This is a genomic window from Rathayibacter sp. VKM Ac-2857 (genome assembly GCF_013205025.1).
Lineage (GTDB): Bacteria > Actinomycetota > Actinomycetes > Actinomycetales > Microbacteriaceae > Rathayibacter.
In genome coordinates this window covers 580,095-635,410 of the sequence record NZ_JABMLE010000004.1, presented here as the reverse complement: position 1 = coordinate 635,410, position 55,316 = coordinate 580,095, and the positions used below count along the sequence as shown (strand labels likewise).

Below are 55,316 nucleotides of genomic sequence, written 5' to 3'. Positions count from 1 at the left end.
TCGACCTGCCGGTGATCGCGGCCGTCGTCGAGACCGGCGAGCAGGGCGACTTCGTCTCGGCCAACTGGCACCTGGATCCGGTGCTCGTCGCCGAGGTCGCCGGGCTCGTGGCGCACCGCCCCGCGGCGGCGGTCCCCGAGCGGATCGGCATCATCACCCCGGAGCTCGCCGACGCGCTGCACCGGCTGTTCCGGCTCCTCGACGCACCCGAGGAGATCCCGGTGCTCGGGCCGGCGGTGTCGCGTGAGCTGGTCCTCCGCCTGCTGCAGAGCGATCAGGCGCCGCGCCTGCTGTCGGCGTCGTCGGCCGTCCGCTCGGAGGCGGTGACCCGCGCCGTCGATGCGATGACCACCGCGCTCGCGCACGGCTGGACGCTCGACGCGCTGGCGGCCGAGGCGCGCACGAGCGTGCCGACGCTCACCCGGCGGTTCCGCGAGCTGACCGGGATGTCGCCGCTCGGCTACCTGCGCCGGCTGCGGCTGGGCGAGGCGCGGCGCCTCCTGCTCGTCCGCGGCGAGACGGCCGCGGGCGCGGCGGCGGCCGTCGGCTACGCGAGCGCATCGCACTTCGGCCGCGACTACCGCCGCGCCTACGAGACGACCCCCGCGGCCGACGCCGCGCTGCACCCGGGGCGGCTGGTGCAGATCGACTGACCGGCGACGCAGCCGGAAGCCCGAGTCAGCGCCGCGCGCCGACGATCCCGCCGTCGACCAGCAGGGTCGTGCCGTGCACGTAGGACGCCTCGTCGGTGGCGAGCCAGCGCACGGCCTGGGCGATCTCGTCCGGGCGGCCGGGGCGACCGGCGGGTGTCGGGGCGGTCATGGCGTCGAGGATCGCCGAGGCGTGCTCGTTGCCGGGAGTGAGCGTGGCGCCCGGGGCGACCGCGACGACGCGCACGCCGTCCGCTCCGTACTCCGCCGCCCAGGCGCGGGTCAGGTGGTCGAGCGCCGCCTTGGTCGCCGGGTAGAGGGCGGTGCCGAGGGTGCCGACGCGCGCCATCCACGAGGTGATGTTGATGATCACGCCGGAGCCGTGCTCGGCCATCGTCGGCGCGATCGCTCCGACGAGCTGGTGCGGGACCCGGATGTTGGTGACGAGCAGCGCGTCGACGTCGGCGTCGCTCAGCTCGGCGGTGGGGCCGACCGGGAAGACGCCGGCGTTGTTGACGAGGACGTCGATCCGCCCGCCGAGCAGGCGCAGCGCCTCGACCGCGACGGCGCGGGTGGCGTCGGGCGTGCCGCCGAGGTCGGCGACGAGCACGGAGGCGGTGCCGCCGGCCGCGATGATCGCCTCTGCGACGGCCTCGGTGCGCGCGCGGTCGCGGCCGTGCACGAGCACGTGCGCACCGGACGAGGCGAGCCGATGGGCGATGGCCTCGCCCAGTCCGCTCGAGGAGCCGGTGACGAGGGCGGTGCGGCCGGCGAGGCGGTCGTCGGAGGAGTGCTCGGAGGGGTGGGGGATTGTGGTGTCGGTCATGCATCCAGCCTCGCGGCGCGGGTCGCGGGCGGGTGTCCCGATCGGATCGAGGCCTGTCGCGATCCGATCACGGCGCCGCTTCGTGCCGGCGACGGGGGGTCTCGGTACGCCCTGCGGGCTACTCGACCAGCATGGATCACCCGCATGCTGACCGAGCAGCGCAGCGGAGGCATGGAGATCCACCGTGCTGACCTGGGCGGGTCTCGATACGCCCCTCCGGGGCTCCTCGACCAGCATGGGCGGGCCCGAGCCACGCGCGTGGACCGCGCGCGGCATGCTGATCGGGTAGCCCGCGCAGCGAGCGCTGCATGCCGATCGAGTAGCCCGCGCGCAGCGAGCGCTGCATGCCGATCGAGTAGCCCGCGGAGCGAGCGCTGCATGCCGATCGAGTAGTCGGCGCAGCGAGCCCTGCATGCTGATCGAGTAGCTCGCGGAGCGGGCGTATCGAGATCCACCACCGTCAGAACGGCACTGGGGTGTCGTCGAAGCGCGGTCCCGGCGGCGGGTCCGGTGGGCGCCCGGGCAGCGGCGGCGGCCGGTTGCTGATCCGCCGCCCGGTCGGGCTCGTCCATTCGAGCGTGCCGTGGTCATCGATCCGCTTGTAGCTCCACTGTTCGCCGTGCCGGACGTGGTGGTGGGAGGTGCAGAGCGACACGAGGTTCTCGAGGGAGGTCTCGCCGCCGTTGCGCCACTCGAGGGTGTGGTCGGCCTCGCTCGTGCTGGAGCTGCGGGTGCAGCCGGGGAAGCGGCAGGTCTGATCGCGCAGTTGCAGGTGCAGGCGCATTTGAGGTGGTGGGACGCGCCAGGTGCGGCCGACGGAGACGACTGCCCCGGTGTCCGGATCGGTCAGGACGCGGGTGAAAGACGCAGCTGTCCGGATGAGCTCGCGGGCGATCTCCGCGGGAACGGGGCCGTAGCCGTCGAGCTCCGCGGGGGCGTCGTCGAGGCCGACGGCGGTGGAGGCGGCGAGGGTGAGTCGCACCTCGGCGCGGATGCCGGGGACGAAGGTCGGGTCGGGCCGGTGGTCGGCGTTCGGCGTGGTCCCCGTGATGTCGCCGTCGCAGAGAATGTCGATCGCGGCGTCCGCGCTGAGCTGCTGCAGAGTGCGGGGGTCGCCGTCGTCGCGGAGGGTGCGGGCGATGCGGCGGAGCCGGTCGTGTGCGCCCATCACTGCGGGTGCCGGGCCGTAGAGGCAGAGCGTGGCCATCCCGTCGATGTCCGGGGTGACCCAGACGGCGCGGTCCTCCTTCGCGCGGGCGTGGCGCTGGGCGAGGGGTTGCTCGTGCAGTTCCTCGCGCCAGCGGCCGAGTGCTCGGCGCAGCTGCGTCGTCGTCATGGTGAGAGCGGCGTCCGCGGCGCGCTCGTCGAGTGCGGAGCGGGAGGCTTCGGGGAGGCTGCCGGCGGTTCGGCAGATGGCCTCGCCGACCTTCCAGAGGATCCGGCCGTCGCGGAGCAGGGCGCGTGTGAGTGGAAGGTGCTCCATCAGGAGCTGCGCGGTCTCGAGGCGGCGGGAGACCTCCTGCTCCGACTCGCCGTACGCCACCGCCAGCTCGGCCCGAATGGAGCGCTCGACCAGGTCGCGAGTCTCGCTGCGGGTCGCACCGCGGGCGAACGCCTCCGGGACGGTGAGCGCTTTTCGGTAGCCGCGGTGCATCAGCTCCGCCGCCCGAAGGCGCGTCGGGGACGCGGCGCGCTCGGCGGCGGCGGAGTCGTCGAAGCAGTCGCGCACCTCCGCGAGTGCCGCCGCATCCTCATCTTTTAACATACGAGTATTGAAGCAGGAACCACCGACACCGGAGCGGGGATGCGGGCTGGTCGGGGAGAGCACCGTCGGATCGGGGGCTGGGGAGGAGGCTCGCTCCCGGATGTCTCGGCGGTGGTGGGTCTCGATACGCCGCCGGAGGCGGCTACTCGACCAGCATGAGCTGAGGTCGCCGGAGGCGGCTACTCGACCAGCATGAATTGAGTTCGCCGGAGGCGGCTACTCGACCAGCATGAGCTGAGGTCGCCGGAGGCGGCTACTCGACCGGCAGGGGGGCCCGACCGCGGACCGCCGCGACGACGGCCGCCACGGCGCGGTCGACGCTCGCCGCGCGGGCGGCGGCGTCCTCCTGCTCGGAGTCGTGCACGAAGGCGGTCGCGCCGCGCACGGCGCCGCAGTAGTCGACGACGCCGTGCTCGATCTGGGTGCGCAGAGCCAGCTCGTAGCCGTGCCGCTCGTACACCCCGGCACCGTCGCCGGCGATCGGCACGAGGTGGACGGTCAGTCGGCCGAGCTTGCGGCGCATCCCGTCGGCCGCGTCGATCTCGAAGGCCCAGCCGTTGACGAAGACGCGGTCGATCCAGCCCTTCAGCAGCGCCGGCGTCGACCACCAGTAGACGGGGAAGACGAGCACCAGGTGCTCGGCGGCGTCGAGGCGGCGCTGCTCGCGCGCGACGTCCGCCGGGTACTCGCCGGCGACGCGGTAGCTGTGCCGGTCGGCCGGGCCGAACCGCGGGTCGAACCCCTCGGCGGCGAGGTCGGCGACCTCGGCCGGCGCCAGCTCCTCCGCGAGCCGCCGGGCGAGGGCGAGGGTGAGCGAGTCCTGGTCGGGGTGGGCGGCGACGATGAGCGTGTTCACCCCTCCATCCAAGCCGACCCGGCCGAGAGCACCGTCCGCCCGATGGCTGCCCCTGCATGCGACGCCGCGGCGTGCGACGATGCGGCGTGCGACGCGACGAGAGGCAGCAGAGATGACGTATCCCGAACCGCAGGAGGTCCTGCACCGGGACGGCTCCCTGCGCGCCCGCGGCGCCGTGCTCGACGGCGAGATGCACGGGTACTGGGAGTGGTTCCGCCTGGACGGCACGCCGATGCGCAGCGGGTCGTTCGACCGCGGGCGCCAGGTCGGAGTCTGGACGACCTACGACCGCTCCGGCGCACCGCACAAGGAGACCCGCTTCGGCGACTGACGCCCGCGACCCGCCCGCCCTCAGTCCTTCGGAGCCGCGGCCCCTCCGGCGAGGTCGTCCTCCGTCGGCTCGGTCACGCCGATCGTGCTGATGATCGGCATGGTGCCCGTCCGCGCGAGCGGCTCCTCCGCGGTCGGCGCCTGCTCCGGAGTCGGGGAGCGGCGCGCCCGGACCGGCGCCACCGCGCGGACGACCGGCGTGCGCAGCCGGCGGTACGCGATCCGGCCGAGAGTGACGCCGCCCGCGAGCCCGATCGCGATCATGCCCGCCTGGAGCAGCAGCTCGATCCCGCCCTCGGGGCCGCGGCCGGAGGTGAGGTCGAGCACGCCGCGGTAGAGGGTGAGGCCGGGGAGCAGCGGCACGATGCCGCAGGCGGTGGTCACTACGGCGGGCACGCGCCAGCGCTCGGCCAGGGTCTCGCCGAGCAGCCCGATCACGATCGCGGGCACGGCGCTGGCCAGGAGCGGCGCGGCGCCCAGCCCGCTCAGCGCGTCGGAGGCGACCCATGCTCCCGCGCCGGTGAGCGCGGCGACGAGCGCCGGCCGCGGGGGAGTGTGCGACGAGAGTGCCCAGGCCCCGGCGGCGATGCCGGCACCGAGCACCTGCACGCTCGCCGGCCAGGGCCGGGCGTAGGAGTCGACCAGCACCAGCTCGACGCCGAGGGTGCGCGCGCCGTCGAGCACGGCGGCGATGCCGACGACGATGCCGAGCGTCAGCAGCCCGACCTCGAGCAGCCGGCCGCCGGCCGTGATCGGGAAGCCGTTGATCGCGTCGTCCGCCGCTCCCACGAAGGAGAGCCCGGCGAGCAGCACGACGACGCCCGAGGCGACCACGAGTGCGGGCGGCAGCACGGCGAACTCGACCGGCAGCTGCGGCACGACCGCGAGCAGCAGCACGGCGACCCCCGTCGCGAGCGCGGCTCCGGCGATCTGCTGGAAGAAGGCGGGCAGCCCCCAGCGGCCGAGCAGCTGGTTGACGCCGTCGATCGCGGCGGTCGTGAGCGCGGCGAGGAGGACGATCAGCGGTCCGCCGCCGAGCAGGATCGCGACGCCCGCGGCCATCACGGCGAGGGTGAGCGTGACGACGCTCCGCCGGTAGCGGTGCGGCTGGACGAGGATCGCGTCGAGCCGCTCGTGCGCGTCCTCGAACTGCTGCCGGGCCTCGTCGCGCGCGGCCGTCGAGTCGACGGTGTCGGCGACGCGCACCTCGGGGGAGCCGTCGGTGATCGCGGTGACCAGCGCCGTCACCCGGGCGAGCCGCTCGTAGTCGGCACTGCGCGAGGCGACGACGCGCAGCACGCTGACGCTGGGGGAATCCTCGCTCCCGTCGTGCACGACCAGGATCGAGGTGAAGGTGAGGTCGACCTGGACCTCGATGCCGTAAGCCCGGCAGACCCGCTCGATGGTCTCGGTGACCTCGGCGGCCGCGGAGCCCAGCGAGAGCAGGGTCTCGCCGAGCCGCACCGCCAGCTCGAGCACCCCGCGCACGGTCTGCTCGGCGAGGACGGCACGCTGCGAGCGCCGGCTGACCGGGGCGGCAGGACGCTGGCCGCTCAGCGTGCCGGCGAGCTGCCGGAGGAGCCGCGGCCGGCGGGGACGCTGCTGGTGGGGACGAGGAGGGCGCACCACCCGAGCGTAGAGAAGACCACCGTCACCAGGGCACCACCTCGTCCCGGATGTCCCGGTACGCGACGCCGGGGCCGTCACGTCCCGCCAGGGCGGCCTCCTCCGCCATCTGTTCCCAGGTCTGCTCCGAATGATGCATACACATCAACTTCACGACCGGAGCCCGCATGCTCGCCACCACCCTCGCCCCTCGCTCACGCACCGTCGCCGCCCCGGCGCTGCCGCTGCTCCCGACCGACTCGGACCGGCTGCTCGTCATCCGCTCCGCCTCGGGCGACGACCGCGCCTTCGCCGAGATCGTCCGCCGGCACACCTCACTGCTGCGCGCGACCGCGCTCCGGATCCTGCGGGCCTCGAACGAGGTGGACGACGTGGTGCAGGAGACGTTCCTCGCCGCGTGGACGCACATGGACAGCGTGATCGACGGCGAGACCATCGTCGGCTGGCTGCTCACCACCGTGCGCCGCCGCTGCTACGACCGCCTCCGCTCGACCGACCACCAGAGCCGTGCCGAGCTGGAGCAGGACCTGCCGGAGTCGCTCGACCACAGCCCCACGGCGGTGTCGGAGCGGGCGGCGCTCGTCACCGAGGCCCGCGCCGTGCTCGACCGGATGCCCGAGCTCCAGCGCCGCTGCTGGGAGCTCCGCCAGCTCCACCAGCGCAGCTACGACGACATCGGCGCCGAGCTCGGCGTCAGCGCCACCGTCGTCCGCGGGCAGCTCTCCCGCGCACGCCTGCTGATGGAGGCCACGCTCGCGCACTGGCGCTGAGGCTTCGAAGCGCTCCCCGCGGGCGGTCGATCCGTCGCGAACGGCTCTCGCCGACGCGCCGAGGGAGCCGTTCGCGACGGGTCGATCGGCGGATCGCCGCGACTTCAGGGGTGGGCTGACTCGGCTCAGGACGGACTCGGCGGTTAGCGTGGAGGGCATGGAACCCAGCTTCGGAGCCCTGCTCACCGGACTCCTGATCAACCTGTTCTGGTTCGCGCTCGTCCTCGTCGCGGTCTTCTTCGTCGTCCGCGCCGCGGTGACGAGCGCGCTGCGGCGGGCCGGAGTCATCACCCCGTCGAGCGCCGCCGCCCTCGACCGCGAGGACGAGGCGCACCGGCGCGCGATCGACGACGAGCGGCGCCCGGAGGCCTGAGCCCGGCAGGTTTGAGCCCGGCGCTGGTCGCGGGTCAGCTCCCGAGGATCGCCAATGCCGTCGAGACGATCCCGCAGACGACGCCGGTGCCGACCAGGATCAGTCCGGTCAGCCGCAGCGCGCGCACCGGATCGGCGCGGCGGTGCAGGCGGATCCGCTCCGGGTCCTCCTCGCGGTAGTAGACCTCGCGCTGGTCCGAGCCGACCGGCGTCAGCGGATCGTCGGCGGTGAGCGGCCGCGACCGGACCTCGCCGGCGCGGGTGACCCAGTGCAGCGCCCGGGGCGGCCCGTCCTCGAGGTAGGCGGTCGTCGTCGACCACCGCCCGTCGATCAGCAGCCCCACGAACGCCGCGAACAGGAAGAGCAGCCCCAGCGGGAGCGTGATGAGGGAGAGCGCCTCCAGGATCGTCTCCAGCACCGGTCGCCTCCCTCAGGATCCGCTGACGAGCGTACCGGGCGGCGGCGGGACAAGCGGTGCCGCTAGCCGCCGATCGTGGGCGCCGGGGCCGTGAAGAAGAGGTACGGCAGGAAGTGCAGGACGAGCGTCGCGAGCACGCCGATCGCGGGCGTCACCCACCACCAGCGCAGCGGCCTCGCGAGCCGCCGGACCACGGCGAACCCGACGACGGGCGTGATCAGCACGGGCAGCCACGCCCCCAGCACGGCCCACTGCACGGCGGGCGCCAGCACGCGCAGGTCCTTCCAGCCGTCGATGGCCGGATCGATCGCCGACGCGGTCTGCAGGAGCACGAACGGCACCAGGACCGCGGCGAGCGCCGCGTGCACGAGACCCCAGGCTCCCACCGCGAGCCGGGCGTAGCCGAGGTCGAGTGCTGCGGTCGTGGTCGTCACTGGGGCAGGCTACCCGGCGCGACGCCGTCCGCCGCCGTTCGAGGCGGTTCCGTACACTGGCCCGGGCGCCGCGCGGACGGCGGAACGAGCTGCGGGGGTGGCGGGGACGGATGGCGACGACGGGTGGCGCACGGCACGGACGACTCCGGCCGCGGTCCGGACTCCGGAGTCTGCTCCTCGGTGCGGCGGCGATCGTCGGGGTCCTCGCGCTGAGCGGCACCTGCCTGGTCGCGATCGCGACGGCGAGCATCACGAGCAACGTCGCCGGCAATGCGGTCGAGCTGGGCGTCGCGCCGTCCGCGGAACCGCAGGCGGTGCAGCTCGGCGCGATCGAGGGCGGGTTCGATGTGCTCATCGTCGGCACCGACAACGACGCGGTGCAGGGCGACGCCTTCGGGGTCAGGGACGCCACGCTCAACGACGTCACGATCCTGCTGCACGTCTCCGCCGATCACCGCAGCGCCACGGTGATCAGCTTCCCGCGCGACCTCGTCCTCGACCGCCCGGCCTGCACCGATCCGGACACGGGCGAGGTCACGGAGGCGACGGCCGACGTCCCGCTCAACTCCGCGTTCGAGCACGGCGGGCTCTCCTGCGTCAACGACACCGTGCAGCAGTTCACCGGCCTGACCGTGCCGTACGCGGGCTGGGTCTCCTTCAACGGCGTGATCGAGATGAGCAACGCGGTCGGGGGAGTGCCGATCTGCCTCACCGGGCCGATCCGCGACACCGACTCCGGGCTCGACCTCCCCGCCGGCACGAGCACCGTCTCGGGCGCGACCGCGCTCGCCTTCCTCCGCACCCGGCACGGCGTCGGCGACGAGAGCGACCTCAGCCGGATCTCCTCGCAGCAGCAGTACCTCGCCTCGCTGATGCGCACGGTCCGCTCGGCCGACACGCTGTCGAACGTCCCGGCCCTCTACGGACTCGCGCAGGCGGTGTCCTCGAACGTGCACCTCTCGACGACGCTGACGAACCCGTCGACGATGATCTCGCTCGCGCTGGCCCTCAAGGACGTCGACCTCGCGCAGATGGTGTTCGTGCAGTACCCGGCGCTGGACGACCCGGACCGGCCCGGCAAGGTCGTCCCCGACACGGTGCTCGGCGGCGAGCTGATGGCCCGCGTGCTGAACGACGAGCCGGTGACGCTCGCGTCGACCCCCGCGGAGGAGCAGCCCGCCGCACCGACCGAGGCACCGGTCGATCCGGGCACAGCGGTCCCCGCTCCCGCCGAGCCCGTTCCCTCCCAGCCCGCTCCGGAGCCCCTTGCCGCCGCCGGGCAGACCGCCGCCGAGGAGACCTGCGCCGTCCCGTCCGGCTGACGCCGCGATCCGTCAGGGAGTCGCGTCCGCGCCGGTCGCGCGCACGTTCCGCACGACGCGGGCGGGAGCACCGACGACGACGGCCCCCGACGGGACGTCCTTCGTCACCACCGCGCCCGCGGCGATCACCGCGTCGTCGCCGATCGTGACGCCGGGCAGCAGCGTCGCGTTCGCGCCGATCCAGACGTTGGAGCCGACGACGATCCGCCCGGGATGCAGGTCGCCCCGGTGAGCCGGGTCGAGCCCGTGGTTCAGCGTCGCGAAGACGACGTCGTGCCCGACGAGGCAGTCGTCACCGATCGTGACGCCGCCCTGGTCCTGGAAGGCGCAGCCCGAGTTGAGGAAGACCCGGGCGCCGAGCCGGAGGTTCCGGCCGAAGTCGGCGCGGAGCGGCGGGAAGAGCGTCACCGACTCGTCGACGGGCCGGCCGGTCAGCTCCGCGAGCAGCTCGCGCACCCGCTCGGGAGCGTGGTAGCCGCCGTTCAGCTCGGCGGTGATGCGCAGCGCCTCCTGACTCGCGGCGTGCATGACCGCATGCAGCGGAGAGCCGCTCTCGATGGTCTCCTGCGCGTCGAGCGCGGCGAGCAGGTCGTCGAGGTCCGGACCGGTGTCCGTGTCCCTGTCGTCTTTCCTGCCGTCGACCCTGCCGTGTTCCATGTCGTCGTCCTCTCGTCGGGAGCGACCAGGCTACGAGCGCTCGCCCGGCGCCCGGGACTCCCTGCCGGGGCACCCCTTCCGCGCGCCTCGGCCGGGACGGCGCCGAGCGCGCGGGTGGTCGGGGACGTCCTCACTCCAGACGGGGGAGTGGAGCGCGGAGGCGACCGCGCACACGGCCGCGAGGCCGAGATCGGTACCTCTCTGACGGGACCGGCATCACTCCGGAAGACACGTTCAGGACCTGTTCACCCCTGAGAACACCACCGGCCGTCGGGGCGGCGACCCGGGTGAATGATCGCACCGCGCCACGACGGGCGTCCCGGGGTGCGCTACCGTTCCCGAGATGTCTACCTTCGTCCTCGTCCTGGTGCTGTCGGCGGCGGTCTGCCACGCGGCGTGGAACATCGTCGCGCACCGCGTCAGCGGTCTCGGCCTGCCGTTCCTCTGGTGGGGCGCGGTCGCGAGCACCGTGCTCTGGGTGCCGGTGATCCCCTTCACCGGCGGGCTCGGCTCCGGCCCGGACGTGCTCAGGGGGCTGCTGATCGGCGCGGGCCTCTCGGGAGTGCTGCACCTGGGCTACATGGTCGTGCTGCAGCACGGCTACGCGCGCGGCCGGCTGTCGACCGTGTACGCCACCGCGCGGGGGACCGGGCCCGCCCTCAGCGCGGGGCTCGCGGTGCTGCTGCTCGGCGAGCGGATCCCGCTGCTCGCGGTCCTCGGCGTCGCCGTCGTCGTGATCGGCGTGGTCGCGACCGGGCTGCTCGACCGGCCGCCGGTGACCGAGCCGCGGTCGCGCCGGCGGGTGGATCCGAGCATCCTCTTCGGCGCCCTCACCGGGGTCGCCATCGCGGTCTACACGATCTGGGACGCGCACGCCCTGCGGACCTGGGGTCTGTCGCCCGTCGCCTTCATGGTCGGCTGCACCCTGCTCGAGGTGGTGCTCTACCTCGTGCCGCTGCGTCGGCGCCTCGCGGAGCTGGCCCCCGTCCTCGCCGCGCACTGGCCGCGCGTGCTCGCCTTCGGCGTGCTGTCGCCGCTGTCGTACATCCTCGTGCTGCAGGCGATCACCCTCGCGCCCGTCGCCCTCATCGCGCCGCTGCGCGAGGTGAGCGTCGTGCTCGTCTCGGTGTTCGGCGCTCTGGTGCTCCGGGAGGGCTCGGCGGTGCGCCGCATCGCGGCCTCGCTGGTCGTCGTCGCCGGGATCGTGCTGCTGTCGGCCTGACTCGCGGGCGTCGGAGCAGCGCTTCTCTCACAGCCCGACGGGCCGGATGAAGTGCGCGCCCTCGCGCCGCCGACCGGTTGCGGAGACGGTGAACCGGACGATGTCGCTGCGGTAGCGGTCGTCCGAGGCCTCGAAGGTGCGCCCCTCGGAGTCGCGGGTGATGCGGTGCAGCCGCAGCACGGGGGAACCGGGTGCCAGCTCGAGCAGCCGCGCGTCCGTCTCGTCCGCCGCGACCGCGTCGATCTCGTGGTCGACCTCGGCCGACCGCCAGCCGCGGGAGTCGAGGAACTCGGTGATCGAGACGGTGTCGAGGTCCACGTCGAAGAGGGTGCGCCCGGCCGGCTCGATGAAGGTGAGGCGCTCGAGCATCGTCGGGCGGTCGTCGAGCGAGCGCAGCCGCAGCACGTCCACGACGAGCTCGCCCGGCTCGATGCCCAGCAGCGCCGCCTGCTCCGCGTCGGAGCGGCGCAGCGAGACCTCCTGAGTCAGCGCCCCGGGCCGGGCGCCCATCGTCCGCGCCCAGCGGGTGAACGGGATGGAGACGTCGACGGCCTGCTGGGCCTTGCGCTCGATCACCCGGCTGGGGCGGCCCCGGGTCGTCTCGATCAGCCCCTCGCTGCGCAGGGCCGCGAGGGCGTTGCGGATCGGGCCGCGCGAGGTGTTCCACTTCGCGGCGAGCTCGCCCTCGGTCGGGACCTCGTCGCCGGGGGCCAGCCGCCCGCTCGCGATCGACTGACGCAGGTCGTCGGCGATCGCCTTGTACATCACATCAGCCACGAAGGCACCTTATCGAAGTGCGGTGAGAGGGGTTAACACGTCGTGAACAGTGGCGAGATAGGTATATACGTGGGCGCTCAGTGCGGCAGAGTTCCTGTCGTCCCCCTCGACACCCTCTCGCCCGAAAGGCCGTCATGCCCACCCGCGCTCGCCTGTCCTCCTCCTTCTCCCGATCGGTCCTCTCCGCGCTGGCCGTCGCCGGCGCCCTCACGCTCCTGGCCGGCTGCTCCGGCGCCGCATCCGCCGACTCCGCTGCGGCGGGCGACTCCGAGGCCGGCTTCGCCGTCGACTCGAGCACCCTCGTCTTCGGCGTCGTCCCCGACTCCGTCGACACCGAGACCAACTACCAGCCGCTGATGGACTACATCGCGCAGGAGACCGGCAAGACCGTCGAGTACCACGAGTCGACCGACTACGCCGCGCTGATCGAGGCGAGCATCGCCGGCCAGATCGACGTCGCCAGCTTCTCCGGCTTCACCTACGTCACCGCCACCAACAACGGGGCGCAGCTCACCCCGATCTCCTCGATCGTCACGGCGGAGGGGCAGGAGCCCGGCTACTACTCCGAGGCCATCGTCCCGAACGGCAGCGACATCGCCTCGATCGCCGACATGAAGGGCAAGAAGGTCTGCTTCGTCGACCCGTCCTCCACCTCCGGCTACCTCTTCCCCAGCTACACCCTGCTCGAGGCCGGCATCGACCCGGAGACCGACATCACGCCGGTGTTCGCGGGCAAGCACGACGTCTCGGTGCAGAAGGTCGGCGAGAACACGGAGTGCGAGGCCGGCTTCGCGGAGGACAGCGAGGTCGAGAAGTCCGACGCCGTCACCGTGATCGACCGCACGATGGTGCCCGGGGCGCCGATCGTCGAGTCCGACACGCTGCCCGACGACCTCAAGGCGCAGCTGAAGGACATCCTCGCCGAGGTGACCATCGACGACATCGTCGCCGCCGGGATCGAGTCGGCCGACAGCGACGGCTTCCGCAGCGTCTTCTACGAGACGAAGCCGGTCGACGACGCCTACTACGACGAGATCCGCGAGATCTGCGAGGCGACCGACGCCACGCAGTGCCAGGCCTGACCCGGCGCCGCTGACCCGACCCGGAGAACCCGATGACGACACCTCACCCCTCCCAGGCCGAGACCCTCTCGCAGGCCGAGGCCCCCTCGCAGGCCGACGCCGTGGTCGAGATCGCCCACCTCACCAAGAGGTTCGGCGCCACGACCGCGCTCGCCTCGGTGTCCCTCACTGTGCGCCGCGGCGAGATCGTCGTCCTGCTCGGGCTCTCCGGGTCGGGCAAGTCCACGCTGCTGCGGCACGTGGACGCCCTCGAGACCCCGAGCAGCGGCTCCGTCCGCGTGCTCGGGGAGCAGGTGACGACGCTGCGCGGCCGACGGCTGCGCGCCCTGCGCGGCCGGGTCGGCTTCGTCTTCCAGCAGTTCGAGCTCGTCCCCTCGCTGACGGTGCTCGAGAACGTGCTGACCGGGGCGCTCGCCGACCTGCGCGGTCCGCGCCTCGGGCTGTGGAGCTACCCGAAGGCGAAGAAGCTGCGTGCGCTGCAGCACCTCGAGCGGGTCGGCCTGCTCGAGCGCGCCTACCAGCGCGCCGACACCCTCTCCGGCGGGCAGCAGCAGCGCGTCGCGATCGCGCGCGCCCTGATGCAGAACCCGTCGATCCTGCTCGCCGACGAGCCGGTCGCCTCGCTCGACCCGGAGTCGAGCGATCAGGTGATGGCCCTCATCCGCGAGATCGCGGCGGAGCAGGGCCTCACCGTGCTCTGCAGCCTGCACCAGGTCGACCTGGCGATCGCCTGGGCCGATCGCATCGTCGGACTCCGGCACGGCGCGGTCGTCCTGGACACTCCGGCGGCCGGGCTCTCCAAGGCCGAGGTCATGGAGATCTACGGCCGCGTCGCCACCACGACCTCCGAGCTCGAGGCCGTCCAGAACGAGCTGCTCACCCCGGAGCACGCCCCGTGACCGCCGTCCTCCCGCCGCGGACCGCCCCGCGACTCGATCCCGCCGTCGCCGCCCGGGCGCCGAGGCCGCCGCGCTCGCCCGAGCGGATCGCCGCGGTCCTCACCCTGCTCGCGCTCGCCGGGCTCGCGATCGCGGCGCTGATCGAGGTCGACGTCTCGGTGCCCCGGATGCTGCAGTCGCTCTCGAACGCCGAGCGCTTCTTCGGCCGCGTCGGCGCGATCACGTTCCCCGAGCCGGCCGAGCTGCTCGCCCTCACCTCGCAGACCCTGGGGCTCGTCCTCACCGGGACCCTGCTCGCCGCCGTGCTGTCGGCGCCGCTCGCCTACCTCGCCGCCGCCAACACCACTCCCGGGAATGCGGCACGGGCGATCGCGCGCTTTCTCGGCGTCCTCGCCCGCGCGATCCCGGACGTCGTGCTCGCGATGGTCTTCGTCCTGATGTTCTCGCTCGGCTCGCTCCCCGGCATCCTCGCGATCGGACTGCACTCGGTCGGCATGATCTCGAAGCTCTTCGCGGATGCGATCGAGCAGATCGACGAGGGCCCGCGCCTGGCGATCCGCGCGGCCGGCGGCTCGCGGCTGCAGGAGTTCACCGCGGGCGTGCTGCCGCAGGTGCTGCCCTCCTGGGTCGCGACCGTGCTGCACCGCAACGACATCAACCTGCGCGGTTCGGTGATCCTCGGCTACGTCGGCGTCGCGGGCCTGGGCCTGGAGATGTCCTACGCCTTCAAGTCGCTGCAGTATGGGCGCGGGATCGGCATCGCCCTGGTGATCTTCGCGCTCTGCGTGGCGATGGAGATCGTCTCGAGCTCGGTGCGCACCGCGATGCTCGGGCGCACCGCCACCGGGTCGAGTCCGATCGACGCCCTGGTGCGCCGGCTCCGCCCCGCGGCGCCGCAGTCGGCCGACCGTCGAGCGGCGCTCGCGCGCAGCACTCCCGAGGCCGCACTGCACCGGCCATGGACGCTCGCCCGCGCCCGGAACACCGCGGCCGGAGCGATCGCCGTGCTCGCGATCACGGCGGGCGTCGTCGTCAGCGACATCACCTGGAGCGACGCGCTCACCTTCTGGGCGCGGATCCCCGCGGTCGCCGCGCAGTTCTGGCCGCCGTCCTTCGGCAGCTACGACGCCGGCACCATGGTCGAGGCGATGCGCGAGACCGTCGCGATCGCCCTCGCCGCGGCACTGCTCACCGTCGTCGTCTCGGTCGTGATCGGCTCGCTCGCCGCCCGAAACGTGGCGCCGACCCGCGCCGCGCGCAGCGGCTTCCGGCTGCTGCTGGTCGCGGTCCGAGGCGTCCCGGAGCTGATCCTCGCCATCGTGCTGATCGTCATCTCGGGCCTCGGCACCCAGGCGGGCACCATCGCCCTGGCCGTCGGCGGCGTCGGGCTGCTCGGCAAGCTCATCGCCGACTCGCTGGAGGAGGTCGACTCCGGGCCGGAGCGCGCCCTCGTCGCGACCGGTGCCACCCGGCTCCAGGTCTACGCCGGAGCCACCGTCCCCCAGGGAGCACGCGCGATGCTCGGCCACACCTTCTACCTGCTCGACACCAACATCCGCGCGGCGACCCTGCTGGGGATCGTCGGCGGCGGCGGGATCGGCTACTACCTCCTCAACGCCGCCCAGGGATCGAACTACGCGACCGTGACCGCGATCGTCCTGATGATCCTGGTGACCGTGCTGCTCGTCGAGGGCCTCGCGATGTGGCTGCGGAGGGTACTCCGATGAGCGACCGCTTCGACGTCGCCGTCGTCGGCTCCGGGATCGTCGGCCTCGGCGCGGCGTACGCGGCCGTCCAGCGGGGCCTGCGGGTCGTCGTGCTAGACCGCACCGCGGCGCCGACGGGAGCGACCGTGCGCAACTTCGGCCACCTCTGCTTCACTCCGCAGTCCGGCGAGGCGCTGCGCTACGGGATCGCCGCCCGCGAGGCGTGGCTGCGGCTCGCCCGCGACGCCGGCTTCCGGCTCGGCCGGCACGGCACGCACATCGTCGCTCGCCACTCGGACGAGCTCGCCCTGCTCGAGGCGGCGGCGGCGCGCCCGCCGGCCGGCTTCGGCGACGGACCGGAGATCGAGCTCCTCGACGCGGCCGGCCTCAGGGCCGCCGTCCCCGTCGCTCCCGCGGGCGTGGTCGGGGGAGCAGTGCTCCCGTTCGACCTCCAGGCGGATCCGCGCACCGCTGCCGGCGCGATCGTCCGCCACCTCGCCGCGCTCGGCGTCGAGTTCCGGATGGGCACCGCCGTCGGCCGCGTCGGCGAGGGCGTCGTCGACACCAGCCGCGGCACGATCCGGGCCGAGACGATCGTCGTCGCGGTCAATCACGACCTCGACCAGCTCTTCCCGGAGCTCGCGGAGGCGCACGACGTCGTCCGCTGCTCGCTCGACATGCTGCGCGTCGACCTCGCACTGCGCGCCCCGCTCCGTGCGCCCCTGCTGACGGGCTGGTCGCTGATCCGCTACAGCGGGTTCGCCGGCCTCCCCGAGGCGGGCGCGGTGCGAGCGCGCCTGCACCGCGACCGTCCGGACCTCGCGGCGATCGACCTCAACCAGATGTACACGCAGCTGCCGGACGGGAGCGTCGTCGTCGGCGACTCGCACCACCGCGCCGTGACTCCGGAGCCGTTCCAGTCCGAGGCGACCGCCGAGCTCCTGCTCGAGGAGACGGCCCGCCTCTTCGGCAGCGCCCCCCGGGTGCTCGAGCGCTGGCAGGGCGTCTACGCCAGCGGGCGCGAGGAGTTCCTTGCCGCCGAGCCCGCGCCGGGCGTCCTGGTGCGCACGGTGACCACCGGCATCGGCATGACCACCGGCCTCGGCTTCGCCGAGACCACCCTCGCGGAACGCCTCGACAGCACTGCGCGCCGCCTCGACAGCACTGCACCGCTCCTCCTCTCGGCGAAAGGCCACCGATGACCAGCACAGCCCCCGCTCCCGCGACCCCGTCCACCCTCGGCTCGGCTCTGGCCGGCATCGAGCTGGTCGTCCTCGACATGGCCGGCACCACCGTGACCGACGACGGCGTCGTCGAGCGCGCCTTCCAGCGCGCCGCCGAGCGCACCGGCGTCGCCGACCGCCTGCCCTGGGCGGAGGCGCTCGAGTACGTCCGCCACACCATGGGCCAGTCGAAGATCGACGTCTTCACCCACCTGGCCGGCGGCGACACGGCCGCGGCCGAGCGCGCGACCGCCGCGTTCGAGGACGCCTACGCCGAGCTGATCACCGAGGGCGCGGCGGCGCCGGTCGCCGGTGCCGAGGAGGTCCTGCGCGCGCTGACCGCGAGCGGGGTCCGCGTCGCCCTGACCACGGGCTTCGCTCCGGTCACCCGCGACGCGATCCTCGACGCGCTCGGCTGGCGGGGCCTCGTCGACATCGCCCTGTCGCCGGTCGACGCCGGCCGCGGACGCCCCGCTCCCGACCTCGTGCTGACCGCCGCCCTGCGCGCGGGGGTCAGTGCCATGAGCGCCGTGGCCGTCGTCGGCGACACCGCGAGCGACGTCCTCTCCGGCCGCGCGGCAAGCGCCGGCCTCGTCGTCGGCGTGCTCAGCGGCGCGCACGACCGGACGCGCCTGCTGGCGGCCGGCGCCGACGCGGTCGTGGACGACGTCACCGCGCTGCGCACCCTCGCCCGGCGATGAGGACTGCGCCGGCGCCGGCTCAGATCGACCCCGCCTCCCGGCGGGTCGAGCTGCGGCCCTCCGCCACCGCGATGGTCTGGCTCGCGCCGGACCGGCCGCACGAGGCCGTGGCGTTCGTCAGCGTCCGGCTCGGCGCGGGTGACGTCCTGGTCGAGGTCGAGCTCGCCACGATCTGCGGCTCGGACGTGCACACCGCCCGCGGTGACCGGAGCGCTCCGGCGCCCCTCGTCCTCGGGCACGAGCAGCTCGGCCGCGTCGTCGAGCTCGGCAGCGGGCGGCCCCGTGCGCACGACGGGTCGCTCCTCACCGTCGGCGACCGGGTGCTCTGGTCGATCGCGGCGAGCTGCGGCACGTGCGACCGCTGCACCAGCGGTCTCGAGCGCAAGTGCCGGACGCTGCGCAAGTACGGCCACGAGCGGATGAGCGACGGCTGGGCGCTGTCCGGCGGTTTCGCGACGCACGTGCACCTCGTCGCAGGCACTCCGGTGATCCGGCTGCCCGAGGACGTGCCCGCCGCCGTACTGGCTCCGGTCTCCTGCGGGACGGCCACCGCCTGGGCCGCGCTGGCCGCCGCGGAGGCGGTGCAGCCGGCGGTCCAGCCGGCGGTACAGCCGCTCGCCGGTGCCCGGCTGCTGATCAGCGGCGGGGGACTCATCGGCCTGACCGCCGCCGCGATGGCGACGGATCGCGGAGCCGCCGTCACCCTCGTCGAGCCGGACCCTGCCCGGCGCGCGCTCGCCGAGCGGTTCGGGGCGCTCGCCCTGCACCCCGGCGAGGCGACCGGCGCGTTCGACGTCGTCCTCGAGGCGTCGGGCGCCCGCGCCGCCGTCACGTCCGCTCTCGAGCGGGTCGAGGTCGGGGGCGTCGTCGTGCTCGTCGGCAGCGTCTTCCCGACGCCTCCCGTCCCGCTCGATCCCGAGCTCGTGGTCCGGCGGCTGCTCACCCTGCGCGGCGTGCACAACTACGCGGCCGCGGACCTCGCGGCCGCCGCGGGCTGGATGATCGACCGCTGGCGCGCGTGGCCCTTCGCCGATCTCGTCGGCGAGATGATCGCCCTCGCCGACCTCGACGCCGGGCTGGCGCGCGCGGGGAGCGGGTCGGTGCGCATCGGCGTCCGGCCGGCGGCGATGCGCCGGGTGCCGACCCGCGGCTGAGGTCCGCGGCGACGCGCGCCCCGGAGTGTCGTGCCCTCAGCCGCTGTGCTCGGCGCCCGGCCGAGCCCTCGTCACGCGCCGAGGCCGCCGGGAATTCTGCGCTCGAGGCGCGACGCCCGGCGTGCGGCCAGGGCGAGCGCGACCAGCACGCCGGCGATGACGGGCAGCGGCAGGACGACCCGGAGGACAGGGGCGTCGCTGAGGACCGTCGCGCCGAGGGCATCGATCGCCACGAGCACCGCCGACACCCCGAACAGCACGACGACCGACGCCGCCGCCGACACTCGGCCGCGCCACGGAACGACGGCGAGGACTCCGAGCGCGGCCACGGGTCCCGCCGTCGACAGCCCGGGGCCGAGCCAGCCGGCCGAGACCGCCACGAGCGCGATGCTCAGCTCGGTCGCGGAGCCGAGCAGTGCGGCGATCCGCGCGGCACCGGTCCGAGCGGCGAGGGCGAGGCCGAGGGCGATCGTGAAGAGCCCGCCGGCGAGGAAGGAGGGGTTGGTGAACGGCCCGATCGCGCCGGGGTAGCTGACGCCGGGCGACCAGTTGACCACGCTGTAGAAGACGAAGAACGCCGTGAGGAGGGCCAGCGGGATGATCGTCGACGGGGACCGCCCGGCACTCGTTCGAGTGCGACGGCGCAGTCCGCCGACGGCGAGGGCCAGGCGCTGTCCGAGGCCGGGCCCACGGCGGCCCCGATCGTCGGCCTCGTCCAGCAGGATCCCGAGCAGCACCTCGCCGTGCTCCCGCCTCCAGGCGGCCGGGTACCAGCGCAGGGCGCGGCGGAAGCGATCGGCGCGCTGCTCGTCCTGGTTCGTCGTCATGCCGTTCTCCTTCGGTGAGTGATCGGGTCAGAGCGCGGTGGCCGGTGCGAGCCCGAGGTTGATCCGCGCTCTGGCCGCGCTCGCCTCCATCCGGGCGACCTCCGCGCCCAGGGCGGACCGGCCGGTGTCCGTCAGCCGGAAATAGCGCCGCACGCGTCCGTTGATCCGCTCGTCGCCGTCGGGCGAGATGAGCTGCTCCGACCCCAGTCGCTCGAGCGCCGCGTACAGGGTGGTGACCCGCAGGCGGACGCGGCCCTCCGACTGCTCCTCGATCTCCTGCAGCAACGCGTAGCCGTGACGGCGGCCGAGCGCGAGCGCGGTCAGGATCCAGAACGTCGTCTCCCGCATCTCGTCGGCCATGCCAGGCACCATACTCCAACGACGGGACTATGGGTGGGGAGTTCCCTCTGGTCGAGCAGCGCGCGGCGGTATCGAGCGGCGAAGCCGCTTCGCGTCTCGGTGATGAGGGAAAGGACGCGGCGGCGCCGCAACATGCTGGTCGAGTAGCCCCGCAGGGGCGTATCGAGACCCGCCGTCATCAGCAGGGCGAGTCTGCAGACTCGACTTCTGACGCTGGTGGATCTCGATACGCCCGCTGCGCGGGCTACTCGATCAGCAAGGCTTTCCCCCTACGTGCAGGTGATCCTTCTCAGGAGACCCGGTGTCAGAACGGTGGCGGGGTGGTGTCGAAGCGCGGGCCCGGTGGTGGGAGGGTGTGCGCGAGGCCGGGCGGGTGGGTGGTGATCGTCCGGCCGGTGGGGTGGTCCAGACGGTGACGCCGTCGCGGAGGGCGTAGCGCCAGCGGTCGCCGTGGCGCAGGTGGTGGTGGCTGGCGCAGAGCGAGGCGAGGTTCTCGAGGGACGTCTCTCCGCCGTTGCGCCACTCGACCGTGTGGTCGGCCTCGGCGGTCACGGCCGGCCGGGTGCAGCCGGGGTGGCGGCAGGTCTGGTCGCGCAACTGCAGGTGCAGGCGCATCCGGGCCGGTGGAAGGCGATGAGTGCGACCGACCGAGACGACAGCGCCGGTGTCCGGCTCGGTGATGATCCGGGTGATGGACGCGAATGCGAGGCTCCGGGCGGCATCGGCGGGGATCGGGCCGTAGTCGTCGAGGTCCGCGGGAGCGTCGTCGAGGCCGAGCGCCGTGCGCGCCGTCATGGTCACGCGCACCTCGGCGCGGACGCCGGGCACGAAGGTCGGGTCGGCGCGGTCGACGTCGTTCGGGAACGTGCCGACCACGTCGCCGTCGCAGAGGAGATCGGTCACCACATCCGCGCGCAGCTGCGCGAGGGTCCGCTCGTCGCCGCCGTCGCGCAAGGACCGCGCCATCCGATCGGCGCGGTCGTAGGCGCCCATAACCGCGGTCGCCGCCCCCAAGACGCACAGCGTCGCCATCCCGTCGACGTCCGGCGTCACCCAGACCGCACGGTCCTCGCGCGCGCGGGCGTGCCGCTCGGCTATCGGCTGCTCGTGCAGCTGCTCCCGCAACCGGCCGAGCGCGCGGCCCAGCTGGGTCGGCGTCAGCCCCTCGGCCAGCTCCGCGGCACGCTCATCGAAGGCGGCCCGCGAGGCCAGTGGCAGGGACGCGGCGACCCGGCAGATCACCAATCCCGCCTCCCACCGGATCCTCGCCCCGGACAGCGCCGCCCGCGTCCGCGGCAGCTCCTCGACCAGCAGCTGCGCGCTCTCCAGCTCCCGCGACGCCACCCTCTCCGACACCCTCATCGCGACCGCGAACTCGGCCCGGATGGACCGCTCGACCAGGTCCCGCGTCTCACTCCGCGACCCGCCCCGCGCGAACGCCTCCGGACACGACAGCGCCTTCCGGCGGCCGAGATACAGCTCCTCCGCGGGGGCCAGCAGCGCCGGCGCCGCCGAGCGCGCCAGCGCGTCTGCGCGGTCGCCGCGCTCGCGCACTTCTGCGCGCACCGCCTCGGGGTCGGCCGTCTCGAAATCGTTCATACGGGTATTGAAGCAGGGCCCACCGACACCCACACGGCCAGGAGGAGGATCCGTGGAGAGCACGCCGGAACTCGTCCTGGGGAGGAGACGCAGCGGGAACAGAGGGCCCCGCACGACCTGATTCCTGCCACTCGCACTTCGAGGAGTGCACGGACCTGATCGCTGAGGACGGCGACGGCCCCGTGCTGATCCGCTTCCTCCTGCTGGTCGAGCAGCCGCTCTGGGGCGCATCGAGACCGAGGTCCGTCAGCAGGCCGAGTCTGCAGCGCCTCCGCCGGACGCCGGTGGATCTCGATACGCCCTCTGCGAGGGCTACTCGATCAGCATGAGCGGCGAGCGGGCGGGCGATCGGCAGGGGGGGCGCTGGTCGTGGAGCCACGCAGGGGCGAATCGAGACCCGCCTTCGTCAGTAGTGCGGGTCTGCAGCCTTGTCTTCGGACGCCGGTGGATCTCGATACGCCCTCTGCGAGGGCTACTCGATCAGCATGAGCGCGCCGGCCGGGCGTTCGGCAGGGGGGGGGCATGCTGGTCGAGAGCCACGCAGGGGCGTATCGAGACCCGCCTTCGTCAGCAGGGCGGTCTGCAGACTCGGCGACGACTTCCGGGTCAGCTCCGGCGATCGTCGACCGACGCTCCCGGACCGGCGAGGAACGCGCCGCGCTCCTCGATCAGCCGACGGAGGTACCGCGCGAGGACGAGCCGCTCGACGATCCGGCCGAGGAGGCCGAGTGGTGCGCGGAAGGAGATCCGGTCGATCATCACCGAGCCGCTGCCGTCGGGCTCGAAGCGGTGCTCGTGATGGAAGGAGCGGAACGGGCCCCGGATCTGCTCGTCCGTGAACGAGTGCGGCGCGTCGAAGGCGGTGATCCTGCTGGTCAGCCGGAGGGGGACGCCGAAGTGGCGGGCGCGCCAGGTCACCTGCTCGCCGAAGCCGATGGTGCCGCTGACCACCCCGCCGACGGCGCGCTCCTCCGACGCCGCCTGCGACTCGGTGTGCAGGTCGATGCTCCGCGCACGGTCGAACAGCTCGGCGACGGGCAGGCTCGAGCGGGTGACGACCTCGAACGACACGGCCACGGGACCGACGGCGGCGCAGGTCAGCCGGTCCGCATCGTGTTCACGGGGAGCTGACTGAAGGCGACGGAGTCCGGGGTCTGCGTCATCGCGACCGGACCGCCGGGCTCACCGAAAGGATCCTCGGGGAGCACGAGCGGCTCGCGGCGGAACATCCTCGAGAGAAGTGCCTTCATCCGCCTCATGGAGTCCCCTCACTCGACTGTCGGTCGTCGATTCACGATATCCGACAGCCCCCTTCCGTGGGCGGCGATCCTCTCGATCCGGCAGACAGCGATGCCCCAGGGACATGCGCGAGAGGTGATCCCGCGCCCTCTCCCGCAATCGCCCGGCAGCCCTCCCTCGCGTCAGCTCGACGGACGAGCGGTGATCGCGATCGGCAGCTCCGCCTCGAACGCGTCGCCGCTGTGCGAGCGCACGGCGAGGACGGCGTCGCCGAGGGGCAGGTCCGCGGGCAGATCGAACGAGCCGCTGACCGTGGATCGCTCGCCCTCGGGCGTCGGCCGGGCGAGCACGATCTCCTCACCGGTGGCGGAGGGAGTCACGCTGACGGTCACGTCGGACGCGGCGCGGCTCGTCCCTCCGGTGTCCTCGCACGTCTCCCAGACGAAGTCGGCGCTGAGCCCGACGACGCCACCGGGATGGAGGGACGACTCCTGGAGCTCGATCATCGGTGCGGCGCAGGACGCGGCCGAGTCCGGCCCACCACCCGAGCATCCACTGAGGCCGACGACGACAGCGACCGCGAGCACGGCCCGCGCGAGGTCTCCCGGTCGTGTCCGCCTCATGCCGGTCAGTAGAGCACAGCGTCCCCGGTGGAGACCACCGCGCTGTCCTGGAGCAGGGGTCGGCCTCGGGCCGCGGCGGAGTGTTCCGTCCGGGAGACCGCGCTGCCAGGATGCAGCAGATGGACGAGTCGGAGCGGGGCGAGCTCGCGGAGCTGCGGAGGCGGGCGTACGGGCGCGGGACGGGACCGGCCCTGGCGGCTCCGGAGCGGGCGCGTCTGCGGCTGCTGGAGGGGCGGGCGGTGCCGGGGACGGCGCGCCCGGAACCTCGCGACCCGCACCACGAGCCGACAGAGACGCCCGAGACGTCGTCCGCCGAACCTCCGTCGCCCGAGACGCCGCCACCCCCGGTCGCCGGCCGGTTCCGCAGGCGGGTCACCGTCCTCTGGGCGCTGTCCCTCGTCGCGACGGCGGTCGTCGCGTCCGCGCTGACGGCGGGGGTCACCGGCCCCGCCGATCCCGTCGTGGCCGTCCTGCCGCTGTCCGCGTCCGACCGGTGGACCGGGAGCGGCTTCGCGGACGTCGTCGCGACCGAGGACTTCCACGGGCTGACCTTCCTCCGCAGCTCCGGCGGCGGCCCGCCGACGAGCCCCGATCAGTGTCTCGTCGGCGTCCCGACCGAGTCCGACGACGGGGGCCTCGTCGTCAACGGCTGCAGCGCCGGGTCCTTCCCCGCCGTCGCCCAGACGACCGTGCGGAACGGCATGCCGGAGCAGCTCGTCGCCGAGTTCGGCGAGGGCACCGGGCTCCGGTTCACCCTCGACGGCGACACCGTGCGGGTCCAGACGGACTGAGGCGCGTCCTGAGGATCCGGTCTCAGCCGGTCCGCTCCCAGCGGCACCCGTCCGCCCGGCGCCACTGCTGCCGCGGGGCGTCCGACTCGCGGGCACTGTCGGTCAGCCACAGGGTGCTGTCGGGAGCCCAGCCGGCGATCACCGAGGCGTACTCGTCGTCGACGGGGATCAGCCGCGTCGCGCTCGAGAGGTAGCCGAGCGTCGTGAGGTGCACGGCGTCCCACTCGGCGGCGACGCGCTGCCAGTCCGGGAGGAGCCAGCGGCCCTCCCATCCGGTCACCCGGTACCAGTCGTGCCGGCGGGAGGCGGTGACCTCGGCGGGGTGGGCGCGGCAGAGGTCGGCCCAGTCCTCGGCCGAGCCGATCTCGAGGGTCTGGCCCTCGCCGGTGACCGGGCGGGTGACCGGGATTACGGTCGCGGCGTCGAGACCGCCGGAGTCCTCGACCAGGTCGAGCAGGTCCTCGATCCGGGACTGCGTGCGCAGCAGCCGGAGAGGGAGGGACCACCAGGAGCCCGAGAAGCTCGCGCGCGGGTCGGCGGGTCTGTCGCGGGCGGACTGCTCCTCGTCGGCGCGGCGGGCGGCGGTCCACTCGTCGAGGAGTGCGGCGGCACCGGTGGCGAGCGGGCGGGCGGTGTCGGCGCGCCAGTCGACGGCCCACTGAGTCGGGGTGGCCGGGCTCGTCCACGTCGCCGCGGCCGGGGAGAGCAGGACGCGCTCCGCCACCGGGACCAGTGCCGACCGGATGTCGGGCAGCGCGGCGAGGACGTCCTCGCCGTCGGGCTCCTGCCAGGAGTACGCGGCGTCGACGCTCCTGCGGAACGCGGCGCGAACGGCGTCGTCGGGTGCGGAGGCGTCCGGCAGTGCCGCGATCATCGCGGCGACGTCCTCGGGAGCGGCGGGAGGCCGATCCCGGGCGTCTTCTCCGCCCGCGGAGGAGGAGAACAGGACCGTTGCGCCGCGGCCGCCGGTCGCCTGCGCGAGGAGGAGCACCGCCGTCCGCAGCCCGGGATCTGCCGCCGTCGCGTACTCGAGGCAGAGGCGGCGGCCCCGGGGTCCGCTGAGGAGGGCGTCGGCTGCAGCTGTCATGCACCCACTATGCCCGCGGGTGTCGCACAGGAGTCCCCGAACGGTCGAGGCGTCTCGGAGAAGGTGGACGTCTCGACGGTTCGAGGACTCCTCGCGGGCCGCCGGCGTCGGGGCGTCAGGCGTCAGGGCTTCAGGCGTCGGGGTTCATCCAGAAGGGGGAGTAGTGGTAGCCGTCGGGGTCGTCGAACTGGCGCTGGTACATGAACGGGTACTCGTCGGTGTCGCCGATGCGGCCGCCCGCGGCTCCGGCGCGCTCGGTCAGCTCGTCGACGGCCTCGCGGCTGCCGAGGTCGAAGGAGACCGTCGTCTTGGAGGGGGTGTCCGGGCCGCCGATCAGCTCCTCGGTGCCGCCGACGCTGGCGTACATCTCGCGGCTGCTGAGCATCACGTACTGCTCGGGCGCGATCTCGAAGCAGGCGACGTTCTCATTGGACATCGCCTCGTTCCGCGTCCAGCCGAGGGCCGTGTAGAAGGCGGTGGCGCGGTCGACGCTCGCGACCGGGCAGGAGAGGTAGAGGCTCATGCGGGCAACACTGCCGACCTGCGCGCGGCGGGGCAAGTGCCCACGGTGCCCGTCTCTGACTGATCGCCCCCTCTTGCTGGTCGAGTAGCCCCGCAGGGGCGTATCGAGACCCGCCCACCGCAGAGTCGCCGGGTCTGCAGGCTCACCTGCTGGCGTCGGCGGATATCGCTCCGTTCCCCCGCACGGGCTCCCCGCTCGACGGCGCAAGCGAGCACAGGGCCGCGGGCACGGACCCTGTCACCGACCGGAGCGCCGGTCAGTCGTCGGTCTCGCGGACCCGGACGCCGCCGTCGAGCACGCGGTCGAGCCAGTCCCGCAGCAGCTCCCGCTCGGCGGGTCGCAGGTCGGCGAGGCGGGGCGCGAGCGCACGGACGGCCACGACGGCGGCGAGTGGTGCGTCCTCCGCGGGTTCCGGGTGGCCGGTGAGGATCCGGGCGAGCACCGCCTCGAACGCGGCGTCGGCGAGACCGGCGTCCCGCTCGGCAGCGGGGGAGGAGAGCAGGGTCGTCACGACGCCGGTCCCCGCGGCCTGGATCAGCCCGACGGCGCGCTCCTCGGGCACACGGAGCCGACCGGCGGCGGCGACGCGGCGGACGCGGGAGGCGAGGACCTTCTTGCCCGACCGCGCCGCCGGCGAGACCGCCGTGCGGGCCGGGTCGCTGAGCAGCCGGAACAGCGAGGGGTTCGCGACTCCGAACTCGATCTGCGCTGCCCAGCCCGCCCGGAGATCATCGACCGGGTCGACGTCGCCCGCCGCCGCCTCCTCGACGACGGCCGCCTTCTCGGCGACCCAGCTGGTCAGCACGTGCTCGGCGACCGCCTCGAGCAGGCCGTCCTTGTCGCCGAAGAGGCGGTAGATCGCGGGCGCCTGCAGTCCGGCGGCCTCGGCGACGCCGCGGGTGGTCACCCCCGCCGGGCCGTCCTCGCGGAGCAGGCGGGCGGCTGCGTCGACGATGCGGCCGCGGGTGTCGGCAGGAGAGGGGGCGGCGGTCATGGATCGACGGTACCGCACTCTTGCTATCGCTGGTAATCCAGCGTTATCGTTCGAGCAGTATCGCCGATACCCCGGTGCTGCCCCTCCTCGAAAGGTCCCCCATGATCATCGTCACCGGCGCCACCGGAGCCCTCAACGGCGCCACCGTCGACCACCTGCTCGACGCCCTGCCCGCCTCCGAGATCGTCGTCGTCGCCCGGGACCCGGCGAAGGCCGCGCGCTTCGCGGAGAAGGGCGTGGTCGTCCGTCGCGGCGACTACGCGGAGCCGGCCTCCCTGCCGGGCGCGTTCGCCGGCGCCGACCAGCTGCTGCTCGTCTCCTCGAACGACCCGGGAGCCGACGCGGTGGCCCTGCACCGCGCCGCCGTCGACGCGGCCGTCGCGGCCGGGCTCGGCCGGATCCTCTACACGAGCCACCAGGGCGCCTCGCCCGACACCCCGTTCGGCCCCGGCCGCGACCACGCCGCGACCGAGGAGATGCTGGCGGAGTCGGGGCTGCCCTGGACCTCGCTGCGCAACGGCTTCTACGCGCACAGCCTGCCGTTCTTCCTCGGCGACTGGCGCTCGACGGGAGTGATCGAGGTCCCGTCCGACGGCCCGGTCTCGTGGACCGCACGCGAGGACGCCGCCGAGGCCGCCGCGCGCCTCCTGCTGGCGGACGGCGCGCACGACGGACCGGTCACCCTCACGGCCGCCGAGGCGCCGACCTTCGCGGAGGTCGCCGCGCTCGCCGCGGACGTGGCCGGGCGGCCGGTCGAGTTCCGGGTCCTCGGCGACGACGAGTGGCTGGCGCGGCGGGTGGCCGGCGGGCAGCCGGAACAGCAGGCGCGCTTCCTGCTCGGCATGCACCAGGCGGCGGCAGGCGGGTTCTTCGCGGGGACGGATCCGACGCTGGCGAGCCTGCTCGGGCGCGAGCCCCGCACCGTCCGGGAGCTGCTGGCCGCGGGCGACGGGCACTGACGGGCCGGCGCCGGGCGGGGAGCAGAGCTCAGCCCGTGGGGTGGGTGGGTCTCTCTACGCCCCTGCGGGGCTGCTCGACCAGCATGAACCTCCGCGGACTGCACGCCATGCTGATCGAGTAGCCCGCGGAGCGGGCGTATCGAGATCCACCACCGCCGGAAGCCAGGTTCGCCTTCCGGTCGCTGCTCGATCGGCGAGGCGCTGGCCGCCGTCAGCGGGGCAGCCGGTGCTCGCGCGGGGTGACGCCGTGGTGGCGGCGGTAGGCGGCGGCGAACGCGGCGGGGGTGCCGTAGCCGCAGGCGGCGGCGATCGCGGCCACAGGGGAGTCGGAACGGCGCAGCAGGTCGCGGGCGTGCTCCATCCGCAGGGCGGTCAGGTGCCGCATCGGCGTCGAGCCGGTCGAGGCGGAGAAGCGGCGGATGAAGTGGAACGGGCTGAGGTGCACGAGCGCGGCGAGCTCGTCGAGGGTCACGGGGTCCGCCAGCCGAGCGGAGAGGTGCTCGGTCACGAGGGCGAGCTGGGCGCGGGAGAGCCCCGGCCCGCGGTCGCCCGGCTCCGGCAGCGAGAGCAGGTGGGCGACGAGCGACATGCTCACCGCCTCGGCGAGCAGCGACGGCGCTCCGGCCCGGGCGGCGCGAGCGAGCTCGAGCATCGAGGAGCGGACGAAGTCGTCGCCCACCGCGAGGAAGTCGAGGCGCTCGGGCGACGCGCCGGGCATCGCCGCCAGCACGCCCGCCAGCAGCGGCGCGGACACCGTGACGTGCAGCGAGCGGAACACCTCGGCGCTCGGACTGCGCCAGGACGCGCGGATCTCGCGCCCGGGCGCTGTCGCGGCCGCCCGCCCCGGCGCCGCGTGACCGCGCGCCCAGCGTCCCTGCGGGCGGGCGCTCTCGATCAGGTAGGAGCCCGCGGTCACCAGGATCAGCTGCAGCGTGTCGGTCGCCGGCGCCGACACCTCGTGGTCGTGCGGATCGACGACCTCGCGCACCGCGACCCCGGCCCAGCCCGGGACGGGGCCGGTCAGAGCCTCCACCCCGCCGGTCACTGCCCCGAGCCGAACGCCAGCACCGAGACGTCCTCCCACTCCCGCCAGGTGCGCAGCCGCTCGGCGTACAGCTCCTCGATCGCGGGCAGGACCCGCCCGAGGATCAGGCGCGCGGGCGGCTCCTCCGCGTCGACGAGCTGGAGGATCGCCGCACTCGTCGCCGCAGGATCGCCCACCGAGAAGTCCGGCCCGTCCGCGTGCACGGCCGCGTACTCCGGCAGCTCGGCACTCCGGCGCGAGCCGCGCGACAGCCAGTCGGTGGCGTAGGGCCCGGGCTCGACGCAGGTGATCCGGACACCGAAGCCCGCCACCTCCTGGCGCAGCGACTCGCTCAGCCCCTCCAGCGCCCACTTCGACGCGTGGTACGCGCCGATGCCGGGGAAGGCGCGGACGCCGCCCTCGCTGGTGACCTGCAACAGCCGGCCCCGGGAGCGGCGGAGCGCCGGGAGCGCGGCCTGGGTCACCCAGAGCGCGCCGAAGAAGTTGGTCTCCATCTGCTCGCGGATCTCGCGCTCGGTCAGCTCCTCGACCATGCCGAAGTGCCCGTAGCCGGCGTTGTTCACGACGATGTCGATCCCGCCGAAGTGCCGCTCCGCGCGGTCGACGGCGGCGAGCACGCCGTCGCGGTCGGTCACGTCCAGCGCGAGGGCGAGCAGGCGGTCGGGGAAGCGCTCGGCGAGGTCGGCGAGGCTGCCGGTGTCGCGCGCCGTGGCCGCGACGCGATCGCCGCGCTCGAGCGCCGCCTCCGCCCAGAGCCGGCCGAAGCCGCTCGACGTGCCGGTCAGGAACCAGGTTCTCGAAGTCGTCATGCACCGACTCTCCTCGCGGCGGGCGTCTTCCGGAAGCGAATGCTCGTCACGCCGGCCATTCCGGCGAAGAATGCCGACTGCATACTGGATCGATGACCCTCGACGTGCCCCCGCAGCTGCTCCGCGCCCTCGTCGCCGTGCTGCGCACCGGCTCCTTCACCGGTGCGTCCGAGCAGACCGGCTTCACGCAGTCGGCGGTCTCGAAGCAGATCGCCGCACTGGAGGAGGCGGTCGGCGCGCCGCTCTTCCAGCGCGGGCCGCGGGGGGTCGTCCCCACGCCCGCCGCCCTCGGCGTCGCCCGGCACGCCACGGCCATCCTCGATCACCTCGACGCCGCCGCCCGCGAGGTCGCCGACCTCGGCCGCCCGGTGCTCGGCCGGGTGCGCCTCGGCGCCTTCGCGACCGCCGCGATGCACCTCGCGCCCGAGACGATCGCCCGGGTGACCCGCGCGCACCCCTCGATCGACGTCGTCCTCCTCGAGTCCTCGACTCCGGTGCAGCTGCGGCGGCTGCGCGCCGGGCGACTCGATCTGGCCGTCGTCGCCGTGGGCTCCGAGCCGGACGAGGACGACCTCGCCGGCATCGAGTCGGAGGCGCTGCCGGCCGGGTCCCTGCACGTCGCCGTGAGCGAGCGGCACCCGTGGGCGCACGCCGGGCGTCTCACCGTCGAGGACCTCGCCGGTGCCGACTGGGTGGTCGGCCGGGGCACCCGCGGAGAGCCGCAGTTCGGCGCGTGGCCGACCCTCGCGCAGCCGCGGGTGGTCGCCGAGATCGACGGCTGGAGCAGCCGGCTCGGCTACGTCGCCGCGGGCCTCGGTATCACCACGGTCCCCGCTCTCGCGATCGCCGGCCTGCCGCGCGGCGTGGTCGCCGTCCCCGTCGACGGCCCGCGCTGGGCCGCTCGCACCCTCCGCGTCGCCTGGACCGGCGAGCTCGCCCCCGCGGCCCGCCTCGTCCGCTCGACCCTGCACGCCGTCGCCGCAGACATCGCGGGCGCCCCTCGCGAGATGCCACTTGTGAGCGCGACACGCCGGTAGAAGCGTGCACAAGTGGCATCTCGCGGAAGGGGAGAGGGGTCAGTCGCGGATGAGGGTCCAGGCGTACTGCTCGAGGTGCACGGAGGTGACGGGGCGGCCGGTGACGAGGTCGGTGCCGGAGACGGCCACGTCGACCGGGTCCTCGCCGTGGTTGATCACCGTGAGGACGTCGCCGCGGCGGGCCGCCTCGACCCAGGGGCTCCCGGTGCGGAGCACGGGGGAGATGCCGGACTCCAGCGCGAGCCAGGCGGTCAGCGCGAGCATGCCCGCGTCGTCCGGGATCGTCGCGAGGTAGTGCGCCGTGCCCGCGCCGGTCCGCCGCGCGGTCAGCGCCGGCGTCCCCGCCGCGAAGCCGGCGGCGTAGCGCGCGAGCACCTCGACGGGACGCTCGTCGCCCGGGTCGACGAGCACGCCGAGCTCCTCCGCGAGCAGCTCGCCCCGCAGCGCCCCGAACGGCGCATCGACGACCTCCGCGCCGGCCACCGCCAGCCCGGCGAACTCGAGCACCGTGACCCCGAGCACCTCGCGCAGGCCGACCTGCAAGCCGCCCTCGCGGAAGGAGTCGTCCTCGTCGACCACGTCACTGAACGCGGTCGCCAGCAGCCGCCCGCCCCGCTCGACGAACGCCGTGAGGTTCTCCGCCGCGGCATCGGTGAGCAGGTAGGAGTGCGCGAGCACGACGAGGTCGTACGCGGCCAGATCGGCGGTCGGCAGCACGAGGTCGACCGCGAGGTTCTGCCGGTGCAGCGCGGAGTACCAGCGCTGGACGAGCTCCAGGAAGTCGAGCACGACCGGGTGGTCCGGGTTGCCGATCGCCCACCAGTTCTCCCAGTCGAGCACGAGCGCGATGCGGGCCCCGGAGCCGGTCGCTGCGGAGCCGGTCGGGCCGCCGGTCGAGGACGAGGCCGACAGCTCCGGCAGCTCGCCGAGCATCCGGCCGAGCTCGACGACCTCGCGCCAGGTCCGGGTCCCGACGCCCGCCTGCGGCAGCATCGCCGAGTGGAACTTCTCGCTGCCCCGCCGCGACTGCCGCCACTGGAAGAACAGCACGCCGTCGGCCCCGCGCCCGACCGCCTGCATCGACAGCGCGGCCATCTGCCCGGGCGCCTTGACGGCGTTCGACGGCCGCCAGCTGACGGCGCCGGTCGCCTGCTCCATCAGCAGCCACGGCACGCCCGGCTTGAGCGAGCGCATCAGGTCGCGGGTGAACGCGGCGGTGCGGAACGACTCCGGATCGGCCGGATCGAAATAGTTGTCGTCGCTGACGACGTCGACCTCGGCCGCCCACTTCCAGTAGTCGAGCGGCGGGAACGCGCCCATGAAGTTGGTCGTGATCGGCTGCGTCGCTCCCGAGGCGCGGAGGATGTCGCGCTCCATCGTGTAGAGCTCGAGCAGGGCGTCCGAGGTGAAGCGGCGGAAGTCGAGGAGCCCGGCCGGGTTGTGGCTGTAGGGCGCCTTGCGCGGCGGGACGATCTCGGCGAACGAGGCGTAGCGCTGCGACCAGAAGAAGGTGCCCCAGCGCCGATTCAGCTCGTCCACGGAGCCGTACTTCCGCTCCAGCCAGACCCGGAACGCGGCGGCCGCGTCGTCGGAGTAGTCGTAGTGCAGGTGGCAGGCGTACTCGTTGTTGACGTGCCAGAGCACCACCGCGGGGTGGTCGTGGTACCGCTCGGCGATCGCGGTGACCAGCCGGGCCGCGAGCCGGCGGTAGTCGGGCGAGGTGGGGCGGTAGGCCTGGCGGCTGCCCGGCCAGTAGGTCGCACCGTTCTCGTCCTGCGGCAGGATGTCCGGGTATGCGGCAGTGGCCCACGGCGGCGGCGAGGCGGTGGCGGTCGCGAGATCGACCGCGACGCCGTGCTCGTGCAGCAGGTCGAGGACCCGGTCGAGCCAGCCGAAGTCGAAGGTGTCCTCGTCGGGCTGGATCCGCGCCCAGGCGAAGATCCCGAGGCTGACGGTCGTGACGCCGGCCTCGCGCATCCTCCGCGCGTCCTCCGGCCACACGCTCTCGTCCCACTGCTCCGGGTTGTAGTCGCCTCCGTAGTGGATCATCCGTGCCGTGCGCCTTCCGTGGTCGTCGTCGTCGAGTCGTGGGGGTGATCATCGCGGAGACGATCGTCGGGAGGGTCGCGCTCAGCGCGCCGCGGGCGCCGTCCGCGACAGCCGCACGGCCAGCGCGGCGAACACCGTGCAGCCGAGCGCCGGCACGACCAAGGGTGCCAGCTGCCAGGTGACCACGGCGGCGAGCACCAGCGCCACCAGCAGCGCGCCGGAGCCGCGGAGATCCCGGACCGCCAGCATCGCGGCCTCGCGCAGCAGCGGCACCCAGCGCGACTCGGGCACCCAGAGCGCGGACGCGGTCAGCACGACCACGAGCGCGGCCGCGAGGAGCGCCCCGCAGACCACCGCGACCGCCGTCGCCCCGGGCAGCGCGCCGGTCGAGGCGACCAGCAGGTCGAGGCCGAGCACCGCGGTCAGTGCCAGCAGCGCGAGGCCGACCGGCAGCGAGCGCAGGACCCCGGCGCGCGCCTCCGCCAGCGCCGTGCGCAGCGACGACGGCTCGTCGAGGACGAACCGGCGCAGGTGCCGCGCCCCGACCGCGAGGGCGAGCGGCAGCGTCACGAGCGGCAGCGCGAGGAGCGTGACGAGGAGCCCCGTGAAGAGGACCTCGGCGAACAGCGCGAACCTGTTCGCCGCTCCCGGCCAGCGCAGCGCCGTGCCGTCGGCGGCGGCGGCGCGCGCCTCGCGCTGGGCCCGTGACGCCCGGCTCATCCCTTGAGGCCCTGGGTGGCGACGCCGTCGACCAGGAAGCGCTGGAAGACGATGAAGAAGATCAGCACCGGCAGCAGCGCGAGCACCGAGACCGCGATCGTCGCGCCGTAGTCCGACGCTGAGGTCTGGTCGTTGTAGACGCGCAGCGCGAGCGGCAGCGGCTGCTGGTCGGGCGTGTTCAGGTAGAGCAGCGGACCGAGGAAGTCGTTCCAGCTCCAGATGAAGGCGAAGATCGACGAGGTGATCAGCGCGGGGCGGATCAGCGGGATCGTGATCGAGCCGAAGATCCGCAGGTGGCCGGCGCCGTCGATCCGCGCGGCCTCGTCGAGCTCGCGGGGCAGGTTGCGGATGAACTGCACCATCAGGAAGACGAAGAACGCCTCGGTCGCGAGGAACTTGCCGATCAGCAGCGGCCAGTAGGTGTCCATCATCCCGAGGGTGCGGAAGATCGTGTACTGCGGGATGAGCAGGACGTGCATCGGCAGCAGCAGCGTGCCGATCATCAGCGCGAAGTAGAGCGGGCGGCCGCGGAAGTCGAGCCGGGCGAAGGCGTAGGCCGCCATCGAGGAGGAGATCACCACTCCGATGACCGAGCCGACCGCGAGGATCGTCGAGTTGAGGAAGAACCGCCAGAGCGGGACTCCGCCGACGCCGGCGAGCACCTTGACGAAGTTGTCGAGCGTCGGGTTCTGCGGCAGCAGCGAGGTCTGGCCGCCGAACTCGCTGTTCGGCTTGAAGGCGGCGGCGCCCATCCAGACCAGCGGGTAGAGCACGATCGCGGTGAGCACGATCATCGCCGCGATCCAGACCAGCGTCGCGGTCTTGGGGCGCTTCCGGCGCGGGCGGGGGCGGGGTGCCGGCTCGGTCAGCACCTGCGTGTCGGCCGAGGGGAGCGTGGTGTCGAAGGTCGTCATCGTGTGTCTCCCGAGTAGTGCACCCAGCTCTTCTGGGTCTTGAAGAGGACGAAGGCGAGGACGCCGACGAAGAGGAGCAGGACCCAGGCCATCGCCGAGGCGTAGCCCATCTGGTTGTTCGTGAAGGCGCGGGTGTAGAGGTACACCGTGTAGAAGTTCGTGGCGCCGGCTGGTCCGCCGGTGCCGTTGCCGATGATGTACGCCGAGGCGAAGACCTGGAAGGCGTTGATCATCTCGAGCAGCAGGTTGAAGAAGATGACCGGCGAGAGCATCGGCAGCGTGACGCTGCGGAACTTCCGCCACGGGCCCGCTCCGTCGACCATCGCGGCCTCGTAGAGCTCGGCCGGGACCTGCTTGAGGCCGGCCAGGAAGATCACCATCGGGGCGCCGAACTGCCAGACGGCCAGGATGATCATCATCGGCAGGATGAGCGCGGGCACGCCGACCCAGCCGCCGATCTGGATGCCGAAGATCTGCAGTCCCGAGTCGACCGGTCCGTCGGTCGAGAACATCGCGCGCCAGACGATCGCGATGCTGACGCTCGCGCCGATCAGCGACGGCGCGTAGAAGGCGGAGCGGAAGAAGCCGGTGCCCTTCGCGCTGTAGTTGAGCAGCATCGCCACGACGAGGGCGGCGGCGAGCTTCACCGGTGTGCCGATGAAGACGTAAGCGAGGGTGAGCTGCACCGACTGGAGGAACTTCGGGTCGCCGAACAGGCGCTCGAAGTTCCCGGTGCCGATCCACTCCGGCGCCCGGAAGAGGTTGTAGTCGGTGAAGGAGAAGTAGAGGGACATCAGCATCGGGCCGAGCGTGAGCCCGACGAAGCCGATCAGCCACGGCGAGAGGAACACGTAGCCGGCTAGGGTGTCCCGCTTGGGGCGTCGCCGCGCCTGAGGGCCGACCGGACGAGGAGTGCTCGTCCGGTCGGCGATCGGCGTGACGCGACCGTCGGCGGCGGTGCCGCTCGGAGTCGACGTCGTCGTCATGTGATGCCTTTCCTGGCCTGGATGAAGGGGATCAGTGCGGATCAGTGGGGAGCGGTGCGGGGCGGCCGGGTCAGTTCTGGAGCGTGACGTCGGTCTCGTCGAAGAACTGCTGGACCGCCTCGTCGACGGTGACCGCGCCGAGCCCCAGGCTGGTGCCCAGGTCGAGGAAGTTCGCCTCGATCGCGCCGTAGCCGGCGACCGGAGCGGCCGGGGCCTCGCCGAGACGGTCCTCGACGGAGTCGAGGTAGTCGGCGACCTGCTTGTCCGGGCCCTCGAGGTTCGCACCGGCGAGCTGCTCGGACGAGGCGGGGATGCCCAGCGTGGCGCCGAAGATCTCGCCGACCTCGGGGCTGTTGATCAGGAAGTCGAGGAAGGTCGCTGCGGCCTCGGGGTGCTCGGTCGCGGAGGAGATCGCCTGCATCAGGCCGACCTTCTGGTAGAGGTCCTTGCTGCCCTCGTCCGCGGTCGGGGGAGCGGTCATCAGGATCTCGGAGGCGCCGCTGTCGCCGATGTAGCCACCGAGGAAGTTGCTCCAGCTCATCTCGCTGGTCGCGATGCCGGCGCCGAAGCCGGACTTGGGCAGCAGCTCCTGGAGGCGCGCGGCCGGCACGCCGGTGCTCGTGCGCATCTCGTCGCCCTGCTCCCAGAACGCGGCGAGGTCGTCCTCGGTGAAGCCGAGCTCGCCGTCCTCGGTGAACAGCTCCTTGCCCTCGGCGCGCAGCTGCAGCTCGAAGTTCTGGATGCGGCCGGTGTAGTCGGTGCCGCCGTAGACGGCGCCGCCGGTCTTCGCGGTGACGTCCGCGACGTAGGCCGCGTAGTCCTCCCAGCTGCCGCCGCCCGCGTAGGGCTCGACGCCGTTCGCGGCGAGGAGGTCCTGGTTCTGGAAGACCGCCCAGGCGCTGTAGCCGGTGGGGATCGCGTAGGTGGCGCCGTCGAGCTCGCCGGTCGCGAGCAGCTCCGGGGAGATGGTGGTCTCGTCGACCGCGCCGCCGAAGTACTCGGACAGGTCGCCGAGCAGGCCGTTGTCGCCGTACTGGCGGAGGTAGGTGTAGTCGAACTGCATCACGTCGGGGAGTCCGCCGCCGGCCGCCTCGGTCTGGCGCTTCTCCCAGTAGCCGGGGTAGTCGGTGAAGGTCGAGTTGATGGTGATGTTCGGGTGCTCGTCCTCGAACAGGGCGATCGCCTTGTCGTAGCGGGCGGCGCGGTCGTCGTTGCCCCAGAACGTGTAGTCGAGGGTGATCTCCTCGTCGGGGTCCAGGGTGGCGGAGGCCCCGGAGCCTCCACCGGAGCAGCCGGTCAGAGCGAGGGCGGCCACGGCCACGGCGGCCACCGCCGAGTAGCGCTTGCTGTGTGAGCGGAACATCGTCGTCCTTTCGAGAACATCATCGTTTCGAGCCCCGAACTGAAATGAAACGTTTCGGGAAAGCGTTTGCCCCAAAATACGTCGGCGACTTGCGCACGTCAAGCCGACGTGCCCGACGCGCCCGCCACCGGGTCTCGATACGCCGCCTGCGGCGGCTACTCGACCGGCTTGGGGGCGGCCGCCTGCGGCGCCTACTCGACCAGCAGCCCTCCTGCCGCCTGCCGCGCTGGCGAACATCATGCTGATCGAGTAGCCCGCGCAGCGGGCGTATCGAGATCCGGCCCTGCCGGACGAGAGGGTTCGGCAGCCGACGTGCTGGCGACGTGGGGTCTCGATACGCCGCCTGCGGCGGCTACTCGACCAGCATGTGGGGGCCGCCCGCGGCGGCTACTCGACCGGCATGGGGTTAGCACATGCTGATCGAGTAGCCCGCGCAGCGGGCGTATCGAGATCCGGCCCTGCTGAACGCGAGGGTTCGGCAGCCGACGTACTGGCGACGCGTGGTCTCGATACGCCGCCTGCGGCGCCTACTCGACCAGCATGTGGGGGCCGCCCGCGGCGGCTACTCGACCGGCATGGGGTTAGCACATGCTGATCGAGTAGCCCGCGCAGCGGGCGTATCGAGATCCGGCCCTGCCGGACGCGAGGGGTCGGCAGCCGACGTGCTGGCGACGCGGGGTCTCGATACGCCGCCTGCGGCGGCTACTCGACCAGCATGCTGACGCCGCCTGCGGCGGCTACTCGACCAGCATGGGGTGGCCGCCCTACGCGGTGCGCCGCGATCCACGCTGCATGCTGCGGCGGCCCCATCCGTGCTGATCGAGTAGCCCGCGCAGCGGGCGTATCGAGATCCGGCCCTGCTGGACGCGAGGGTTCGGCAGCCGACGTGCTGGCGACGCGGGGTCTCGATACGCCGCCTGCGGCGGCTACTCGACCAGCATGCTGACGCCGCCTGCGGCGGCTACTCGATCAGCATGGGGTGGCCGCCTGCGGCGGCTGCTCGTCAGCATGGGGTGGCCACCCGCGGCGGCTAGTCGACCGGCAGGCTGTCGGCGGAGCAGACCAGCGCGCCGTCGACGACGGTGAGCACGGCCGCGCGGACGTGCGAGCGGCGCAGCGCCGCGCTCGGCGGCATCGACGCGAGGTCGCTGCCGTCCCAGCCGGGGTGGGTGAAATACACGATCAGGGCGCGGTCCTCGTCCAGCGGCACGACGTCGGCGTGCCGGGCGACGATCGGCGCACCCTCCAGCCGCTCCGGCGCGGTGAGGATCAGGCCCTCCCGCTCGGTCTGCCGCCGCCAGTCGCCGACGCCGTCGGGGGAGTGGTGCACGGCCAGCCCGCGCCATTCGTCCGTGATCAGCCAGTACCGGCCGGCCAGCGGGAAGACCTTCGGCCCCTCGTGCGGGCGCCCGCCGACGGCGACGCCCTCGACCCGCCAGGACGCCGGGTCGCCGGGATCGTCGCTGACGGCGACGACGGTGCTGCTGTCGAGCCGCTCGTCCTTCGCCCAGAGCCGGTGCCGCCCGTCGCCGGTGCGCGCCACCGCGGCGTCGATCACGCGGTCGGAGCCGAGGTCGATCTCGCCGAGGAGCCGCCAGGTCTCGAGATCGTCGCTCTCGAACTGCACGATGCCCGCCCGTCCGGTCCAGTCGTCGGGGGTGCCGTCGATCCGGGTCACGAACATCTGCCAGCGATCCCCGATCCGCACGACGTCGGGCGCCCAGAGCGTCGGCAGCTCGGCCGACAGCCCGGCGGTGAGGCCGGGGACGGTGCCGCGATACGCCCACGTCGCCCCGCCGTCGCTCGACACCGCGACGCCGATGGCGCTGCCGTGCACCCACTCGACCCCGGGCAGATCCAGTGTCGCGCGCCGCTGCGTGTAGAAGAGGCGCCACTCGCCGCGGAGGGTGTCGGCGACCAGCACCGGGTCGGTCGGACCGTCGAAGACGGGATCGCAGTAGGGCACGGCGAAGGCGTCCTCGCGCAGCGGCATCGGCTCGGTCATCGGGGTCCTCACGAGGTCTGGCGCACAGGCTCGTCCGCACGCATCGGTCGGCAGAACCCTAGCCAGGAAAACGCTTGCCCACGACCGCGCCGCCCGAGTAGCGTCGAGGGCGTCCCCGCCGGAGCGGTCGCTCCCGAAGGCGCCGCGGACACCCCGATCGGAGTCGACCGTCTCGTGAGAGAAGCCCGTCCCTCGCAGGCCCCGCTGCTGCTCGACCGCCGTCACCCCGGCCGCTCGGCCCTCCGGCTCCTCGGCCGCTACCGGCCGCGCGTCGCCGTCGCCGTGCTGTTCTTCGCGGTGAAGGACACTCCGCTCTGGCTGCTCCCGGTCGTCACCGGCGCGATCGTCGACGTCGTCGTCGCCGGCGGTCCGGAGTCGACGCTGTGGCTCTGGGCCGGCATCGCCCTGCTCGCGCTGCTGCAGAACTACCCGAACCACGTGATGTACACCCGGCTCTACATGAGCGCCGTGCGCCAGACCGGGACGGACCTCCGCAACGCCCTCGCGGCCCGCCTCCAGAACCTCTCGATCGGCTTCCACTCCCGCGCCAGCTCCTCGGTCGTGCAGACCAAGGTCGTCCGCGACGTCGAGAACATCGAGACGATGTACCAGCAGGTCGGCCACCCGCTGCTCTCGGCGACGATGGTGGCGATCGGCGCGGTCGTGATGACCGCGATCGAGGTGCCCGCGTTCCTCCCGGTCTACGCCTGCGCCATCCCGCTCGCGGTGCTGCTGCGCGCCTTCCTCGGCCGCCGCTCGCGCCGGAGCAACGAGCAGTTCCGCCGCGAGGTCGAGCACTTCTCGGCGCGCGTCGGCGAGATGGCGACGCTGATCCCGATCACCCGCGCGCACGGTCTCGAGCAGACCGCGGTCGACCGGGTCGCGGCGGGCGCCGAGGGCGTCCGCTCCGCCGGCTACAGCCTCGACCTGCTGAACGGCCGCTTCGCATCGCTCTCCTGGGTGAGCCTGCAGCTGCTGGGCATCGGCTGCCTGGTGCTCGCCGCCTGGGTCTCGATCAGCGGCTGGCTGCCGATCACGCCCGGTCAGGTCGTCCTGCTCAGCTCCTACTTCGCCCTGCTGACCGGCGCGATGACGAACCTGCTGATGCTGCTGCCGGTCATCGCCCGCGGCACGGAGTCGATCCGCTCGATCGGCGAGCTGCTCGAGGACCCGGACCTCGAGCAGAACGAGGGCAAGGCCCGAGCGGCCGAGGTGCGCGGCCGGATCCGGCTCGAGGACGTGACCTACCGCTACGGCGCGGTCAGCACCGGCGTCGAGGACGCCGCCGCCGAGGACGGCACCGGCGTCCGGACCAGCGTCGGCGTGCAGAGCATCGACCTCGACATCGAGCCCGGCCGGACCGTCGCCTTCGTCGGCTCCTCCGGCTCCGGCAAGTCGACGATGCTCAACCTCGTGCTGGGCTTCCTCCGCCCGACGGGCGGCCGCATCCTCCTGGACGGCGTCGACGCCGAGACGCTCGACCTGCGCACCTGGCGCCGCTCCGTCTCCGTCGTGCCGCAGGACTCGGTGCTCTTCGAGGGCTCGATCCGCGACAACGTGGCCTACGGACTGACCGGCGTCGGCGAGGAGCGGATCATCGCCGCCCTCCGCGACGCGAACGCGCTGGAGTTCGTCCGCGAGCTGCCGGACGGCCTCGACGCGGTCGTGGGGGAGCGCGGCGCGCGCCTCTCCGGTGGTCAGCGCCAGCGCATCGCCATCGCCCGCGCCCTGGTCCGCGACCCGCGTGTCCTGCTGCTCGACGAGGCCACCAGCGCGCTCGACCCGGAGTCGGAGGCCGCCGTCAAGGAGGCACTGCTGCGGCTGATGCGCGGCCGCACCACCCTCGTCGTCGCGCACCGGCTGTCGACGATCCGCTCGGCCGACACGATCGTCGTGCTCGAGCGCGGGCGGATCGTCGAGACCGGCAGCCACGAGGAGCTGCTCGCGGCGGGCGGGCGCTACGCGACGCTGCACGCGGTCCAGGCGGGGCGCTGAGCCGGCACGCCTGCACCACGGCTCAGCCCTGCGGCCGCCCGACGCCGATCGACCAGGCGAGCGGCGGCGGTGTCCCGTTCAGCGCCCACTCGCCGACGATCCGCTGCTTGTAGATCACCGGGTTGTGCGCGCCGACCGTGCGGGCGTTGCGCCAGTGCCGGTCGAGCGCGGCGCCCGTCGCGACCCCGGACGAGCCCAGCGCGTCGAAGAGCAGGGTCGCGGCGCGCGGCACCGACTCGGTGAGCAGCACCTGAGCCCGGTACACCTCGGCGCCGGCCGCCGGCACCAGCGAGGGATCGTCCGCCGCCTCGCCCACCGCTTCCGCCGCGACGAGTACCGCGGCCCGGGCACCGAAGGCGATCGCCGAGATCGCGCCGACGACCTCCTGGATCTGGGCGTCGTCCCGCCCGTGATCGGCCAGGCCGTGGCTGTAGACCCGCGAGCGGGTGCGGACGGCGGCGATCGCGTCCCGCTCGACAGCGGCGGCGATCCCCGCCAGCACCGCGAGCAGCTCGAGCTGGAAGAACGGCGTCTGGTGCGGCGCGCGCAGGACCGAGGCGAAGACGTGCTCCGGCTCGACGACCGCGTCGGTGAACACCGTGGTGCCGCTGCCCGAGAGCCGCTGGCCGAAGCCCGACCAGTCGTCGGTCGCGACGACACCCGGCTGATCCACGCGCACCACCACCGCGGTGTCCGTGCCGTCCTCGCGGCGCACGACGACGTCGGTCCAGTCGGCGAAGATCGTGCCGGTGGAGTAGTACTTGGTGCCGTTCACCACCAGCTCGTCGCCCCGGCGGGTGAGCGTGGTCTGCGTGACGCCGACCGCGGCCGTGCCGATCTCGCTCCAGGCGTTGCCGACCAGCTCGCCCGCGGCGAGCCGGCGCAGCCAGCCGTCGCGCGCCGGTGACGGCGGGAAGGACAGCTGGTCCTCGACGAAGGCGAAGTGACCGCGAAGCGCCTGCGCGACGTTCGAGTCCGCCGTCGCCAGCTCGATCAGCAGCGACGCGGTCTCACGCAGCGTGAGCCCGCGGCCGCCGTGCTCGACCGGCACCCGCAGACCGCCGAAGCGAGCCGCGCGCAGCCGCTCGATCGGCTCGAAGGGAAGCGCGCGGTCGAGCTCGCGCTGGACGGCGCCCGCCGCGATCCCGTCGAAGACCGGGCGGAAAGCGGCGCGCGCCTCCGCGAGACGCTCGGATCCTGTGCCGCTCATGTGTCCGTCGCCGCTCACGTGTAGAGGGAGAGCGGCTGGACGTCGCCGGTCAGGTAGTTCGCGCCGACCTCGAGCTTCTTGTAGTCGACGGGGTCGTGCAGCGAGTGGGTGCGGACGTTCCGCCAGTAGAGGTCGAGGCCGATCGAGCTCTTCGCGGAGGAGGAGCCGGTCGCCTCGTAGATCCGGGTCGTCACGTCGAGCGCGAGCGCGTCCGTCACGATCTTCACCTTCGCGATCTCGATCGCCTGAGCGGCGCGCGACTCGGCCGTCACCGCCGCGCCGCGGGCGACCTCGGCGTCGTGCAGCACGCCGACCCGGTCGGCCAGCGCCTCCGCCGCCGCCGTGTGCGCGACCAGCTCGCCGTAGAGGCGGCGCACGAACGGATCCTGCGCGTAGGTCTCGACGCCCGAGAGGAACCAGGAGTTCTTCCTGCCGAGCGTCAGCCCGCGGCCCTTCGCCAGCGCGCCCTGCGCGATGCCGAGGTACAGATTGCCGAAGCCGAGCTGGATCGACGGCGTGATCAGGGTCGCGAACGGCTCGTCGACCAGCGCGCCGAGGATCTCGGTCGCGTCCACCCGCACGCCGGTGAAGCGGACGGACCCGGAGGCGCTCTGCCGCTGGCCGAGGTAGTCCCAGTCGCCGAGCGGCTCGATGCCCGCGCGGTCGCGGGGGAGCACGAACGTCAGCGTCTCGCCGGAGCGGTCGCCGCCGGAGATCACCGCGTTGACCAGCACCGCGTCGCCCGAGGAGACCCCGGTCGAGAAGCGCTTGAGCCCGTTCAGCTCGAAGCCGTGGCCGCGGGGCGTCAGCTCGAGGTCGGGGTCGACCGGGTTCACCGAGTCGCCCCAGAGCCACCGGCCCTCGATCGTCGCGCGGTAGAAGCGCTCGCGCTCCGACTCCGGCGCCGAGAACGCGATGTTGGCCGAGTTGACGTAGTGGTACAGCAGGATCTGCGCGAGCGAGGCGTCCGCCGCGGCGAGGATCCGGATCACCCGGAACGCCGTGCTCCAGACCGCGCCGCCGCCGCCGTACTCGGCGGGGTCGAGCAGATTCACGAGTCCCGAGGAGCGCAGCGGCTCGAGCTCGGTCGTCGGGTCGAGGTTGCCGCGGTCGCGCTCGAGGACGTCGGTCGCGAGGGTCTCGGCGACGCCGGACGCGACGGCGTCCCAGTGCGCGTGCTCGGCGGCGGTCGCAATGCGGTCCCAGTGCGAGCGGGGACGCTCCGGGCGGGACTCGGGGCTGGTCGGGGCAGGGGCGGTCTGTGTCATCGGACGGGCTCCGGGTCGAGGGCGGGCAGGACGGAGAGGACGCTGTCGGGCAGTCCGTCGGCGGCGCTGGGCGAGCCGACGTACGCGTCGCGGTAGGCGGCGGCCGGGTGCGAGTCCTTCACGCGGGCGCTGCCCGGGCCCTGGAGGTACTCGCGGAGGGTCGAACCCTCGTACTCCTCCCAGACCCGGCCGCGCCTCCGCAGCTCGGGGACCGCGAGGTCGACGAAGTCCTCGAAGGTGCCGGGGGTGACCACGTAGGCGAGGTTGAAGCCGTCGATCCCGGCGACGTCGACCCAGCGCTCCAGCTCGTCCGCGACGGTGCTCGGCGAGCCGACGATCACCGGGCCGATGCCACCGATGCCGAGGTACTCCGCGACGTCGTCCGGGGTCCAGGCGCGGTCGGGGTCCGCCTTCGTGAAGATCGAGAGCGCGCTGCGCACCGCATCGGTGTCGACGTAGTCGAGCGGCACGTCCGCCGGGAACTGCGAGAGGTCGAGCCCCGACCAGCCGCCGTAGAACGCGAGCGCCCCCTCGCGGGACGAGTACGTCTTGAAGTCGGCGTACTTGGCCTGCGCCTCGGCGTCCGTCTCGGCGACGATGACGGTCGCGAGGATGAGGATCTTCGGGTCGGTGCGCGCGCGGCCGTGCTTCTCCGCAGCGTCGCGGATGGCGTCCGTGGTCCGCCGGGTCAGCTCGGGCCGGATCGCGTTGATGAAGACGGCCTCGCCGTGCTTCGCCGAGAAGTCGATGCCGCGCGGCGAGGCTCCCGCCTGGAAGATCACCGGCGTGCGCTGCTGCGACGGCTCGGAGAGGTGGATGCCCGGCACGCGGTAGTGGGTGCCGGAGTGGCCGATCGGGTGCACCTTGCGCGGGTCGGTGAAGACGCCGCGCTCCCGGTCGCGCAGCACCGCGCCCTCCTCCCAGGAGCCCTCCCAGAGCTTGTAGCTCACGTCGAGGAACTCCTCGGCGATGTCGTAGCGCTCGTCGTGCGGGATCTGCCGCTCGAGGCCGAGGTTCTGCGCGGCGCTGTCGAGGTAGGAGGTGACCACGTTCCAGCCGATCCGGCCCTTGGTGAGGTGATCGAGTGTGGAGAGCCGGCGCGCGAGCGCGTAGGGCTGCTCATAGGTCGGCGAGATCGTGACGCCGAAGCCGAGGTGCTTCGTGGCGGCGGCCATCGCGGGGATCTGCAGCAGCGGGTCGTTGACCGGGACCTGCGCCGAGTCGATCAGCGCCGGCCCGACGGAGCCGCGGTAGACGTCGTAGACGCCGAGCACGTCGGCGAGGAAGAGCGCGTCGAAGGTGCCGCGCTCGAGCGTCTTCGCGAGGTCGATCCAGTACTCGAGATCGTTGTAGCGGTCGGCCTGCGAGTCGGGGTGCCGCCAGAGGCCGGGCGCCTGGTGGCCGACACAGGTCATGTCGAAGGCGTTAAGGACGATGCGGGACGCCATGGGATTCCGTTCGGTTCGGGGCTGGTGCGCTTCGGACCCTAGGAGGGACGACCGACACCGCGTCGGCGCGCGCGCAACCCGGCGTAACGAACGGCCCCCGTGTTGCGCTGTGTGACGCCGCGTTGCGGTGGATGACCGGCCGGCGTGACGAGCCGCCGCGCCACCGCCACGATGGCCAGCAGCACCGCCCGCTCCTCCGCGGATCCGGCGCCCCACAGCATCCCTCTCCTCCCGAAGCAGGCCCTCCCATGCGATTCCGCTCCCTCACCTCCGCGGTGGCGCTCCTCGCCGCCGCGACGCTGGTCCTCACCGGCTGCTCCCTCAAGGAGGAGTCCTCCGGCGCGAACGGCGCGAACGCCGCCGCCGAGGCGACCACCGCCGCGGCCTCGACCGCCGATGTCCCGAGCCTCGAGGGCAAGACGGTCGGCATCGCGGCGAAGGACATCGTCCACGACTTCTCCCGCATCGTGTACCAGTCGGTGCAGGACCGCGTGGAGGCGCTCGGCGGCACCGTCGTCGCCACCCAGGCCGAGGCCAAGGACGACAAGCACGTCTCGGACATCGAGAACCTCGTCTCGCAGAAGCCCGACGCGATCATCGTGATCCTCGGCGACGCGACCACCCTCGCGCCTGCGCTGAAGGAGGTGCACGACGCGGGGATCCCGCTCTTCACCATCGACAACGTGTCGGAGTACTCCGAGAACAACGTCACCAGCGACAACTGGCAGATCGGCTCGACCCTCGCCCGCACCATCGCCGAGGACATCGGCGGCTCCGGCCAGATCCTGGTCTTCAACGGCTTCCCGGGCGTCGCGCCCTGCCGCATCCGCTACAACGAGCTCAAGCTCGTGCTCGAGGACTACCCGAACATCTCGATCCTCCAGCCCGAGCTGCAGGACAAGTACGAGGGCACGATCGAGGACGCGAAGCAGCAGATCGGCGACGCGCTCTCGCGCTACCCGAAGGGCGAGATCTCGGCCATCTGGTCCTGCTGGGACACCCCGCAGATCGGCGCCGCGCAGGCCGTCGACGCGGCGGGCCGCGACGAGATCAAGATCTACGGCGTCGACGCCGACCAGGGCGCGCTCGACCTGATCGCCGACCCCGACTCCTCCTACACCGCGACCGTCGCGCAGCAGAACCTCGCCATCGGCGCCGGCTCGGCCGACAACGTGGCCCGCTTCCTCGGCGGCGAGGCCGACTCGGTCACGCCGACCACCTACTTCGCTCCGGTGCTCATCGACAAGGCGAACATCGCCGAGAAGACCGCGGAGCTCGGTCTCGGTGGCTAGTCCCGCGGGCGATCAGCCGCCGGCCCTCGTGATGGCGGGGATCTCCAAGTCCTTCGCCGGAGTCCCGGTGCTGCGCGACGTCGGGCTCATTGTCGGCCGCGGCGAGGTCGTCGCCCTGGTCGGCGAGAACGGCGCGGGCAAGTCCACGCTGATCAAGATCCTCACCGGCCTCTACTCGGCCGACGCGGGCTCGATCGCGATCGACGGGGAGCCGGTGGCGATCACCGCCCCGCGCGACGCCGAGCGGGCCGGCATCCGGGTCGTGCACCAGGACCGGCACCTCGCGGGCCGCCTGACCGTGGCGGAGCAGCTCTACCTCGGCCACGAGAGGCTGCGCCGCCGGGGCACCTCGGCCGAGGCCGTGCTCGCCGAGCTGGTCGGCCTCGTCGTGCGCGGCGACACCCTCGTCGACGACCTCACCGTGGCGGAGCAGCAGCAGCTGCAGATCGCCCGGGCGCTGCTGGTCGAGCCGCGCCTCCTGGTGCTCGACGAGCCGACCGCGCCGCTGGCCGCCGGGGAGGTGGCGGCGCTGTTCGCCTCGATCCGCCGGCTGCAGGCCCGCGGCGTCGCGGTGATCTACATCTCGCACTACCTCCAGGAGGTGCAGCGCGTCGCCAGCCGGGTGGTGGTGCTGCGGAACGGCGCGAACGTCGGCGCGCTCGACCTGATCGACGGCGACGCCGAGCAGGGTGCCCGGATCGTCGAGCTGATGCTCGGCCGCGACGTGGAGGAGTTCGCGCTCCGCTCCGACCGGGTGGTCGCCGCCGACGTCGCGCCGCTGCTCGAGATCGAGGCGCTCACCGTGCCCGGCGCGCTCGACGCCCTCGATCTGACGGTGCGCCCCGGCGAGATCGTCGGCGTCACCGGCCTCGTCGGCTCCGGGGTCGACGTGCTCGCGGACGCCGTGGTCGGCCTCGTCCGCCGCAGCGGCCGGGTGCGCGTGGCCGGCACCGCCACCTCCTCCGCCCGGGCCTTCGTCGCCGCGGGCGGCGGCTACGTGCCGAGCGACCGCCGGCGCGACGGCGTGCTCCTCGCCCACACCGTCCGGGAGAACCTCTCGATCGCCTCGCTCGGGCGGATCAGCCTGGGCGGCCTGCTGCCCAGCCGCCGCCGCGACCGGGCGCTCGCGCTCGAGCAGATCGCCGCGCTCGACGTGCGCCCCGCCGATCCGGAGGCCGTGGTCGGCACGCTCTCCGGCGGCAACCAGCAGAAGGTCGCGCTCGGCAAGTGGCTCGCCGCCGGCTCGCGCGTGCTCGTCCTCGATCAGCCCACCGCAGGCGTCGACGTCGGCAGCCGCGCGGCCGTCTACGCGCTGGTCAACCGCCTCGTCGACGAGGGCGCCGGCATCCTCCTCGTCTCGCTCGACCTCGAGGAACTCGTCGGCCTCGCCGACCGCGTCCTGGTGCTGCACCGCGGCGCCGTGCGCGCCGAGCTGCCCCGCACCGAGCTGAGCACCGACCGCGTGCTCGCGATCGCGTCCGGCGCCGTCGACGCACCCGCCTTCGACGCCTCCGACCTCGACGCCCGGGAGAGTGCCCGATGACCCTCACCACCGCACCCACCGACGACGCGACGACGGAGGCGCCCGCCGCGCCGCGCGCCCGCCGCCGCGGCATCGGCGCCCTCGCCCTGATCGGCTACCTCGTCGTCGTCCTCGAGATCGCGGTGTTCAGCGCCGCCTCGCCGGTCTTCGCCACCGGCGGCAACCTCTCGACGATCCTGATCCAGGCCGTGGTCCCCGCGATCGCCGGCTTCGGCCTCGCGATCGTGGTGATCACCGGCGGCGACGACGTCGTCCGCGGCGGCATCGACCTCGCCTCCGGGCCGATCGTCGGCCTCTCCGGCGTCGTCGCGGCGGTCGCGCTGACCGCGGGTCTCGGCGCGGTCCCCGCCGTGCTCCTCGCCCTCCTCGTCTCGATCGGCTTCGGCGCGATCAGCGGCACGGCCGTCGTGCTCGGCCTCCGCCCGCTGCTCGCCACGCTCGCCGTCTCCGGCATCGTCGGCTCCGTCGTCTTCCTCGCCACCGACAACGTCAAGGTGCCGGTCGCGGATCCGCTGTTCGACTGGCTGCGGGGCGGCGCCGTGCTCGGCGTCCCGGCGCCGGTCGTGGTGCTCGCCGTCGTCACGGTGGCGACCGCACTCGCCGTCGGGCGGACCCCCTGGGGCACCCGCAGCTACGCCGTCGGGCAGAACCCGACCGCGGCCAGCGTCGCGGGCGTCTCCGTGTGGCGCCACGTCCTCACCAGCTACCTGCTCTCCGGGCTCCTCGCCGGGATCGCCGGGCTGCTGCTCGCCGCGCGCCTCGCCGCCGCCGTGCCCGGGATCGGCAACCAGATCCTGCTCGACATCATCGTCACCGCCTACCTCTCGGTCGTCTTCTCGCGCCGCTTCGTCGTCACGATCGGCGGCACGCTGCTCGCCGCCGTCTTCGTGGCGGCCCTCGGCAACGGCTTCACCCTGATCGGCATCGACAGCCAGTGGGTCGGCGCGATCAAGGGGCTGCTCATCCTGCTCGTCCTCGGCCTCGCGGCCCTGCGAGAGAGAGGGGTCCGCTCGTGACCGCCGTCGCCCTGCCCGTGTCCGAGTCCCGCCGGGCCCTCGCCGTCCGCCTGCTCGCGCCCGGCGCGGTCGTGCTCATCCTCGCCGTCTTCGGCACGAGCGTGCCCGGCTACTTCGCGCCGACCAACCTGCTCAACGTCGCGAGCGCCGGTGCACTGCTGCTGATGGCGGCGTGCGCGATGACCCTCGTCGTCCGCGCCGGCGGCATCGACCTCTCCATCGGCATCGCGATCGACCTCGCGGCGCTGGCCGCGACGGCGCTGATCGCCGACGGCTACGTGACCTGGTTCGCCGTGCTGATCGGCCTCGGCTTCGGGATGCTCGCCGGCGTGGTGAACGCGGTGCTGGTGATCGTGCTGCGCATCCGCGCCTTCCTCGCGACCCTGTCGGTCTGGTTCATCGGCACCAGTGCGCAGCAGCTGCTCACCGGCGGCGGCGCGCCGATCTACCTGCGCCGCCAGGAGACGCCGGACGCCTTCGCCGCCTGGGGCAACGCGACCGTACTCGGCATCGGCACTCCGGTGCTGCTGGCGATCGCCGTCGCCGTCGCGGTCTGGCTGCTGCTGGACCGCACCCGCTGGGGCCGCGTGCTCACCGCGGCGGGGGAGCAGCCGGGCGCCACCCGCATCGCCGGCCGCCGGGTCGGGATCTCGCTCGCCTCCGCGTTCATCGTGGCGGCGCTGATCGGCGCCCTGGCCGGCATCGCACTCGCCTCGCGCAGCTACGGCTACTCGCCGGCGAGCGGCCAGCTCTACGTGCTGGATGCGATCGGCGCGGTCTTCATCGGAGCGACGCTCTCGGCGCACGGGCGGCCCAACGTGCTCGGCACGGTGATCGGCGTGCTGATCTTCGGCCTGATCAACAACGGCCTCGTGCTGCTCGGCGTCTCGTTCTACTGGCAGGGCCTGGTCCGCGGATCGGTGCTGCTGCTGCTCCTGCTGGCGACCGCGCTGCTGCGGCGCGAGTCGATCGCGCCGCCGCTGAGGACCCTGCTCACCTCGCGGAGCTGACGAGACGGGCGCAGCGCGCCACCGTCGCGCGGCGCACGTCTCGACCGGTCGGCGCATGCTCCTTCCAAACTAGGATCAGCAGTGCGCCGATCATCGGAGGAGACGTTCATGACAGACCTCGCCACAAGCCCGCCCCCGATCACGAGCTCGAGAGGGCCGGAGTCGGAGTCCGCCCTGGAGGCGCAGCTCCGGATCGTCGTCGGGCTCGCCGAAGGTGCCACCGAGTCGGAGATCGCCGGTCGGCTCGAGCTCTCGCCGGGTGCCGTGCACGAGCATCTCCGCAGCGTTCTCGCCCGGCTCACGCCGGAGGTGCTCGCCATCGTCACCCACGCCGAGCTGACCGACGGTCTCGATGCACTGTGGCGGGCCGTCCGCCGCAGGGGAGGCGACGAGCGGACACTCGTCGCGCTCCTCACGGAGCAGGCCTCGCTCCTCGCCAGGCAGCAGTCGTCGGGCGGCGGGTTGATCCAGGCCGAGGCCGACTTCCTCGTCGAGTCCGGCACGATGACCGCCGAGGAGCTCGCCGAGGCCGAGGCGGAGGTCGCGCGCGGCGAGCTGGCCGATCTCGAGCGGCGCACCCGGCTGCAGGCGATCGTCGACTCGTTCGGCACCGCCGAGGTGGCCGCGCGACTCAGGATCGATGAGACGCGCGTGCGCCACCGGAAGGCGAAGGACGGCCTGTACGCCTTCAAGGTCGGCTCGAAGCTGCGGTTCCCGGCCTGGCAGTTCACGGACGACCGGGAGCGGCCGATGCTGCCCGGCGTCCCCGCCCTCGTGAGGGCGATCCCGGCCGACATGCACCCCGCGAGTGTCCACGGCTTCATGACCACGCCGCAGGAGGAGCTCCTCATCGGCGAGACGTCGGTCACGCCGGTGCGGTGGCTCATCGGGGGAGGCGATCCGCGGGAGGTCCTCGCCGCTCTGGCCGAGTTCGACGAGTCGTGAAGGTCCCGCTCACCCCACCGGAGTCCTTCGTCACCGGGCCCTCGCACCTCCGGGAGTACTCCGGTCCGCTCTGGCGCGTGTACCGGAGCGCCGGGGAGCATGCGGGGACCTGGAACGCTCTGCGTCACCACGGACCGGTGCCGGGGATGCGCTTCGACCCGCACCCGCCCCCTCCGGGGGACCACCCGACCGTCGGTGTCCTGTACGCGGCGACGGATGCCGTGACGTCGCTCGGCGAGACCTACCAGCGTCGACGGGTCGTCGATTGCGTTCAGAACGCTCCGCGGCTCGTGGGCTGGCGTCCGTCCCGTCCGCTGACGCTCCTCGATCTCACCGGTCAGTGGCCGGTCCACAACGGGGCCGCCGCAGCGATCCAGATGGGGTCGAAGCGTGCGACGCAGGCCTGGGCCCGGGCGATCGAGGAGCGCCTCGGCAGCATCGACGGGCTGTGGCACCTGTCGGCCATCACCGGGAAGCCGGTCGTCACGCTGTTCAGCCGCGTCGAGCGGGAACCCGCCTTCCCGTCACGACCGAGCTTCGACAGGGCCCTGAACGACGTGACCGCCGACGCGGTGGTCCTGGTCGCCGCACAGCGGTTGGGCTTCGCCGTGCTCGGAGATCTCTCGCCGCGCTGACCCCGCCGAGGTGACCGGGCGGGACGCCGGAAGGGGGCTGCCGCGCTGTGTCGCACTGCAGCCTCCTCTTCGGTCCGGACGCTACTTCAGCGTGACCGTGACCGGCGCGCTGACGGTGCTGTTGCCCGCGGCATCGATCGCCCGGGCAGTCAGCGCGAACGTGCCGTGCTTGCCCGTGGTGCTCGTGGTCAGCGACCAGGTGCCGTCCGCGTTCCGAGTGGCGTCGCCGACCTCGGTACTGCCGAGGAGGAACGTGACGCGGGTCACGGCGACCTCGTCGGTCGCGGTGACGGTGGCGGTGGTCGAGCCGCCGAGCACGGAGCCGGAGCGCGGCGAGGTGATCGTGACGACGGGGGCGGTGCTGTCGACGGCGGGCGCCTTCTTCTGGGCGGGCTTCGGGGCGACAGATGCCGGAGTGGCGACGGGCTTCGCGGCCGACTCGGCGGTGGGGCTCGGAGCCGCGGTGGTCGCCGGAGCCGGAGTGGCCGCCGTCGGAGCAGGAGACGCCTTCGGGGCGGCGGAGGCGGCGGGCGCCGGAGCGGTCGTCCGGGCGGTGCTCTTCGTGGACGCGGGAGTCGTGCCACCCGAGACGGCGACGCGGTCCCAGACGCCGGCGAGGTAGTCGGTGGTCGGGCGCGGGCTCAGCGCGTCGAGGCCCCCGGTGGTCAGCGCGCTGAGCGCGGTGTCGACGGAGAAGCCGCCGCTCCGGGCGACCTTGCCGGCGAGCGTCGTCCGCGAGCCGGAGACCATGTCCCAGACCGGCTGAAGCGAGCCCGTGAAGATCGAGTCGGTAGCGTCGACGTTGCCGCCGCCCTTGCCCTGGATCGCGCTGACACTGCCCTTGCCGTTGATCGCGCCGGGGGAGCCGGCGCCGCCCGGGAGGAACGGGTAGCGCTGCGCGGCGACGTCGCCGCCGAGGATCAGCGCGTGGTCGAAGAGGACGTTCTTGACGCCGCCGACGATGACAGCGCTGTTGTTCGAGCTGAACACGGCGGTGTCGCGGACGGTGACCTGGCCGACGACGCCGGCGCCCTCGATCTGGAGGCTGTCCGTGTGCGGGCGCGCCGGGTTCGCGCCGCCGCCGTACTGCTTGTCGACGTAGTACGAGGGGGCGATGTAGTCGCCCTCGACGAGCACGTCGCTGACCGTGTTGGGAGCGTACGCCTTGATCTGTGCCGAGTCGCCGCTCTTGAGCTTCGACTCCGGCTCGACGATCTCGAGCAGCTCGACGTCGCGCACCGGGATGCCCGAGGAGGCGGCGAGGCCGACCCAGTTGTTCGCGATCCGCAGCCAGGCGAAGGACGAGTGCGTCGCGCCCTTGACGTCGATCGAGTCGATGTCGAAGCGCATCAGCGTGATGCCGGTGACGCCCTTCAGCATCCAGCTGCCGCCGGTGACGGACTGGAAGCCGTCGCGCGCCGTGATCAGGACCTTGAGCGGACCGTCGTTCGTGTAGCCGTCGAGCGCGGACAGGTCGTCGATGCGTCCAGGAGCGACGCGGACGACGGCGCCGGCAGCGATCTGGGCGGGCGTCAGGGCGTCGAGTGCCGCGCGGATCGCGGGGCCCGAGGCGGCGACGTCGACGACCGTCGTGCTGCTGGAGAGCCCGGACCGGATGTCGGGGGTGTCGGACGGGTAGTGCGTGCCGTCCGGACCGAAAGTGGAGGCGCTCGCCGCGGCCGGAGTGGCCGGAGCGGCGGAGGCGGCCGGTGCGGTCTGGAACGAGGCGCCGGTGACGGCGATCCCCACGGCAGCGGCGACCGCGAGGGCGCGGAGGGCGGACGTGCGGCGTTCGGACGGAGTGGCGGACGTGTGTCGTGACATGGCGGTGTCTTTCGATCGGAGGGCGGAATGACGGATCGCCGATCCAGGGGGTCGAGGACTCCGAGGCGCGACGGACCGGGGACCTCGCACGGGGGAGGAGCCCCGGAGACACGCATCGGTGCGTTCCGGGCGGGACAGCGACGGCCGAGCCGCCCGCACCCGGTCGCAGTGAGGACCGGTGGGGCGGCGGCACCCGGATAAACCGGGCCGTGCGCTGAGCAACAGTCGGAAACGTACGGCGACGCGTCCTGCGGCCGAAAGAAAGTGGCACGGATTGTGCAACTTGTCCGAGATCGTCCTCGAACTCGCTTCAGAAGGTGGAGTTCGTGCCGTGCCGGTGGGTGACCGCCATCACCCGCCGGCACGGCACGGCGATCACTCGGTGGTGGCGCGGTTCCGGCGGCGGCGACCCAGGAACAGGCCGACGGCACCGAGCAAGGCGAGGACGCCGGCCGCGGGTAGCACGGCGGCTGCGTCGGAGCCCGTCGAGGCGAGCTGACCCGCCGCCGATCGCTTCGAGGCCGTGCTCGCAGCTCCCGAAGACGCCGTGGGCACCGTGACCTCAGCGGCCGGTCGGGTCGACGCGGCCGCGGCCGGCGTCGGAGTCGGCGTCCCGGTCGGGGTCGGCGTCCCGGTCGGAGTCGGCGTCCCGGTCGGAGTCGGCGTCCCGGTCGGAGTCGGCGTCCCGGTCGGAGTCGGCGTGGGCGTCGGGGTCGGAGTCGGGACGGGCACGACCGCTGGGATCGCGAGGGTGCCGAGGGTGTTCTTCGTGAAGGTCGTTCCGTCGGGTGTGGTGGCGGTGGCGGGCGACGCGACCCAGATGGAGTGGTTGAAGACGTCGCGCTCGGTGACGGTGCTCTCGAAGTCGACCGTGCCGGTCTCCCCGACGGGGAGCTCGGCGAGCTTCTCGCTGTCGGCGACCTGGACGTCGCGCAGGGCCACGTTGCCGGTGTTCGTGACCGCGGCGACCCACTTCACCTTCGTCCCGGCGACGACCGGCTCGCCCTCCTTCACCTGGAACGTTCCGGAGACCTTCACGTCCAGATCCGGCGCCTCCGCGGGGATCGGAGGCTTCTCGGGAATCGGCAGCTTGTACACGAACGGCTCGGAGACCGTGACGCGCGACCCGTTCGGAAGGGTTCCCCTCACCAGCTTCGACTCGGCCGGAACGAACCCGTCCTTGAGGTTCTGCGCGCTGACGACGGCCTCGGTCGTCGTGAGCAGGAACGACTCCCCGACCGCGAGCTTCTTCCGCCCGAGCACGTCCTTCAGATCGACCCCGCCCGTGTTCTTCACGTCGTACGTGAACTGGACCCGGGTGCCCTCCTTCACCAGCTCACCCGGCTCCGTCAGGAACTTCCCGGTGATGGTCACCGTCACCGCCGGGTCAGCGCTGGCCGGTTCAGTCGAAGGCGCGGGCGTCGGGCTCCTCGGCGTGCTCGGCTGCGACGGCACGGGGGACGGCGTGGCGGGCTGCGACGGAGCAGGCGTCGGTTTCACTCCGGGAACGGGCACTGAAGCATCGATACGTGCGTCGATGCTGACTCCTTGAGGGGTGTACGCCGCCCCGTCCGTCCTGAAGTGCCAGAAACCGTCCGCCAACTCTCTCTGAACGACGAGGGTGTCTCCCGGGAGGTCTTTGGATTCGCCCACCGCGAGCGTGATCGGAGCATCGTCCCGCTGCCTGACGTTCTCGAGGAACACGTTGAGCGGAACATCGCCGGTGTTCTCGAGGTGAATCGTGTACCGGACTCGGAAGTAGGGCTCGCTTCTCTCGGTCGTGGTCCCGATGAACTCAAACGTGGCGGTGACCGTCCGCTCGAGGGCGGGGTGCTCGACGGCCGGCGACGACGTCGGCGCGGGCGAGGGTGGCTGCGACGGTGCGGCCTGGGGCTGCGCGGCCGGCGCTGCGTCGGCCGCCAGGGCGGCGGGCGCGGCGGAGCCGAGCAGGCCGACGGTCAGGACGAGCGAGGCCGCGACGTCGAGCGGTCTGCTGCTCGAGCGGCGCGGGCCGTGCGGGCGAGGTGAGGGTGTGTGCATCTGCGACTCCTGTGAGGGCTCGGCGGAGCAAGGTGTGTGACCCGAGGAAGTGTCACACCTTTCTGGTGGTCGTGCTCTCTTCCCGCACGGGGTGACGCGTCGTATCGGGTCGACGGGGATGCAGAAGGGCCGCCGTGCGTTCTGCACGACGGCCCCACGGGTCGGGCGGAGGCTGAGCCGTTCGGTGTCGGCAGTCGGCCACCGGCACGCCCCGCCCGTCAGTCGGTGGTGCTGGGGCGGCTCCTGCGGCGGCGACCGAGGAAGACGCCGACGGCGCCGAGCAGGGCGAGGATCCCGGCCGCGGGCAGCACAGCGGCGGCGTCCGAGCCGGTCGAGGCGAGGTGACCGGCAGCCGAGCGGGTAGAAGCC

Annotated in this window: 53 protein-coding genes (2 of these 53 cut by a window edge); 22 read left to right on the top strand and 31 right to left on the bottom strand. The window is 73.1% G+C overall.

Translation table 11 applies throughout. The features are described 5' to 3' along the window. Positions 1-653: the 3' portion of an AraC family transcriptional regulator gene (locus tag HQQ86_RS19845; RefSeq protein ID WP_173290299.1), read on the top strand. The gene continues 247 nt to the left of window position 1, outside the view; only the last 653 of its 900 coding nucleotides appear in the window; the start codon falls outside the window, past its left edge; it ends in the stop codon at positions 651-653. A gap of 25 nt (positions 654-678) precedes the next feature. Here HQQ86_RS19845 and HQQ86_RS19840 read toward each other — a convergent pair whose 3' ends face one another. From HQQ86_RS19840 to HQQ86_RS19830, 3 genes are all read right to left on the bottom strand, one after another. Beyond that, positions 679-1,476, bottom strand: a complete 798-nt coding sequence (locus tag HQQ86_RS19840; protein WP_173290297.1) for an SDR family NAD(P)-dependent oxidoreductase — start codon at positions 1,474-1,476, stop codon at positions 679-681. Positions 1,477-1,936: 460 nt separating this feature from the next. Beyond that, positions 1,937-3,241: an HNH endonuclease signature motif containing protein gene (locus tag HQQ86_RS19835; RefSeq protein WP_173290295.1), complete on the bottom strand. Its 1,305-nt coding sequence runs from the start codon at positions 3,239-3,241 to the stop codon at positions 1,937-1,939. Positions 3,242-3,494: 253 nt separating this feature from the next. Next, positions 3,495-4,097: an NAD(P)H-dependent oxidoreductase gene (locus HQQ86_RS19830; protein ID WP_173290293.1), complete on the bottom strand. Its 603-nt coding sequence runs from the start codon at positions 4,095-4,097 to the stop codon at positions 3,495-3,497. A 112-nt stretch (positions 4,098-4,209) separates the two neighbouring features. Here HQQ86_RS19830 and HQQ86_RS19825 point away from each other — a divergent pair, with 112 nt between their 5' ends. Further along, positions 4,210-4,428 carry a toxin-antitoxin system YwqK family antitoxin gene (locus tag HQQ86_RS19825; RefSeq protein WP_173290291.1) on the top strand — a complete coding sequence of 73 codons (219 nt, stop codon included), beginning with the start codon at positions 4,210-4,212 and terminating at the stop codon, positions 4,426-4,428. Between the two features lie 20 nt (positions 4,429-4,448). Here the strand turns inward: HQQ86_RS19825 and HQQ86_RS19820 are convergent, their stop codons facing one another. Beyond that, complete coding sequence (locus HQQ86_RS19820; RefSeq protein WP_173290289.1) at positions 4,449-6,053, bottom strand: threonine/serine exporter family protein; 1,605 nt, start codon at positions 6,051-6,053, stop codon at positions 4,449-4,451. Positions 6,054-6,220: 167 nt separating this feature from the next. Between HQQ86_RS19820 and HQQ86_RS19815 the strand changes: the two genes are divergently transcribed. Both HQQ86_RS19815 and HQQ86_RS19810 read left to right on the top strand, forming a co-directional pair. Further along, positions 6,221-6,823, top strand: coding sequence for an RNA polymerase sigma factor (locus HQQ86_RS19815; protein WP_173290287.1), 603 nt, complete (start codon positions 6,221-6,223; stop codon positions 6,821-6,823). A gap of 157 nt (positions 6,824-6,980) precedes the next feature. Continuing rightward, positions 6,981-7,196: a hypothetical protein gene (locus tag HQQ86_RS19810; RefSeq protein ID WP_173290285.1), complete on the top strand. Its 216-nt coding sequence runs from the start codon at positions 6,981-6,983 to the stop codon at positions 7,194-7,196. 34 nt (positions 7,197-7,230) lie between these two features. On the opposite strand, the gene HQQ86_RS19805 is transcribed toward HQQ86_RS19810, so the two are convergent. After that, positions 7,231-7,614, bottom strand: a complete 384-nt coding sequence (locus HQQ86_RS19805; protein ID WP_160089339.1) for a hypothetical protein — start codon at positions 7,612-7,614, stop codon at positions 7,231-7,233. Positions 7,615-7,676: 62 nt separating this feature from the next. Further along, positions 7,677-8,048, bottom strand: coding sequence for a hypothetical protein (locus HQQ86_RS19800; RefSeq protein ID WP_173290283.1), 372 nt, complete (start codon positions 8,046-8,048; stop codon positions 7,677-7,679). A gap of 110 nt (positions 8,049-8,158) precedes the next feature. On the opposite strand from HQQ86_RS19800, the gene HQQ86_RS19795 reads away from it, so the two are divergent. Beyond that, positions 8,159-9,370, top strand: coding sequence for an LCP family protein (locus HQQ86_RS19795; protein ID WP_173290281.1), 1,212 nt, complete (start codon positions 8,159-8,161; stop codon positions 9,368-9,370). 12 nt (positions 9,371-9,382) lie between these two features. Here the strand turns inward: HQQ86_RS19795 and HQQ86_RS19790 are convergent, their stop codons facing one another. Further along, entirely contained in the window at positions 9,383-10,027 is a 645-nt protein-coding gene (locus HQQ86_RS19790; protein WP_173290279.1) for a DapH/DapD/GlmU-related protein, read from the bottom strand. A gap of 343 nt (positions 10,028-10,370) precedes the next feature. On the opposite strand from HQQ86_RS19790, the gene HQQ86_RS19785 reads away from it, so the two are divergent. Then, entirely contained in the window at positions 10,371-11,249 is an 879-nt protein-coding gene (locus HQQ86_RS19785; RefSeq protein WP_173290277.1) for an EamA family transporter, read from the top strand. Positions 11,250-11,276: 27 nt separating this feature from the next. Here the strand turns inward: HQQ86_RS19785 and HQQ86_RS19780 are convergent, their stop codons facing one another. After that, entirely contained in the window at positions 11,277-12,026 is a 750-nt protein-coding gene (locus HQQ86_RS19780) for a GntR family transcriptional regulator (protein WP_367948746.1), read from the bottom strand. A gap of 134 nt (positions 12,027-12,160) precedes the next feature. Between HQQ86_RS19780 and HQQ86_RS19775 the strand changes: the two genes are divergently transcribed. Genes HQQ86_RS19775 through HQQ86_RS19750 form a run of 6 tightly spaced genes read left to right on the top strand, consistent with a single transcriptional unit; the run spans position 12,161 to position 18,791 of the window. Further along, positions 12,161-13,108 (top strand): phosphate/phosphite/phosphonate ABC transporter substrate-binding protein, encoded by a 948-nt coding sequence (locus HQQ86_RS19775; protein WP_173290275.1) that lies wholly within the window; start codon positions 12,161-12,163, stop codon positions 13,106-13,108. A gap of 32 nt (positions 13,109-13,140) precedes the next feature. Further along, complete coding sequence (phnC, locus tag HQQ86_RS19770) at positions 13,141-14,007, top strand: phosphonate ABC transporter ATP-binding protein (protein ID WP_173290273.1); 867 nt, start codon at positions 13,141-13,143, stop codon at positions 14,005-14,007. Next, complete coding sequence (locus tag HQQ86_RS19765) at positions 14,004-15,734, top strand: ABC transporter permease subunit (RefSeq protein ID WP_173290271.1); 1,731 nt, start codon at positions 14,004-14,006, stop codon at positions 15,732-15,734. The genes phnC and HQQ86_RS19765 overlap by 4 nt, the downstream gene beginning before the upstream one ends. Next, positions 15,731-16,915 (top strand): TIGR03364 family FAD-dependent oxidoreductase, encoded by a 1,185-nt coding sequence (locus tag HQQ86_RS19760; protein WP_173290269.1) that lies wholly within the window; start codon positions 15,731-15,733, stop codon positions 16,913-16,915. Before HQQ86_RS19765 ends, HQQ86_RS19760 begins: the two co-directional genes overlap by 4 nt. Continuing rightward, entirely contained in the window at positions 16,912-17,637 is a 726-nt protein-coding gene (locus tag HQQ86_RS19755; RefSeq protein ID WP_173290267.1) for an HAD family hydrolase, read from the top strand. Before HQQ86_RS19760 ends, HQQ86_RS19755 begins: the two co-directional genes overlap by 4 nt. Further along, positions 17,634-18,791 carry an alcohol dehydrogenase catalytic domain-containing protein gene (locus tag HQQ86_RS19750; RefSeq protein WP_173290265.1) on the top strand — a complete coding sequence of 386 codons (1,158 nt, stop codon included), beginning with the start codon at positions 17,634-17,636 and terminating at the stop codon, positions 18,789-18,791. The genes HQQ86_RS19755 and HQQ86_RS19750 overlap by 4 nt, the downstream gene beginning before the upstream one ends. Before the next feature lie 71 nt (positions 18,792-18,862). Here HQQ86_RS19750 and HQQ86_RS19745 read toward each other — a convergent pair whose 3' ends face one another. The 6 genes from HQQ86_RS19745 to HQQ86_RS19720 form a co-directional block, all read right to left on the bottom strand. Beyond that, positions 18,863-19,618, bottom strand: coding sequence for a hypothetical protein (locus HQQ86_RS19745; protein ID WP_173290263.1), 756 nt, complete (start codon positions 19,616-19,618; stop codon positions 18,863-18,865). Between the two features lie 27 nt (positions 19,619-19,645). Beyond that, entirely contained in the window at positions 19,646-19,978 is a 333-nt protein-coding gene (locus HQQ86_RS19740; RefSeq protein ID WP_173290261.1) for a PadR family transcriptional regulator, read from the bottom strand. Positions 19,979-20,230: 252 nt separating this feature from the next. Beyond that, on the bottom strand, positions 20,231-21,577 hold the full coding sequence (locus tag HQQ86_RS19735; protein WP_173290259.1) for an HNH endonuclease signature motif containing protein: 1,347 nt from the start codon (positions 21,575-21,577) through the stop codon (positions 20,231-20,233). A gap of 606 nt (positions 21,578-22,183) precedes the next feature. Further along, positions 22,184-22,654, bottom strand: coding sequence for an SRPBCC family protein (locus HQQ86_RS19730; protein ID WP_173290257.1), 471 nt, complete (start codon positions 22,652-22,654; stop codon positions 22,184-22,186). A 20-nt stretch (positions 22,655-22,674) separates the two neighbouring features. Beyond that, a complete protein-coding gene (locus HQQ86_RS19725) occupies positions 22,675-22,827 on the bottom strand; it encodes a hypothetical protein (RefSeq protein WP_173290255.1) in 153 nt (50 codons plus the stop codon). Between the two features lie 171 nt (positions 22,828-22,998). Further along, entirely contained in the window at positions 22,999-23,439 is a 441-nt protein-coding gene (locus tag HQQ86_RS19720) for a hypothetical protein (RefSeq protein ID WP_173290253.1), read from the bottom strand. A 119-nt stretch (positions 23,440-23,558) separates the two neighbouring features. On the opposite strand from HQQ86_RS19720, the gene HQQ86_RS19715 reads away from it, so the two are divergent. After that, complete coding sequence (locus HQQ86_RS19715) at positions 23,559-24,230, top strand: hypothetical protein (RefSeq protein ID WP_173290251.1); 672 nt, start codon at positions 23,559-23,561, stop codon at positions 24,228-24,230. 22 nt (positions 24,231-24,252) lie between these two features. Here HQQ86_RS19715 and HQQ86_RS19710 read toward each other — a convergent pair whose 3' ends face one another. The 3 genes from HQQ86_RS19710 to HQQ86_RS19700 form a co-directional block, all read right to left on the bottom strand. Beyond that, positions 24,253-25,317 (bottom strand): hypothetical protein, encoded by a 1,065-nt coding sequence (locus HQQ86_RS19710; protein ID WP_173290249.1) that lies wholly within the window; start codon positions 25,315-25,317, stop codon positions 24,253-24,255. A 130-nt stretch (positions 25,318-25,447) separates the two neighbouring features. Next, a complete protein-coding gene (locus tag HQQ86_RS19705) occupies positions 25,448-25,840 on the bottom strand; it encodes a VOC family protein (protein ID WP_173290247.1) in 393 nt (130 codons plus the stop codon). Between the two features lie 256 nt (positions 25,841-26,096). Continuing rightward, positions 26,097-26,834 (bottom strand): TetR/AcrR family transcriptional regulator, encoded by a 738-nt coding sequence (locus HQQ86_RS19700; protein WP_173290245.1) that lies wholly within the window; start codon positions 26,832-26,834, stop codon positions 26,097-26,099. Positions 26,835-26,935: 101 nt separating this feature from the next. On the opposite strand from HQQ86_RS19700, the gene HQQ86_RS19695 reads away from it, so the two are divergent. Continuing rightward, on the top strand, positions 26,936-27,793 hold the full coding sequence (locus HQQ86_RS19695; RefSeq protein ID WP_173290243.1) for an NAD(P)H-binding protein: 858 nt from the start codon (positions 26,936-26,938) through the stop codon (positions 27,791-27,793). 211 nt (positions 27,794-28,004) lie between these two features. Here the strand turns inward: HQQ86_RS19695 and HQQ86_RS22225 are convergent, their stop codons facing one another. Both HQQ86_RS22225 and HQQ86_RS19685 read right to left on the bottom strand, forming a co-directional pair. After that, positions 28,005-28,838, bottom strand: a complete 834-nt coding sequence (locus HQQ86_RS22225; protein WP_173290241.1) for an AraC family transcriptional regulator — start codon at positions 28,836-28,838, stop codon at positions 28,005-28,007. Further along, positions 28,835-29,647 (bottom strand): SDR family NAD(P)-dependent oxidoreductase, encoded by an 813-nt coding sequence (locus tag HQQ86_RS19685; protein WP_173290239.1) that lies wholly within the window; start codon positions 29,645-29,647, stop codon positions 28,835-28,837. The genes HQQ86_RS22225 and HQQ86_RS19685 overlap by 4 nt, the downstream gene beginning before the upstream one ends. 92 nt (positions 29,648-29,739) lie before the next feature. Between HQQ86_RS19685 and HQQ86_RS19680 the strand changes: the two genes are divergently transcribed. Then, positions 29,740-30,684, top strand: coding sequence for a LysR family transcriptional regulator (locus HQQ86_RS19680; protein ID WP_173290237.1), 945 nt, complete (start codon positions 29,740-29,742; stop codon positions 30,682-30,684). Positions 30,685-30,723: 39 nt separating this feature from the next. Here the strand turns inward: HQQ86_RS19680 and HQQ86_RS19675 are convergent, their stop codons facing one another. The 6 genes from HQQ86_RS19675 to HQQ86_RS19650 form a co-directional block, all read right to left on the bottom strand. Continuing rightward, complete coding sequence (locus HQQ86_RS19675) at positions 30,724-32,733, bottom strand: beta-galactosidase (RefSeq protein WP_173290235.1); 2,010 nt, start codon at positions 32,731-32,733, stop codon at positions 30,724-30,726. An 81-nt stretch (positions 32,734-32,814) separates the two neighbouring features. Next, on the bottom strand, positions 32,815-33,453 hold the full coding sequence (locus HQQ86_RS19670; protein ID WP_173290233.1) for a hypothetical protein: 639 nt from the start codon (positions 33,451-33,453) through the stop codon (positions 32,815-32,817). After that, positions 33,450-34,367 carry a carbohydrate ABC transporter permease gene (locus HQQ86_RS19665; protein ID WP_173290231.1) on the bottom strand — a complete coding sequence of 306 codons (918 nt, stop codon included), beginning with the start codon at positions 34,365-34,367 and terminating at the stop codon, positions 33,450-33,452. Before HQQ86_RS19665 ends, HQQ86_RS19670 begins: the two co-directional genes overlap by 4 nt. Next, positions 34,364-35,353: a carbohydrate ABC transporter permease gene (locus HQQ86_RS19660; protein ID WP_173290229.1), complete on the bottom strand. Its 990-nt coding sequence runs from the start codon at positions 35,351-35,353 to the stop codon at positions 34,364-34,366. The genes HQQ86_RS19665 and HQQ86_RS19660 overlap by 4 nt, the downstream gene beginning before the upstream one ends. A gap of 70 nt (positions 35,354-35,423) precedes the next feature. Beyond that, entirely contained in the window at positions 35,424-36,716 is a 1,293-nt protein-coding gene (locus HQQ86_RS19655) for an ABC transporter substrate-binding protein (protein WP_173290227.1), read from the bottom strand. 1,030 nt (positions 36,717-37,746) lie between these two features. Further along, positions 37,747-38,721, bottom strand: a complete 975-nt coding sequence (locus tag HQQ86_RS19650) for a family 43 glycosylhydrolase (protein ID WP_173290225.1) — start codon at positions 38,719-38,721, stop codon at positions 37,747-37,749. 174 nt (positions 38,722-38,895) lie between these two features. Between HQQ86_RS19650 and HQQ86_RS19645 the strand changes: the two genes are divergently transcribed. After that, the gene (locus HQQ86_RS19645; protein ID WP_173290223.1) at positions 38,896-40,716 is read left to right on the top strand and encodes an ABC transporter ATP-binding protein; all 1,821 of its coding nucleotides are present in this window, start codon (positions 38,896-38,898) and stop codon (positions 40,714-40,716) included. Positions 40,717-40,738: 22 nt separating this feature from the next. Here HQQ86_RS19645 and HQQ86_RS19640 read toward each other — a convergent pair whose 3' ends face one another. Genes HQQ86_RS19640 through HQQ86_RS19630 form a run of 3 tightly spaced genes read right to left on the bottom strand, consistent with a single transcriptional unit; the run spans position 40,739 to position 44,642 of the window. Beyond that, a complete protein-coding gene (locus HQQ86_RS19640; RefSeq protein ID WP_173290221.1) occupies positions 40,739-41,926 on the bottom strand; it encodes an acyl-CoA dehydrogenase family protein in 1,188 nt (395 codons plus the stop codon). 14 nt (positions 41,927-41,940) lie between these two features. After that, positions 41,941-43,194: an acyl-CoA dehydrogenase family protein gene (locus tag HQQ86_RS19635; RefSeq protein ID WP_173290219.1), complete on the bottom strand. Its 1,254-nt coding sequence runs from the start codon at positions 43,192-43,194 to the stop codon at positions 41,941-41,943. Beyond that, positions 43,191-44,642 carry an LLM class flavin-dependent oxidoreductase gene (locus HQQ86_RS19630; protein ID WP_173290217.1) on the bottom strand — a complete coding sequence of 484 codons (1,452 nt, stop codon included), beginning with the start codon at positions 44,640-44,642 and terminating at the stop codon, positions 43,191-43,193. Before HQQ86_RS19630 ends, HQQ86_RS19635 begins: the two co-directional genes overlap by 4 nt. Before the next feature lie 248 nt (positions 44,643-44,890). Here HQQ86_RS19630 and HQQ86_RS19625 point away from each other — a divergent pair, with 248 nt between their 5' ends. From HQQ86_RS19625 to HQQ86_RS19600, 6 genes are all read left to right on the top strand, one after another. Beyond that, positions 44,891-45,934: a sugar ABC transporter substrate-binding protein gene (locus HQQ86_RS19625; RefSeq protein WP_173290215.1), complete on the top strand. Its 1,044-nt coding sequence runs from the start codon at positions 44,891-44,893 to the stop codon at positions 45,932-45,934. Then, the gene (locus HQQ86_RS19620) at positions 45,927-47,477 is read left to right on the top strand and encodes a sugar ABC transporter ATP-binding protein (RefSeq protein WP_173290213.1); all 1,551 of its coding nucleotides are present in this window, start codon (positions 45,927-45,929) and stop codon (positions 47,475-47,477) included. Before HQQ86_RS19625 ends, HQQ86_RS19620 begins: the two co-directional genes overlap by 8 nt. Further along, complete coding sequence (locus HQQ86_RS19615; protein WP_173290211.1) at positions 47,474-48,493, top strand: ABC transporter permease; 1,020 nt, start codon at positions 47,474-47,476, stop codon at positions 48,491-48,493. Before HQQ86_RS19620 ends, HQQ86_RS19615 begins: the two co-directional genes overlap by 4 nt. Further along, positions 48,490-49,503 carry an ABC transporter permease gene (locus HQQ86_RS19610; RefSeq protein WP_173290209.1) on the top strand — a complete coding sequence of 338 codons (1,014 nt, stop codon included), beginning with the start codon at positions 48,490-48,492 and terminating at the stop codon, positions 49,501-49,503. The genes HQQ86_RS19615 and HQQ86_RS19610 overlap by 4 nt, the downstream gene beginning before the upstream one ends. 108 nt (positions 49,504-49,611) lie before the next feature. After that, on the top strand, positions 49,612-50,448 hold the full coding sequence (locus tag HQQ86_RS19605; protein WP_173290207.1) for a hypothetical protein: 837 nt from the start codon (positions 49,612-49,614) through the stop codon (positions 50,446-50,448). After that, positions 50,382-51,083, top strand: coding sequence for an RES family NAD+ phosphorylase (locus HQQ86_RS19600; RefSeq protein WP_367948745.1), 702 nt, complete (start codon positions 50,382-50,384; stop codon positions 51,081-51,083). Before HQQ86_RS19605 ends, HQQ86_RS19600 begins: the two co-directional genes overlap by 67 nt. Before the next feature lie 81 nt (positions 51,084-51,164). On the opposite strand, the gene HQQ86_RS19595 is transcribed toward HQQ86_RS19600, so the two are convergent. The 3 genes from HQQ86_RS19595 to HQQ86_RS22215 form a co-directional block, all read right to left on the bottom strand. Further along, positions 51,165-52,907 (bottom strand): Ig-like domain-containing protein, encoded by a 1,743-nt coding sequence (locus HQQ86_RS19595; protein WP_173290204.1) that lies wholly within the window; start codon positions 52,905-52,907, stop codon positions 51,165-51,167. 375 nt (positions 52,908-53,282) lie between these two features. Further along, a complete protein-coding gene (locus HQQ86_RS22220; protein WP_173290202.1) occupies positions 53,283-54,281 on the bottom strand; it encodes an LPXTG cell wall anchor domain-containing protein in 999 nt (332 codons plus the stop codon). A gap of 884 nt (positions 54,282-55,165) precedes the next feature. Next, positions 55,166-55,316: the final stretch of an LPXTG cell wall anchor domain-containing protein gene (locus HQQ86_RS22215; protein ID WP_173290200.1), read on the bottom strand. 860 nt of this gene lie beyond the right edge of the window; the window shows 151 of its 1,011 coding nt (coding positions 861-1,011); its start codon lies beyond the right edge, outside the window — the gene reads right to left on this strand; the stop codon is at positions 55,166-55,168.

Coding starts and splice junctions, on each gene's coding strand:
- HQQ86_RS19810 (WP_173290285.1), top strand. CDS start 6,981: ATGGAACCCAGCTTCGGAGCCCTGCTCACCGGACTCCTGATCAACCTG.
- HQQ86_RS19670 (WP_173290233.1), bottom strand. CDS start 33,453: ATGAGCCGGGCGTCACGGGCCCAGCGCGAGGCGCGCGCCGCCGCCGCC.
- HQQ86_RS19650 (WP_173290225.1), bottom strand. CDS start 38,721: ATGACCGAGCCGATGCCGCTGCGCGAGGACGCCTTCGCCGTGCCCTAC.
- HQQ86_RS19790 (WP_173290279.1), bottom strand. CDS start 10,027: ATGGAACACGGCAGGGTCGACGGCAGGAAAGACGACAGGGACACGGAC.
- HQQ86_RS19640 (WP_173290221.1), bottom strand. CDS start 41,926: ATGAGCGGCACAGGATCCGAGCGTCTCGCGGAGGCGCGCGCCGCTTTC.
- HQQ86_RS19695 (WP_173290243.1), top strand. CDS start 26,936: ATGATCATCGTCACCGGCGCCACCGGAGCCCTCAACGGCGCCACCGTC.
- HQQ86_RS19825 (WP_173290291.1), top strand. CDS start 4,210: ATGACGTATCCCGAACCGCAGGAGGTCCTGCACCGGGACGGCTCCCTG.
- HQQ86_RS19705 (WP_173290247.1), bottom strand. CDS start 25,840: ATGAGCCTCTACCTCTCCTGCCCGGTCGCGAGCGTCGACCGCGCCACC.
- HQQ86_RS19815 (WP_173290287.1), top strand. CDS start 6,221: ATGCTCGCCACCACCCTCGCCCCTCGCTCACGCACCGTCGCCGCCCCG.
- HQQ86_RS19760 (WP_173290269.1), top strand. CDS start 15,731: ATGAGCGACCGCTTCGACGTCGCCGTCGTCGGCTCCGGGATCGTCGGC.
- HQQ86_RS19635 (WP_173290219.1), bottom strand. CDS start 43,194: ATGACACAGACCGCCCCTGCCCCGACCAGCCCCGAGTCCCGCCCGGAG.
- HQQ86_RS19605 (WP_173290207.1), top strand. CDS start 49,612: ATGACAGACCTCGCCACAAGCCCGCCCCCGATCACGAGCTCGAGAGGG.
- HQQ86_RS19625 (WP_173290215.1), top strand. CDS start 44,891: ATGCGATTCCGCTCCCTCACCTCCGCGGTGGCGCTCCTCGCCGCCGCG.
- HQQ86_RS19675 (WP_173290235.1), bottom strand. CDS start 32,733: ATGATCCACTACGGAGGCGACTACAACCCGGAGCAGTGGGACGAGAGC.
- HQQ86_RS19660 (WP_173290229.1), bottom strand. CDS start 35,353: ATGACGACGACGTCGACTCCGAGCGGCACCGCCGCCGACGGTCGCGTC.
- HQQ86_RS19735 (WP_173290259.1), bottom strand. CDS start 21,577: ATGAACGATTTCGAGACGGCCGACCCCGAGGCGGTGCGCGCAGAAGTG.
- phnC (WP_173290273.1), top strand. CDS start 13,141: ATGACGACACCTCACCCCTCCCAGGCCGAGACCCTCTCGCAGGCCGAG.
- HQQ86_RS19835 (WP_173290295.1), bottom strand. CDS start 3,241: ATGTTAAAAGATGAGGATGCGGCGGCACTCGCGGAGGTGCGCGACTGC.
- HQQ86_RS19785 (WP_173290277.1), top strand. CDS start 10,371: ATGTCTACCTTCGTCCTCGTCCTGGTGCTGTCGGCGGCGGTCTGCCAC.
- HQQ86_RS19795 (WP_173290281.1), top strand. CDS start 8,159: ATGGCGACGACGGGTGGCGCACGGCACGGACGACTCCGGCCGCGGTCC.
- HQQ86_RS19710 (WP_173290249.1), bottom strand. CDS start 25,317: ATGACAGCTGCAGCCGACGCCCTCCTCAGCGGACCCCGGGGCCGCCGC.
- HQQ86_RS19725 (WP_173290255.1), bottom strand. CDS start 22,827: ATGAAGGCACTTCTCTCGAGGATGTTCCGCCGCGAGCCGCTCGTGCTC.
- HQQ86_RS19595 (WP_173290204.1), bottom strand. CDS start 52,907: ATGTCACGACACACGTCCGCCACTCCGTCCGAACGCCGCACGTCCGCC.
- HQQ86_RS19740 (WP_173290261.1), bottom strand. CDS start 19,978: ATGGCCGACGAGATGCGGGAGACGACGTTCTGGATCCTGACCGCGCTC.
- HQQ86_RS19745 (WP_173290263.1), bottom strand. CDS start 19,618: ATGACGACGAACCAGGACGAGCAGCGCGCCGATCGCTTCCGCCGCGCC.
- HQQ86_RS19680 (WP_173290237.1), top strand. CDS start 29,740: ATGACCCTCGACGTGCCCCCGCAGCTGCTCCGCGCCCTCGTCGCCGTG.
- HQQ86_RS19685 (WP_173290239.1), bottom strand. CDS start 29,647: ATGACGACTTCGAGAACCTGGTTCCTGACCGGCACGTCGAGCGGCTTC.
- HQQ86_RS19655 (WP_173290227.1), bottom strand. CDS start 36,716: ATGTTCCGCTCACACAGCAAGCGCTACTCGGCGGTGGCCGCCGTGGCC.
- HQQ86_RS19750 (WP_173290265.1), top strand. CDS start 17,634: ATGAGGACTGCGCCGGCGCCGGCTCAGATCGACCCCGCCTCCCGGCGG.
- HQQ86_RS19700 (WP_173290245.1), bottom strand. CDS start 26,834: ATGACCGCCGCCCCCTCTCCTGCCGACACCCGCGGCCGCATCGTCGAC.
- HQQ86_RS19665 (WP_173290231.1), bottom strand. CDS start 34,367: ATGACGACCTTCGACACCACGCTCCCCTCGGCCGACACGCAGGTGCTG.
- HQQ86_RS19630 (WP_173290217.1), bottom strand. CDS start 44,642: ATGGCGTCCCGCATCGTCCTTAACGCCTTCGACATGACCTGTGTCGGC.
- HQQ86_RS19840 (WP_173290297.1), bottom strand. CDS start 1,476: ATGACCGACACCACAATCCCCCACCCCTCCGAGCACTCCTCCGACGAC.
- HQQ86_RS19775 (WP_173290275.1), top strand. CDS start 12,161: ATGCCCACCCGCGCTCGCCTGTCCTCCTCCTTCTCCCGATCGGTCCTC.
- HQQ86_RS19755 (WP_173290267.1), top strand. CDS start 16,912: ATGACCAGCACAGCCCCCGCTCCCGCGACCCCGTCCACCCTCGGCTCG.
- HQQ86_RS19720 (WP_173290253.1), bottom strand. CDS start 23,439: ATGAGGCGGACACGACCGGGAGACCTCGCGCGGGCCGTGCTCGCGGTC.
- HQQ86_RS19615 (WP_173290211.1), top strand. CDS start 47,474: ATGACCCTCACCACCGCACCCACCGACGACGCGACGACGGAGGCGCCC.
- HQQ86_RS19715 (WP_173290251.1), top strand. CDS start 23,559: ATGGACGAGTCGGAGCGGGGCGAGCTCGCGGAGCTGCGGAGGCGGGCG.